43 protein-coding genes and 2 pseudogenes (1 of these 45 only partly in view) are annotated in these 57,671 nt (G+C 57.9%); 27 read left to right on the top strand and 18 right to left on the bottom strand.

Annotated elements, in window-relative coordinates; genetic code table 11:
• The 5 genes from P9250_RS00740 to P9250_RS00720 all read left to right on the top strand — a co-directional run.
• Positions 1 to 2,032 carry the 3' portion of a DUF2169 domain-containing protein gene (locus P9250_RS00740; RefSeq protein WP_310390707.1) on the top strand. It extends 659 nt beyond the left edge of the window, so 2,032 of the gene's 2,691 nt are visible here — the last part of the coding sequence; its start codon lies off the left edge, out of view; the stop codon is at positions 2,030 to 2,032.
• Positions 2,033 to 2,041: 9 nt separating this feature from the next.
• Positions 2,042 to 3,148, top strand: coding sequence for a pentapeptide repeat-containing protein (locus tag P9250_RS00735; RefSeq protein WP_310390706.1), 1,107 nt, complete (start codon positions 2,042 to 2,044; stop codon positions 3,146 to 3,148).
• Positions 3,149 to 3,180: 32 nt separating this feature from the next.
• Positions 3,181 to 3,879 (top strand): DUF3540 domain-containing protein, encoded by a 699-nt coding sequence (locus P9250_RS00730; protein ID WP_310390705.1) that lies wholly within the window; start codon positions 3,181 to 3,183, stop codon positions 3,877 to 3,879.
• A gap of 31 nt (positions 3,880 to 3,910) precedes the next feature.
• Positions 3,911 to 4,303, top strand: a complete 393-nt coding sequence (locus tag P9250_RS00725; protein WP_250469824.1) for a DUF4150 domain-containing protein — start codon at positions 3,911 to 3,913, stop codon at positions 4,301 to 4,303.
• A gap of 72 nt (positions 4,304 to 4,375) precedes the next feature.
• Positions 4,376 to 5,488, top strand: coding sequence for a serine hydrolase (locus P9250_RS00720; protein WP_310390704.1), 1,113 nt, complete (start codon positions 4,376 to 4,378; stop codon positions 5,486 to 5,488).
• Between the two features lie 210 nt (positions 5,489 to 5,698).
• On the opposite strand, the gene P9250_RS32560 is transcribed toward P9250_RS00720, so the two are convergent.
• From P9250_RS32560 to P9250_RS00700, 4 genes are all read right to left on the bottom strand, one after another.
• Positions 5,699 to 6,031, bottom strand: a complete 333-nt coding sequence (locus P9250_RS32560; protein ID WP_409014775.1) for a hypothetical protein — start codon at positions 6,029 to 6,031, stop codon at positions 5,699 to 5,701.
• A gap of 850 nt (positions 6,032 to 6,881) precedes the next feature.
• Positions 6,882 to 7,157, bottom strand: a complete 276-nt coding sequence (locus P9250_RS00710; RefSeq protein WP_310390703.1) for a hypothetical protein — start codon at positions 7,155 to 7,157, stop codon at positions 6,882 to 6,884.
• 287 nt (positions 7,158 to 7,444) lie between these two features.
• Positions 7,445 to 7,639: a CsbD family protein gene (locus P9250_RS00705; protein ID WP_250528322.1), complete on the bottom strand. Its 195-nt coding sequence runs from the start codon at positions 7,637 to 7,639 to the stop codon at positions 7,445 to 7,447.
• A gap of 1,207 nt (positions 7,640 to 8,846) precedes the next feature.
• Positions 8,847 to 10,409: a methyl-accepting chemotaxis protein gene (locus tag P9250_RS00700; protein ID WP_310390702.1), complete on the bottom strand. Its 1,563-nt coding sequence runs from the start codon at positions 10,407 to 10,409 to the stop codon at positions 8,847 to 8,849.
• 322 nt (positions 10,410 to 10,731) lie between these two features.
• Between P9250_RS00700 and P9250_RS00695 the strand changes: the two genes are divergently transcribed.
• The 3 genes and pseudogenes from P9250_RS00695 to P9250_RS00685 form a co-directional block, all read left to right on the top strand.
• Positions 10,732 to 12,291: a methyl-accepting chemotaxis protein gene (locus P9250_RS00695; protein WP_310390701.1), complete on the top strand. Its 1,560-nt coding sequence runs from the start codon at positions 10,732 to 10,734 to the stop codon at positions 12,289 to 12,291.
• A 273-nt stretch (positions 12,292 to 12,564) separates the two neighbouring features.
• On the top strand, positions 12,565 to 14,358 hold the full coding sequence (locus tag P9250_RS00690; protein ID WP_310390700.1) for a sensor domain-containing phosphodiesterase: 1,794 nt from the start codon (positions 12,565 to 12,567) through the stop codon (positions 14,356 to 14,358).
• A gap of 166 nt (positions 14,359 to 14,524) precedes the next feature.
• Positions 14,525 to 14,764, top strand: a pseudogene (locus P9250_RS00685) (DDE-type integrase/transposase/recombinase); the annotation flags it as partial.
• A 514-nt stretch (positions 14,765 to 15,278) separates the two neighbouring features.
• Here the strand turns inward: P9250_RS00685 and P9250_RS00680 are convergent.
• The 4 genes from P9250_RS00680 to P9250_RS00660 form a co-directional block, all read right to left on the bottom strand.
• Positions 15,279 to 16,238: a chemotaxis protein gene (locus P9250_RS00680; protein WP_310390699.1), complete on the bottom strand. Its 960-nt coding sequence runs from the start codon at positions 16,236 to 16,238 to the stop codon at positions 15,279 to 15,281.
• Between the two features lie 1,379 nt (positions 16,239 to 17,617).
• On the bottom strand, positions 17,618 to 20,092 hold the full coding sequence (locus P9250_RS00670) for an EAL domain-containing protein (RefSeq protein WP_310390698.1): 2,475 nt from the start codon (positions 20,090 to 20,092) through the stop codon (positions 17,618 to 17,620).
• Positions 20,065 to 21,969 (bottom strand): EAL domain-containing protein, encoded by a 1,905-nt coding sequence (locus P9250_RS00665; RefSeq protein ID WP_310390697.1) that lies wholly within the window; start codon positions 21,967 to 21,969, stop codon positions 20,065 to 20,067. Before P9250_RS00665 ends, P9250_RS00670 begins: the two co-directional genes overlap by 28 nt.
• 34 nt (positions 21,970 to 22,003) lie before the next feature.
• On the bottom strand, positions 22,004 to 23,713 hold the full coding sequence (locus P9250_RS00660) for a methyl-accepting chemotaxis protein (protein WP_310390696.1): 1,710 nt from the start codon (positions 23,711 to 23,713) through the stop codon (positions 22,004 to 22,006).
• A 212-nt stretch (positions 23,714 to 23,925) separates the two neighbouring features.
• On the opposite strand from P9250_RS00660, the gene P9250_RS00655 reads away from it, so the two are divergent.
• Positions 23,926 to 25,122 carry a GAF domain-containing protein gene (locus P9250_RS00655; protein WP_310390695.1) on the top strand — a complete coding sequence of 399 codons (1,197 nt, stop codon included), beginning with the start codon at positions 23,926 to 23,928 and terminating at the stop codon, positions 25,120 to 25,122.
• Between the two features lie 821 nt (positions 25,123 to 25,943).
• Here the strand turns inward: P9250_RS00655 and P9250_RS00650 are convergent.
• The 9 genes from P9250_RS00650 to P9250_RS00610 all read right to left on the bottom strand — a co-directional run bounded on the left by P9250_RS00650 (position 25,944) and on the right by P9250_RS00610 (position 40,055).
• Positions 25,944 to 27,812, bottom strand: a complete 1,869-nt coding sequence (locus P9250_RS00650) for an ATP-binding protein (RefSeq protein WP_310390694.1) — start codon at positions 27,810 to 27,812, stop codon at positions 25,944 to 25,946.
• Positions 27,813 to 28,076: 264 nt separating this feature from the next.
• Entirely contained in the window at positions 28,077 to 28,535 is a 459-nt protein-coding gene (locus P9250_RS00645) for a response regulator (protein WP_310390693.1), read from the bottom strand.
• Positions 28,536 to 29,466: 931 nt separating this feature from the next.
• The gene (locus P9250_RS00640; protein ID WP_310390692.1) at positions 29,467 to 31,470 is read right to left on the bottom strand and encodes a site-specific integrase; all 2,004 of its coding nucleotides are present in this window, start codon (positions 31,468 to 31,470) and stop codon (positions 29,467 to 29,469) included.
• A 2,001-nt stretch (positions 31,471 to 33,471) separates the two neighbouring features.
• Positions 33,472 to 34,704 carry a Replication protein O gene (locus P9250_RS00635; protein ID WP_310390691.1) on the bottom strand — a complete coding sequence of 411 codons (1,233 nt, stop codon included), beginning with the start codon at positions 34,702 to 34,704 and terminating at the stop codon, positions 33,472 to 33,474.
• 232 nt (positions 34,705 to 34,936) lie between these two features.
• Entirely contained in the window at positions 34,937 to 35,950 is a 1,014-nt protein-coding gene (locus P9250_RS00630) for a ParB/RepB/Spo0J family partition protein (protein ID WP_310390690.1), read from the bottom strand.
• Positions 35,940 to 37,184, bottom strand: coding sequence for an AAA family ATPase (locus P9250_RS00625; RefSeq protein WP_310390689.1), 1,245 nt, complete (start codon positions 37,182 to 37,184; stop codon positions 35,940 to 35,942). The genes P9250_RS00630 and P9250_RS00625 overlap by 11 nt, the downstream gene beginning before the upstream one ends.
• Positions 37,185 to 37,639: 455 nt before the next feature.
• On the bottom strand, positions 37,640 to 38,992 hold the full coding sequence (locus tag P9250_RS00620) for an autoinducer binding domain-containing protein (protein ID WP_310390688.1): 1,353 nt from the start codon (positions 38,990 to 38,992) through the stop codon (positions 37,640 to 37,642).
• A 175-nt stretch (positions 38,993 to 39,167) separates the two neighbouring features.
• Positions 39,168 to 39,482 (bottom strand): TrbM/KikA/MpfK family conjugal transfer protein, encoded by a 315-nt coding sequence (locus tag P9250_RS00615; RefSeq protein WP_310390687.1) that lies wholly within the window; start codon positions 39,480 to 39,482, stop codon positions 39,168 to 39,170.
• Between the two features lie 408 nt (positions 39,483 to 39,890).
• Entirely contained in the window at positions 39,891 to 40,055 is a 165-nt protein-coding gene (locus P9250_RS00610) for an H-NS family nucleoid-associated regulatory protein (protein ID WP_409014776.1), read from the bottom strand.
• Positions 40,056 to 40,193: 138 nt separating this feature from the next.
• On the opposite strand from P9250_RS00610, the gene P9250_RS00605 reads away from it, so the two are divergent.
• From P9250_RS00605 to P9250_RS00525, 18 genes and pseudogenes are all read left to right on the top strand, one after another.
• Entirely contained in the window at positions 40,194 to 40,940 is a 747-nt protein-coding gene (locus tag P9250_RS00605) for a lytic transglycosylase domain-containing protein (RefSeq protein WP_310390685.1), read from the top strand.
• Positions 40,941 to 40,943: 3 nt separating this feature from the next.
• Entirely contained in the window at positions 40,944 to 41,231 is a 288-nt protein-coding gene (gene korA / locus P9250_RS00600; RefSeq protein WP_310390684.1) for a KorA family transcriptional regulator, read from the top strand.
• Positions 41,231 to 41,584 carry a TrbC/VirB2 family protein gene (locus P9250_RS00595; protein WP_244832062.1) on the top strand — a complete coding sequence of 118 codons (354 nt, stop codon included), beginning with the start codon at positions 41,231 to 41,233 and terminating at the stop codon, positions 41,582 to 41,584. The genes korA and P9250_RS00595 overlap by 1 nt, the downstream gene beginning before the upstream one ends.
• An 88-nt stretch (positions 41,585 to 41,672) precedes the next feature.
• The gene (locus tag P9250_RS00590) at positions 41,673 to 41,984 is read left to right on the top strand and encodes a VirB3 family type IV secretion system protein (protein WP_310390683.1); all 312 of its coding nucleotides are present in this window, start codon (positions 41,673 to 41,675) and stop codon (positions 41,982 to 41,984) included.
• Positions 41,984 to 44,590 carry a conjugal transfer protein TraB gene (locus tag P9250_RS00585; protein ID WP_310390682.1) on the top strand — a complete coding sequence of 869 codons (2,607 nt, stop codon included), beginning with the start codon at positions 41,984 to 41,986 and terminating at the stop codon, positions 44,588 to 44,590. The genes P9250_RS00590 and P9250_RS00585 overlap by 1 nt, the downstream gene beginning before the upstream one ends.
• A gap of 12 nt (positions 44,591 to 44,602) precedes the next feature.
• Positions 44,603 to 45,298, top strand: a complete 696-nt coding sequence (locus P9250_RS00580) for a type IV secretion system protein (protein WP_310390681.1) — start codon at positions 44,603 to 44,605, stop codon at positions 45,296 to 45,298.
• Positions 45,299 to 45,320: 22 nt separating this feature from the next.
• Positions 45,321 to 45,539: an EexN family lipoprotein gene (locus P9250_RS00575; protein WP_310390680.1), complete on the top strand. Its 219-nt coding sequence runs from the start codon at positions 45,321 to 45,323 to the stop codon at positions 45,537 to 45,539.
• A 10-nt stretch (positions 45,540 to 45,549) separates the two neighbouring features.
• Positions 45,550 to 46,590 carry a type IV secretion system protein gene (locus tag P9250_RS00570; protein ID WP_310390679.1) on the top strand — a complete coding sequence of 347 codons (1,041 nt, stop codon included), beginning with the start codon at positions 45,550 to 45,552 and terminating at the stop codon, positions 46,588 to 46,590.
• A gap of 88 nt (positions 46,591 to 46,678) precedes the next feature.
• Positions 46,679 to 46,876 (top strand): TrwH protein, encoded by a 198-nt coding sequence (locus P9250_RS32555; protein ID WP_409014774.1) that lies wholly within the window; start codon positions 46,679 to 46,681, stop codon positions 46,874 to 46,876.
• Positions 46,876 to 47,619 carry a type IV secretion system protein gene (locus P9250_RS00565; protein ID WP_310390678.1) on the top strand — a complete coding sequence of 248 codons (744 nt, stop codon included), beginning with the start codon at positions 46,876 to 46,878 and terminating at the stop codon, positions 47,617 to 47,619. The genes P9250_RS32555 and P9250_RS00565 overlap by 1 nt, the downstream gene beginning before the upstream one ends.
• Positions 47,619 to 48,506, top strand: a complete 888-nt coding sequence (locus tag P9250_RS00560) for a TrbG/VirB9 family P-type conjugative transfer protein (RefSeq protein WP_310390677.1) — start codon at positions 47,619 to 47,621, stop codon at positions 48,504 to 48,506. Before P9250_RS00565 ends, P9250_RS00560 begins: the two co-directional genes overlap by 1 nt.
• Positions 48,503 to 49,663: a type IV secretion system protein VirB10 gene (gene virB10 / locus P9250_RS00555; protein ID WP_310390676.1), complete on the top strand. Its 1,161-nt coding sequence runs from the start codon at positions 48,503 to 48,505 to the stop codon at positions 49,661 to 49,663. Before P9250_RS00560 ends, virB10 begins: the two co-directional genes overlap by 4 nt.
• Positions 49,650 to 50,669 (top strand): ATPase, T2SS/T4P/T4SS family, encoded by a 1,020-nt coding sequence (locus tag P9250_RS00550; protein WP_310390675.1) that lies wholly within the window; start codon positions 49,650 to 49,652, stop codon positions 50,667 to 50,669. The genes virB10 and P9250_RS00550 overlap by 14 nt, the downstream gene beginning before the upstream one ends.
• Positions 50,670 to 50,884: 215 nt before the next feature.
• Positions 50,885 to 51,680, top strand: a pseudogene (locus tag P9250_RS00545) (hypothetical protein).
• A 141-nt stretch (positions 51,681 to 51,821) separates the two neighbouring features.
• On the top strand, positions 51,822 to 53,252 hold the full coding sequence (locus tag P9250_RS00540) for an IS1182 family transposase (RefSeq protein ID WP_310390674.1): 1,431 nt from the start codon (positions 51,822 to 51,824) through the stop codon (positions 53,250 to 53,252).
• 430 nt (positions 53,253 to 53,682) lie between these two features.
• Positions 53,683 to 54,132 carry a MarR family transcriptional regulator gene (locus P9250_RS00535; protein ID WP_310390673.1) on the top strand — a complete coding sequence of 150 codons (450 nt, stop codon included), beginning with the start codon at positions 53,683 to 53,685 and terminating at the stop codon, positions 54,130 to 54,132.
• A gap of 39 nt (positions 54,133 to 54,171) precedes the next feature.
• A complete protein-coding gene (locus P9250_RS00530; protein ID WP_310390672.1) occupies positions 54,172 to 54,480 on the top strand; it encodes a hypothetical protein in 309 nt (102 codons plus the stop codon).
• The gene (locus tag P9250_RS00525; protein WP_310390671.1) at positions 54,477 to 55,862 is read left to right on the top strand and encodes a DHA2 family efflux MFS transporter permease subunit; all 1,386 of its coding nucleotides are present in this window, start codon (positions 54,477 to 54,479) and stop codon (positions 55,860 to 55,862) included. The genes P9250_RS00530 and P9250_RS00525 overlap by 4 nt, the downstream gene beginning before the upstream one ends.
• A gap of 459 nt (positions 55,863 to 56,321) precedes the next feature.
• Here the strand turns inward: P9250_RS00525 and P9250_RS00520 are convergent, their stop codons facing one another.
• Positions 56,322 to 57,659 (bottom strand): MFS transporter, encoded by a 1,338-nt coding sequence (locus P9250_RS00520; RefSeq protein ID WP_310390670.1) that lies wholly within the window; start codon positions 57,657 to 57,659, stop codon positions 56,322 to 56,324.
• Between the last annotated feature and the right edge of the window lie 12 nt (positions 57,660 to 57,671).

Below are 57,671 nucleotides of genomic sequence, written 5' to 3'. Positions count from 1 at the left end.
CTTCTGCACCGCGCCCGCCGACCAGCGTATCGACGGCTTCTGGATCGGCGACGAGCGCATCGCCGTGCGCAACATGCATCCTTCCGAAGCGCTTCTGGAGGGTCAGCTGCCGGGGCTGCGCGCGCGCTGCTTCGTCAACCGGCTTTCGGCGGACGGCGCGCATTTCGAGGAATGCGCGGCGCGTGCGGAAACCGTGTGGCTCTTTCCGGAGAGTCAGCGGGGCGTGATTCTGTATCGCGCGGTGGCCGCCATCGCCGATGAAGACGCCGACGATGTCACGCACGTAGTGGCCGCATGGGAAGCGATGAGCGATGCGCCCGCGCCGCTCGCCACCTACCACGCGTGGATGCTGGCGGAAAGCGCGCCACAGGACGTTGCCGCGCCACAAGCCGATACCGCGCAGCAAGCGCCGTCGCCCGCGCCCGCAGAAACGCCTGCGAGCGGGCTGGTTGCCGCGCCGGCCGCCGTGCCTGCCGAGATCCCCGGCCTCGCCGAACTTGAAAAGCTCGGTGCGGAACTCGAAGCACAGTCTCAGGCGCTGATGAAACAGCATGGTTTGAGCGCGAAGGATATCGAACCGTACTTGCCGCCCGAACCGGTCGCGGCGCAAGCGAAGTCATCGACGGGAGGTTTTGACAGTCTCATGAAGGAAGTCGAAACCATGACGAGCGATGTCATGAAGCAGCACGGACTGACGGCGCAAGAAGTGGAGCAAGCCGTCGCCGCCGCGCGCAAGACTCCGGAGCCGAGCGTGACCACCGATATCCGCGCACTCGGCGACGAAGTACGTGCAGCGTATGCGCAAATGCAGGCGAAGCTGGCGCAAAGCGGCAAGAGCTTCGAGCAGCTTGCGGCGCAGTCGAACGACGCGCAAACCGCCGCCGCCATCCGCGATGCGGCGAGCCTCGACATCGATGCCTTCGTCACCAGCCTCGATGCGCTCACGGCCGTTTTGCCCTCAGCCGCCACGACGCCGCCGCAAGCGCCTCAAATGCCACAGACGCCGCCGGACGCGCCCGCCATCGCAGCGCGTCTCACGCGTGAGGACGTGCTCGCGCGTGTGGCCGCCGGTGAATCGCTGGCAGGGCTCGATCTGAGCGAGCTCGATCTCTCGAACGCGCCGCTCGAACGCGCCGATTTTCGCGGCGCGCTGCTCGACGGCGCGCGTCTCTACGGCAGCCGTCTGGCGGGCGCGGACTTCAGCAAAGCAACGCTCGCCGAAGCCGATTTCAGCGATGCCGATTTGCGTGGCGCATCGCTCGCCGGTGCGAGTGCGCGCGGCGCGCTCTTCAAGGCGGCGCGTCTCGATGACGCCTCACTCGAAGCCGGCGATTTCTCGGCAGCCGATTTCAGCGCGGCATCGCTTGCAGGTTCGAACTGCGGCCATGCCCAATTCAACGCGGCCAACATGACGGGCTTGCGCGCCGTGGCCTGCGGCGCGCCCAAAGCGACGTTCGAAGGCTGCACGCTGTCCGGTGCCGATTTCACCGATGCCAGCCTCGCCCACGCAAGCCTCGATGGCGCGGCGCTCGACGGCGCATCGTTCGTCAATATCGACGGCGAAGGATTGCGTCTCTATGCGGTCCGCGCGGCGGGCGCGCGCTTCGACCAGGCGAATCTCGCTGGCTCGCGCTCCGGCCTCGCCGCCGATCTGAGCGGCGCAAGTCTGGCGCGAGCGAATCTGGCGGCGGCATCGTGGATCGGCATCGACATGAGCCGCGCGATCTTCGACGGCAGTTTCATGGAGCGCGCCAACTTCAGCGGCGCGAAGGCAGCGGGCGCGCGCTTTGTCGGCGTGCAGGCGAAGTCGGCGCAATTCGCCAAGGCCGATCTCACGCATGCCGATTTGAGCCGCGCGAACCTCATGAACGCGACGCTGCGGCGCGCGCAACTCGAAGGCGCTCAGTGCGTGCGCAGCAATCTCTACGGCGCGCAGTGCTATGGCTCGAACATCGGCCGGGCGAATCTGGAAGGCGCGAACATCGACCGCACGCTGCTCGCGATTCCGGGCCGCGCGGAAGCGGAGCATTGAGAGACGATCATGTCGGATTCCTTTAACTTTGATCCGTACGGCCGCTCGGTTAACCCGGATGGCTCCGATCAATCCGCTCTCGACGCCGCCAGCCTCACGCCTGGCGCGCGCCTCGCCGATCTGGACCTCGCGGGTAGTGATCTGCGCGGCCGCGATCTGCAAGACGTCATCTTCGAGCGTATCGATCTGCGCGGCGTCGATCTGTCGGGTGCGAATCTCGCGCGCGCCACAGTACGCGGCTGCGATCTGTCGATGGCGAAACTCGACGGCGTCATCCTCGATGGCTCGCAGTGGTCCGGCAGCACGCTTGCCGGCGGGAGCATCGCAGAGGCGCGCGGCCATACCGCGACCTTCATGCAGACGGTGCTGACTGGCGCCAACCTGCAAGGCGCGCAGTTCGAACAAAGCGTGTTCGACCGCTGCGATCTCTCTGCGGCAAGCTTCGCGAGCGCGCGCCTTTTTCGTTGCGATGCCACCGGCTGCGTCTTCGATGCATGCGACTTCAGCCGCGCCGATCTCACGCGCTTCACCGCGCTTGCGGGCAAGCTCGCGCAGGCCGTCTTCGCCGACACCAGCTTGCGGCAGGCGTTTTTCACCAACGCCGATCTCACCGGGCAACGCTTTCCTGGCTGCGATCTCACGCTTTGCCAGTTTGCCGGCGCGCAACTCGTCAAGGCCGACTTCGGGCGTAGCCGTCTCACGCAGACGCGATTCGACAAAGCCGTGCTCGGCGGCGCGAGCTTCGCGGGCGCGCACGGCGAACAAGTGCGCTTTTCCGGCGCACAGATGGATGGCGCGGACCTCACGGGCGCGCAATTCGTGATCGCCGATTTCAGTGCGGCGCGCATGACCGGCGCACGTTGCGACGGCACGCGCTTCGTGCAGGCCAACCTGAGCGGCGCGAGCCTGCAACGCGCGACGTTGACGGGCGCGCTATTCATCGATTGCGATTGCTCGCACGTCGATCTCAGCGAAGCCGATTGCGCACGCGCCGACTTCGGCAATGCCGATTTCCACGCACTGATCGACGAGCGCACTCACTGGGGCAACGCGGCGCGCGAACGCACGCGGCCGACCGACTTGCTACGCCTGCGCGCCGAAACATGGCAAGGCTGAATACTCATTCGATCGATACACGGACGAACATCATGGACCACGCATCCCTTTCATCGAACACTGTGCAAGCGAACGCGGGCCTCTGCACCGCCATCGTCACTGGCCGCGCTGACAAGTGGCTGTTTCTCGATGGCTTTATCGAACGCGCGTTACGTGCCGAGAGCTGCCTGCTCGAACCCGAAACCGGCGATCTCGTGCTCGTCTGCCCCGCGCTTCCCGCACTCGCTGCGCTGCCGGATGCGGCGGGCAAGGCCGCATCCATGTGCGTGCCGTATGTGCTTGCCGTGCTGACGCGCGCGCCATCGGCCACGGCCACGGCCACGCTGACCTTGCCCGGCGGCGCACGCTTGAATACCGCCGATGGCGAACTGCGCGTGCATGCGGCGCGAATCGCGCTGGATGGTAGCGAATGCGTGAGCGCACGGACGCGCGCACTCAGCTTCGAAAGCGTCACAACCGAACTCGTCACGCAGCAGGCCACGACACGCATCGGCGTGCTGGATGCGGGCATCGGCCGCATGACGATGGCGGCGAAGTCGCTGGTATCGACGATTGGAAGGCTCTTGCAGCGCACCCAGGAAAGCACGCGCTGGGTCGAAGGCACCGATGAACTGCGCACGGGCAGTGCGCGCTGGCGCGTAGAAGGCCACGCCCACTTCCACACGCGCCATACGACGATGCAGTCCGACGAGATGACGCGCATCGACGGCTCGAAGATCGAGCTGGGCTGAACCGAACACTGGATCACGCGGAGAAAACATCATGTTTGCAGTGACCATAGGCGGCGGGCAGTTGATGGCCGAACCCGATGTCTGTCAGACGCCGACACCGGCTGGCCCGGTGCCCACGCCATACCCAAATATAGCGATGCCCACGATGGGCACCCCGCCTGCCGAGACCGTATTGATAGGCGGCTCGCCCGCGCTCAACTTGAGCGCCGAGATCCCGATGACCAATGGCGATCAGGGCGGCGTGGCGGGCGGCGTCAGTTCCGGAATGATTATGGGACCGGCGAAGTTCACCCAGGGAAGCGAGAAAGTGATGATCGCCGGCAGTCCTGCCGTGCGCCTCACCACGCCCACCTCGCAGAACCAGAACAACGCGATGGGGGCCGTGCTTGCGCCGAGTCAGACCGTCGTGATGATTATGAGTTGAGAGGGCGTCGGCTTCTTATCGTTCTCTTTTATCGACCGCATCGGCATTGTTTTAGCCAACCATAACAAGATCATGTTCAAACGCACTTTCGCCTTGCTTCTCACCGCCTGCGCCACGCTTCCCGCAACCGCGCAACAACCCGCCGACGATAGCGCCGCGATCCGTCAAGTCGTCGATACCTACCTGCAGCCGCTGCTTACTTCGCATCAGGCGGCGGGCGCGATAGTCGGCGTGTCGCTGCGCGGCAAGCGCTACTACTACGCATACGGCACGGCCAATGACGACGGCTCGCCGTTTACTGCCGATACCATCGTCGAGATAGGCTCGTGCACGAAGGTCTTCACGACGACCTTGTTCGCGCTCGCCGCCGCTCGGCATCAGATCGAGCCGGATGCGCCGATGCAGCGCTACATGCCCGACGGCGTCACCCTGCAACCCGCCGCGCAGAACGTCACGCCGCTGCAACTCGCCGACTTCAGCTCGGGCATGCCCGACAATCCGCCCGACGCGCCGCGTGATCTGCGTTATCGCGGCATCGACCATTACACGTCGGCGGATTTCTTTCGCTGGGTGTCGTCGTGGTCACCGGACGGACCGCTGCCACGCCCTTATGAATACTCGAATGCGGGCATCGGCGTGCTCGGTGCGATGCTTGCGAATGCGACGGGGCGTGCGTGGAACGAACAGCTATCGGCGGACATTCTGCAGCCGCTCGGGATGACGAGTTCGTTCGTGGGCCCGGTCGATGTACCGGGACGCACGGCCGAGGGCCATTTGCGCAACGGCCAGCGCGCGCTGCAATGGCCGCTCTACGCGTGGTACGCGGCGGGCGCGATGCGCTCCACCGCCGCCGACATGCTGCGCTTCGGTGAAGCGAATCTCGGGCATAGCGAGATCGACGGGCATCCCGTCTCCGCCGAGTTGATCGCCGCCATGCGCGATGCACAGAAGCCGCGATATACCTTGCCCAATGGCGTGGCGCAGCAAGGCATGGCGTGGGTGACGAACAATGGCAACGGATCGCCGGGATTGCATCCGGAGATTTGGAAAAACGGCGGGACGGCCGGGTTCAGTTCAGTGATCGTCGTGAACCCGTTCAAGGACGCGGCGATTTTTATCGCGGTCAATCAGAACGATACGCCGCCCGCGCCGGTGGCTGTGGCGATTGGGCGGCATTTGCGGTGAGGGGTCGAGGGGACCTACCCCCTCACTCCGCCACCCCCACCCGCTCACACGTCGGCAACCCGCCCTTCGGCACCTGTGTACACCTCAACCGATACCCGCCATTCGCCAGGGCATGGTCCGACCCCAGCACGATCTGCCCCATCACCTTCGACGTAGCCTTAGTGGCCTCCGGCGGACGCTGCCTGATGACGAGATCAGCCAGTTCCGGATTCACCCGCGCCGCTTCCGCACCGATGATCCGCCGCACATTCGACACGCTCGACCGATACCAGCCGAAGAACGGGCGATAAGCCGGTCCCGCATGTGGCTGTCGATATTCATGTAAGGATCGAGGCTGGTCAGCGCGGCCTGCACATCGTCGTTCTTCGGGATATACGCGAGGTCGCCGCCAAGGCGCGAACCCGGCTCGCCGATATGCGCCGGATCGTAACGCCAGCCTTCCGGACCATTGCGCAGTTCGGACCACTTCTTGCCTGTCCACGTCACGACATGCGACAAGCCAATGGTCGTGTTCGCCGTCAGGGTCGTACCTTCGTTTGCCATTGGAGCATTCTCGGATGACTCGGAGTGGCGGAAAGTCAAATTCATCGTCGCTCATGGTCTGCGTCCGCAATGTGGGTTGCGGACGCAATCGTCGCTCTTAACGCCCCTCGAAGAAAGGTGTGCTCGTATTAGCGGTTACAACAATTGGATCGAGGACTACTACAATCGAGAACGCCTGCACACCTCTATCGATTTGGCACTCCAGTCGAGTACGAGGCTAGGTTGATCGCTGCATGATTTGCTTTACGTGGAAACGAGGCAGGATCATTGCCGACGGTGTTCTTTAAGTTATACATTTTGAAAGCGTAAGAGGCATTCGTTCTTAGACGGCATTCATTTTTGCCGAACATGGACGGTTCGAGGTAGCAATCCCTCGTGCAGTCAAAACGCCGAAAGCGGTGCCAAAAAGAGCCCGCCACCGAGGGCGGGCGAAACCACTGAGAGACGGCAGCCGAGGCGCTGCATCCTCCTATCAACGGCACCAACATTACAAACTTGAGCAGCTCGTTTTACAGTTTCAACGGATCGGCTTCAACCTGAACGAGACGCCACGTTCAGACAGCGAAAGCGCCGACGATTGGCCAACCCGTCGCTGACAATGTCCATTGACCAGCTCTGGTTCGGTCCCGTTGGCACCGGCAGCGGTTTGCGCTACCGCCGAAGTCAATGCGCTCGCATACTCGCGGACTGATGTGTCAAAATCGAGCAGAGCTTCATGCGCTCGACAATGCACAGCGCCAACTATAGGGCGGTGGACCACGCTAATAAGCCGAAATGTTATGGTAGAACATCCAGGCGAGGGTAGTTTAGCCGACTGACAAGACATGCTGTCGGAGCAGAAGAGAACCCGCTATTTTGCTAATATTTTTGCCGCCTCCTCCAGTACCTTTGCGGCTCTAGGCGACGAGTGAGCAACGTAATTAGCCCTCATCTTAAGCTGCGCGACTAGCTTTGGACGGTTGTAGGTTTGGCCTCCACTTTTCCACGGGTCTAAGTGCTTTATAGCGTTTTCAGCAAGAATGGCGATTAGCTCGGAGACATCTTCGCCATTCTCGCCTTTTGCGGCGAGCCGTTGAAACTCAGCGATGTAAAACTTCAATGCGCTGTCTTCGCGTTCGCTCGTCATTACTTCTCCAATAATGCAACAGCACAGGCTGACTTTCCAGACGAGAGCGCAATCGCGATGCCTACGCAACTGTTCGGCCGGCAGCTCTACATGTGATGCGACGGCTATGCTATGAACTGAAAAAAGCTTCGCGAAGGAACTTAAGCTATCGTAAAGATTTTTTCTAGACAAGGACGAACAATCCACGTGGAGATTGCTACTCACGCACTCAGTGATTGTTGAGCGCCGCGATGAATGACGCCCGCGAGATGGAGGCGGGCGTACATCCGTCCTACGTCAGACATCCATTACGGCGTCGACCTATCGTTGGCCGCGTCCTTAAGATCTTCTTTGGCGTCGCCTACATCTTTGCGCACTTCGCCTGCTGCTTGCTGTGCGTCGCCTTTCGCTTCCTGGGCTGGATCATTCGTCATTTTTCCAATGCCCTCATTGATTTTGCCCTTCACCTTCTCCCCCACTCCCTTGACTTGGTCTTCATTCATGGCATCGCTCCTTTTCGCCGGCAACATGCGGGCATCCACTCTTAGCAAGGAAAGTGCCTCCCACTTTTCACTTTCGAGTTTCAACGAGGATTTCCGCGATGTCGTTACCGTCTAAAGTAAGCACATGATACTTCTCCCAGAAGCGGTCCGCCATTCTCCATGACGCGTCCGGCTAACATCATGCAGTCGACTTTAAAGGCGCTAGCTGCAAAAATTCTTGCTAGAAGTTAATTAAATTTATATCTGAATCGATAAGTTGAATTGGATGGCGGGCCCGGTCAATGCCGAATATATCAAAAGGCGCCTACGACATGAACGTTACAATTACAGCACATGAATCGGTCAGTGCGGGTGATCCGGAATGCCACGGATTCCGGTTGTCCGCGGACGCGCGTGTTTTGGGCTCAAGTTTGGGAGTTCCACAGAATTGGCGCCATAATGCACGCGATTGTTGCAAACCTTGCCGCCGTGTACGACGACTGTTGAACTTCATTAATTTTTCTAACAAGGTGCGCTATTCTGCTAACGGGTGGATTTGACAAAACCGCTGATTGGACTGCCAAACTCGGACTCATCGGGTGAACCAACCTCAATACACCCGCGTAACATTTCACTGGGTAATGCTCGCTAATTCAGCTAATACCCTTTAGTGGTCCATTAATCTTACTAACGTAAGCTAAAGAGCAATTCGGTTTATCTTGCCCAAGAGCGGTGAGAACCAGCCGCAAAGAGATCCTGTCGCCAGCGCGGTCCAGCCGCGCGAGCGGAGTTCCAAGGCAAAAAATGACCGCTTGGGTATCCGTGCTGAGATCATCGACGAGGTGTTCACAACCTACCTTCCTAACCAAAGCGGATGGGCTAGTTGCTGCGGGACGGAACACGCTCGCCCGGCAGCGTACTGGTACACCTTGAGGCCGACATGTCGCCCCTTGCGAGGTACACCGAACAACACTCGAGCAGTTTTCAGCAGCAATCGCGCGACTATCACGAGACATGGACGGTTGCTTATCCTGGTGAGCGAATCGGGAAGAACCTCCAAATCGCGCGACCTCCGTGTACTAGCAGAATTAGTGCACCCAGTAGCAGAATAAAGCACTTCAATACGTGTATTCGCGATGTAGGCGCAACTTCGCAGTCAGCGACGCCCTTCGTAACAGCATAGATATCGCCCTTGGCCGGCAGCGCATGTTTTCTGGTATGACGTTCCTTAGTGAAAGAACGATACGGCATCCGTAAGTTTTCGACCCTGCCCATCCAACGACTGCGCAGCAGCGGCTGCTTCTTCGACGAGGGCTGCATTCTGTTGCGTCACGACATCCATCTGCGTAATGGCAAGATTGACTTGCTCGATACCTTTACTCTGTTCGGACGAAGCACTGGCGATCTCCCCCATGATGTCGGTGACGCGTCTCACGGCGTGCGTGAGTTCGGTCATGGTCACGCCGGCGTCGTTCGCATGGTCTGCGCCATCAGCGATTTGTGCGACAGACGTCGTAATGAGATCCTTGATCTCTTTCGCGGCGGTCGAAGAACGCTGTGCGAGCGTTCTTACCTCACCTGCTACGACTGCAAAGCCGCGGCCTTGCTCACCTGCGCGAGCCGCTTCGACGGCCGCGTTGAGGGCCAAAATGTTGGTTTGAAACGCAATGCCCTCGATGATGCTAGTGATAGCAGAGATTTGCGACGAGCTCGAGCTGATGGCACTCATCGTTTGAACCACTTGGTCAACGGCTTGATTGCCCTTATGCGCTATGTCTGATGCGTGTGCGGCAAGCGAACTGGCCTGCTGCGCATTTTCAGCGTTTTGCTTCACCGTCGTGGTCAGTTCATCCATGCTGGACGCGGTTTGCTGAAGCGCCGATGCTTGCTGTTCAGTGCGGGAGGACAAGTCGATGTTACCCGTGGCGATTTCACTCGAACCGGAGGCGATGTTGTCCGCCGCTGACCTGACCTCACCAATCATTTTGACGAGGCTACCCTGCATGGTATGCATGGAAGACAGCACGCTGCCATCGACTGTTTTATGAGCGCCGTCGATCGCGTGTAAGTTGCCCTTCGCAACCCGTTGCGCGATAGTAGCAAGCACGCCAGGCTCGGCGCCCAGCGCGCGCAGAATACTGAGGGTGATGATCGCACCCGCAAAAATTGCGATCGACAAAGTCGCAATGGAGAGTACTACCAGCAGATTACGCTGATGCTCGAATCGAATCTGCGCCTCGTTGACCATCTCTACCGCGCGCGCATGGGTTGCGTCGGTGTAGGCGTTGGTAGCGCGTTTCAAATCTGCCAAGAGCGGACGACATTTGTTGTTGATGGCAGCAATGGCGGCCTCACGTTGACCGTCCATGGCAAGTCGGACAATCTCAAGAGCGACGGGCCGGTAGAGCGCCTCGATGCGAGGAATTTCAGTGGCGAGCTCATGAGCTTGCGCAGGCATGTCTGTAGCGCCAGCAACCATCCGATTGAATTCGGCGAGACGAACCTCGATTGTCTGCTCTGCCTTCAGGACAGCCTGGTGCTCAAGCTCAATGTCCGCAGGTGTCGTGACAAGCGCTAGATTGCGTACTGCCTCTGCGCGGTCATCGACTGCGGCGCGGATGGCCGTGGCCATTTCCGCACGAGCATTGATGCCGTTGATAAATCCCTCGAATCGCGCGTTCGCATCGTTAAGCGAGCTTAGGGCCATACCAGCGATCACAAGAACGATCAGACTCAGAGTTCCGAATGACGCGGCCAGCTTTGCCTTGACCGTCCAAGTTTCTTTTTTCATTTTTTTCCAAAATGCATGAGTGGAGAACAAGGGTCATTCGGCACGAAAGCACCCTACACTATCTGCTGGCTTAACGGCGATAAACGAAGTTTCTTGAGAGAGGCGTCGCCATCCTGTGACGGTGTCTTTTTATTATTGGAAATGGGACATGCTGTCGGAAAGAAATACTGCCAAGAAAACACTCAACTAACGCAAACTTCGCGTTTTCAGTATCAGCTTCAGAAAGTATCGGTCGTTAAGCATATTCGGGTACAGCCGCAGGCCGTATTGCGAGAAAGTGGCAAATAACCACCTAGATTAAGTATTTTCCCTGAGAGAAAAGATGCTCCACAATCTAAGCGTCAAAAGTAAGCTGGCATACGCGTTCTCGGTTCTGACTGTCATGGTGGTCTGTATTTCGATCAACTCCATTTACGCGCTCAATCAGTCACGACAAGCATTCGAGTCTTATTTGGAAGGTGTTAATGCGCGCGCAAACGTTGCCGCACAACTACGCGCGGCGGTCGACCGACGCGCCATCGCCGCGCGCAATATTGTGTTAGTCACCACCGCGTCTGATCTTGCACTGGAGAAGACGGATGTCGTCGCGGCCCATTCCGACGTTCAGGCACATCTGACGGAACTCAAGCGGCTGGTTGCGAGACCCGATGCATCGGATCAGGCCCGCGCACTCGTTGGCCGTATTGATGAGATTGAGCAGGCTTATGCCCTTGTCGCTACTGCGATCTTGGAGCTTGAGAATGCAGGTCGTCGGGACGCGGCGATTGCGAAAATGAACGCAGAGTGCCGCCCCTTGCTTGCCAAGCTGACCCATGCCACAGACGAGTATGCGGCGCTCACGCGACAAAAAGAAGCTGATATCGCAGCCGATTATGATCAGCAGTACGTCCTGACCCGCAATATCCAGCTCGGCGTTTGTCTCGCCGCCATTCTGCTGGCGATCGGTGCAGCAGCGGCCATCACCCGCTCGATTGTCGAGCCTCTTAAGCGCGCGGTTCAGACGGCCAACGCGGTCGCGCAAGGCGACCTACGAACGACCTTGCATGTTTCAGGTCGCGACGAGACGGCGTCGCTGTTGCGGGCGCTCCAACAGATGATTGATCGATTGACCGCAACAATCGGCCAAGTACGAGAAAGCAGCACCGCTGTCGAATGCGCTGCAAGGGAGATTGCCACCGGCAACACTGACCTCAGCCAACGCACCGAGGAGCAGGCTGCATCGCTGGAAGAAACCGCTGCCAGCATGGAACAACTTAATTCGGCCGTTAAAAGCAACTCCGAAAGCGCCTCACATGCGGCATCGCTCGCGGGCAACGCTTTCGACATCGCTCGACGAGGAAACGCAGTGGTTGGCCGCGTGGTTGAAACGATGAACGGCATCAGCGACAGCTCGACCGAGATCGCCAACATCACCGCAATCATTGAGGGCATCGCATTCCAGACGAATATCCTGGCGTTGAATGCGGCAGTAGAAGCGGCGCGTGCCGGCGAACAAGGGCGCGGCTTTGCGGTCGTCGCCAGCGAGGTTCGAACACTCGCTCAACGCTCGTCAAGCGCCGCCAAGGACATCAAGACCTTGATCGAGAACTCGGTCCAAAAAGTTCAGGACGGAGCGCTCCTTGCAAGCGATGCGGGGCGGACGATGGCTGAGGTGACCGCTGCTGTGACCAAAGTGACTGACATCATGCAGGAAATTGCTGCGGCGTCAGGCGAACAAAGTCGCGGCATCGAACAAGTGAATCAGGCCATCGCGCAAATGGATCAGGTCACCCAGCAAAACGCCGCTCTGGTTGAGGAGGCGGCGGCCGCCGCTCAGGCGCTTCATGATCAAGGGATACACCTTACCGGCGCGGTTGCTTTCTTTTCCATCAGCGAGGCCTAAACGGTTTCGGCGCGCCGACTTGCACGTAGACCTCTTCGGTTGGCTTTTGCCACTCGTCCGAAGAAGACAGGCTGACGCACGGTTTAACCCTCAAGTTCCATCCCGGCCTGCCGTCATCTTTTAAGGATGTTCAATTTTCGGCCATGACAACACGTCCGGGCCATCTAACCAAACTAAGGAGCATCCGAGGGAGCACCGGCGCTATCACCGATCGAAAGTAAGGCAATTCCGATGTCGGGCGAGAGGGCGATACTCCGTTGGCGTGAATAAGCAATGATCGCACCGCCCTACCCTCTCGATGAAGATGCTCGACTAAGAACACTACATTCCGCGTGTGTGCTAGATACACCGCCCGATTCGTTTTTTGACGACATAACTCGCCTTGCCTCCGACATTTTCGACGTGCCGATCTCGCTGGTGACTTTGGTGGACGCGGACCGCCAGTGGTTCAAATCGCGTGTCGGCATGCCAGTGGCCGAGACATCAAGGGAGACATCATTTTGTGCCCATGCGATCTTGTCCCGGGAACCGATGGTGGTGCTCGACACCCATCATGACGATCGCTTTCATGACAATCCGCTAGTAGCCGGCGCGCCGTTCATTCGGTTCTACGCGGGTGCGCCGCTCACAACAAACAACGGCCACGCTGTTGGAACGTTGTGCATCATTGGTACACGGCCCCGGGCGTCTTTCAGTGTTCGGGAGAGGTCCCACCTTTCAGCGTTGGCCAACTTAATCGCGCAGCGCATAGACGCATTGCGCTCGACGGCTTGCCGAGACAAGGTGACCGGACTTCCAAATCTGACACGATTCTTAGATGATCTAGCACTTTTCGATGAGCAGTGCGAAGCCGATGTAGAGACAACTACGCGGGCAGTGCTCATTGATGTATGCACGCTGGACTATATCAACCGCATGGTCATTGCTATCGGGCTGGAGTCCATTAATGCCGTGGCGGTCGATACCACAAAAAGGCTCACGGCCGCGCTCGGCCCAGGCATGACGCTCTATCGAATCGGCTATGCGCGATATGGTCTCGTTACGAAGGCGTCCTGCAAAGAGATTGAAAAACTTCTTGACCGCGTCACCCGCGCGTTCGAACGACCTTTGACCGTTGCTGCGGATCTGCCCATCGATGTCACGCCTTCGATTGGGGTCGTTCGACTTGTTGAAGCCGCTAACCCCTCCGACTTGATCGCTGCGTTGATTTTCGCTGTAGAGCGTGCGCGTGATGAGCAAAAGCAAGCGGTGTACTACGACTCGGAAATGGGCCGTCATCGCAACCGTGCGTTTCTCCTGATTAACTCGTTTAAGGATGCGCTTTCGAAAAATCAGCTGCGCCTCGTCTATCAGCCCCGCATGCGGTTGAGCGATGGAGTCTGCCTGGGCGCAGAAGCATTGGTTCGTTGGCGGCATCCCCAACTTGGCGACATTTCTCCGGGCGAATTTATTCCACTCGTCGAGAACACAGCGCTCGTCAACACACTGACTGATTGGGTGCTCGCAACTGCCGTAAGACAGCTTGCGATGTGGCAATCGAGCCATCCAACAATTCGATTATCGCTTAATGCTGTGGGATCGGACCTGACGCGTCACGGATTCGTTCCGTTGGTCGAATCCACGCTTAAAAGCTTTCGGGTGAACCCTCATCTATTGGAGATCGAAGTAACGGAAGGCTCGCTCATGCGACATTCCGATCGCAGCGCCTTGGCGGTAAGTCAGCTTCGAGAGCTCGGCGTGACGCTTGCGATCGACGATTTCGGGTCCGGATTCAGCAACCTTGCGCAACTCAGCCATCTCGACGTGGCTACCGTGAAGATAGACCAGGCGCTTGTCAGAGCGGTCTCCGATAGCCCACGTGACGCGACCATTGTTCGCACGGTGATCCGTCTCGTTCATGAGTTAGGCTTCACGGCTGTCGCCGAAGGGGTAGAAACCGCCGAAATACTTGGAAAGGTCCGAGAGTGGGGATGCGACGAAGTTCAAGGGTACTTTACTGGTCGGCCAATGGAGGCGGACATGTTTTCGGTGTGGCTTGAGATCGAACAAACTGCCTTTCACCTGTAACATCTTTTAACGTCTGACTCAAACTAAACTTATCCAGCGTGTCGGCGCGACCTTCAGGTTGTCGCGTACGTGGTGGCCGAGAAACGGCTTGTCGCAATAAGCGTCACGTCGGCTATCATGTGACCCCAGCACTACGAACGATTGGACGCTTGATGACGGCTCGGAATCCGGCCTTGGTACGAGACCGATCAAGATTCGCCAGAAGAAGTATCTGAACAATGTTATCGAGCAAGATCATCGGGCAGTCAAGCGACGCACGCGGCCTATGCCTGGCTTCAAGAAGTTCCGTTGTGCCTGGATACTGCTGAGCGGCATTGAGCTCATGCACATGATCGCCAAAGGTCAAATGCAAGCACGGGGCGTCGGATGCTCTCATGCCCAGCAGTTTTACTCACTGGCAACATAAGCAATCCTACTGATACTGTAGTCAATTCGCGATCTCGCTCTGTCCGCGACAAAGCCGTCCACGGTCGTGCACAGGGCGTTGCAAAGGTAACGAGGATGCTTAAGCGAGTGCTCAGATGCATTGCATAGTTTAACGCTGCATACTTCGCCGGAGAGCGCTGATTCGCCACCTCCGAACAGGTCTATCAGTTTGGATCATCGAGGTGAATAGTTGAATTGCGACGGTTCGCTGCAACCAGTCAGCCGAGCAACGAATGCAGTTCGTACCGCATTAGATCGTGAGCCGACGGCGCAAGCGTTTTGTACGCTGCTTTGAGGTCAACGAATTCTTTGCCCTCTTCAGCATTCGCGAACGCATGCAGCTGCCCGATCGAAACGACGGACAAGAGAATCACTTAATCAACTTGATCAACGACCGACAACATGAATTTTCGGCCGTCGGCCACCTTGCCATTTGCCGCCTGCATCTTTAGCGATCGAGAGTGTTGGCGTCGAAGCGATGTCGAGCGAGTGGTTCACGCGGCTGTCCGTAACATTGCCTGACGCATTACGTCAGCAAGTTCGGCCGCAACAAACTTTGATACATAAGCGTTTGCACCTACCTTTCGCACGTGCTGTTCATTCGCGGATCCCGACAATGAAGAGTGAATGACCACGGGGATCATCTGCAACGCAGCGGCGGCTTTAATTTTGCGGGTAAGCGTGAAGCCGTCCATTTCCGGCATTTCAAGGTCGGTAAGCACTAATGCAATGTCATCCGTGACCTTCCTACCCTCCTTCGCCGCTTTTGCGCCTGCCTTCTCCAGCAGTTCCCACGCTTCTTGGCCCGTCTTGGCCATAATGAACGGTACCCCCATTGACTTCAGGCTCTCTTCGATAAGGGCGCGTGCAACGCCGGAGTCGTCTGCGGCAAGTACTCGTGCGCCCGGCGGCAGCGTCAAGCGTCCAGTGTTCTGCTCATTGATCTCCGGTTCGCTTGCAGGCAGCGCGTCGCGAAGAATTTGCTCGACATCGAGGACCTGCGCAAGCCGACCGCCCGCGTGGGCATCCAGGCGCGCGATGCTCGTCACTGCTTTACCGCTGGAGTGACCCTCTGCCGAAAGCACTCGATTCCACTCGAGGCGCACGATATCGTCAACCTCTTCGACGGCGAAGCCCTGCGTCGTGCGAGCGAACTCCGTCACCAAGAGAATACGGCTTCCCTCGCGTGGGGTACATCCCGTGACGCGTGCGAGGTCGATGACCGGGATGATTTCGCCGCGTACGTCCGCCACGCCGAGAATTTTGTTGGACGAGCCCGCCAGTTCCGTGAGCGTCGGCATTGTCACGATCTCCCGAACCTTAAAAACGTTAATGCCATAGAGCTCGCGAGCGCCGGTACCAGGCGTTGCGCCGAGTCGAAAAAGCAGCAACTCGAACATGTTGCTGCCCGCTAAACGGACTCTTTGTTCAATATCATGCTGATCATTGTTCATCTGTTTCCACCATCGACGGTTACCATACATGGCTAACGGCTTCGTCACGATGTTTCTGTAGAAAGCAGTAGTCGCGTTGTCGGTTTGGACAGGTTGAGAGGTAATGTTTACGGTCTGGTGCTCGTCTACAACCGCTACTGTGATCTCCTGGCCTTGCGCCGCGCGCGCGGACCTGGAATAGCTGCGCAAGTCGACGCATGATGCAGCGAGCATGGATTTACACCGAGCATCACGCAACGGGCCGATGACGTGCAATCTGTCCTGGCATCGGTCGCGGCAGGAGTCGGCGTTGCATTCGTTTCTTCGGAGCTCAACATCTGCTCCGTAATGCCGCCGTCCAGCCGCCTCAAAACCGGTTACGTCTCAGTTTGCCAGTTCGTGCGGACTGCGCTGTAAGTCATTTAATCTTTTCTCGATTGTCAACGCTTGTTCCTTGGCGGCAACCTTGATGCCCCGTGGCCGGCCGCTTCTCGCCGCTTGCCGACGTTCGTACCCAAACATCGATCGAGCGCTTCTCTGTGCACGCCCTTTCGTAACCTTTCTGAGCCGCCGCTTCGCGCCGAGGGGATTGTTCGCACAGCTCTCCTGCGCGAGCAGCTTGACTAGTCTGCAGTAGCTGTTGACGTCCAATTCTGCTACTCATGTTCGTTGATAACGCTAATGGGAAAAAAGAAGTCCGGAGGGTACGCACGGTCGTCTGGTGGCTTCGAACCTTATGTGCGGTTGCGCGGCTCGCCGGGAACCGTAGATTGAGCTCTTGCACTGACTGCTGCCTGTGCAACACCTGCCATGGCGGCTGTGAACGGGCGCCGATTGGCTAAAGATCAACTGATTGCTGAGCGGCGCAGTTAATAGCGCGGTTGAACTTCGTCCAGTGGATTCGTCAATCGACTGTCGCAAGCATCATCTACCATGCTCAACCCTCGCTCGAAAGCCGAGCGATATACCCGATCGATACCCGGTTCGGTAACGAGAGAGAGCGTGGGCAAGTGATACCCGTCAGCGCTGATTATCCGAAGAAGCACAGGGCAGCGGTTGCCGTCAGCAGCTGGTTGTTCAGTGATGAGTAGTCGATGAAGCCGGTAGCGGATTTCCATTATCGTTCTCGGTTGCAGAAGTAATGCGGCATGGCATCAAACTAGCACGCCGCACGACCGGCCGTCGCAAACAATCCGCTCTACGCATCAAGCTAGAGGCGGAGTGGACAGACCGTCGCGCCGGGTCGACCGGATGATACGTGCAGCGCAGACTTCCGGATGCCACTCCCCGCGAAGTAGTGGAATCTCACGACGCGTCGTCCGCGTGGTACCGTCCTCACAAAGTGTTTCTCCATGTTTCGCGACTATTTACATATAGCTTGCAGGGACTGCTGCATAGGTCTACCAATTCAAAACAGACCTTAGGTCGCTATGATGCAGCACTATGCTCTTTTCAGCGATCTTTCTGCCCGTCGATGGATTCGGCGGTGCCTGATTATTCCAGGCAATCAAAAACGCGGCGAACGCCTCCGCCCGCATTGGCCGACTGATGTAATAGCCTTGAATACTCGTACAACCTTCTGAGACCGCAAAGGCATACTGTTCAGCGGTTTCGACACCTTCCACAGTCACCAGCAAACCAAGACACGTGCTCATCGTAATGATGGCTCGAGCGATCGCGACGCTCTCCGCATCGGACGGAATGCCGCGTACGAACGACCGGTCGATCTTCAATCGATCGAAAGGAAATCTGCGCAAATAGCTGAGGGACGAGTAACCGGTTCCGAAGTCATCCATTGAAACGCGAACACCCATGCTGCGCAGGCGGTTGAGCGTTTCGAGCGTCGCGCCCGTATCGGCAAGCAGCACGCCTTCCGTCACCTCCACTTCGAGTCGCTGCGGAAGAAGATGTGCATCCTCGATAGCCGATGCCACGATCGACGCAATCGACTTGTCGTGAAATTGCGCAGGCGACAGATTGACCGCCAAGCCAATCTCAGGCGGCCAGGTTGCAGCCTCGGCACACGCAGTCTTTAACACAAAAGTCCCGAGCGGCACGATCAGCCCCGTCTCCTCCGCAAGACTAATAAAGGTGGCGGGGGCGATAAGTCCAAGCGATGGATGCCGCCAGCGCACCAAGGCTTCGGCTGACGTAATACGGCCTGATGCCGCATCGACGAGCGGTTGATAATGAACTTCGAGTTGACCACTCGACAATGCTATGCGAAGACCCGCTTCAAGGCTCTGCCGTTCTTGAAGCCGCTCATGCAGGATCTTCTCAAAACGCCGAACCGTCCCCTTGCCTTCGCTCTTCGCGAGATACATTGCGAGATCGGCATTGCGCAGCAGCGACGAGGGGTCGCCGCCGTCTTCGGGGAACAACGCAAGCCCGACGCTTGCACCGATATGAATTGTTCTACCATCGATATCAAACGGCCGCGCACCAAGTTGCTCGACGACCTTGCTCGCAATATCAAACGCGGATACATCGCTGACGTCGCCGGTAAGCATCACGACGAATTCATCGCCCCCGAGCCGCGCGACGATACCTCTGTCTTTGACGAGCGTCGAAAGTCGAATGGAGACGTCTTGCAGCACGGCGTCCCCTACCGCATGACCGAGGGTATCGTTCACTATCTTGAAGCTATCTAGGTCGATGAGCAGTATTGCGAGGCCCTGGTCGGTGCGTCGTTCGGTGCACGTATGCCGCTCCAGCAACTCGGTGAACTTTGTGCGGTTGGGCAAGCCCGTCAGCGGATCGGCAAACGCGAGTCGGCGCATCTTTTCTTCGGTGCGCAGCCTTTCGCGCTGATCGCGCACTGCGATGACCGTCTGTACACTGTGCCCAAGTGGAACCGTGGAGCGCAGCACGCGCACTGGAACGATGATCCCGTCTACGCCAATGAGATTCGCTTCGCGCTCTTCATTCTCTAAAAGCGTGGTGAGTTCGAGCGCCGGCAGAAGCCGGCTGACTTCGCTTCCCGTCAGATCGTCCTGCTTCAAACCTGACAGGCGCTCTATGCTCCGGTTTGCCGCGATGATTATGTTGTTCTGCGTAATTAACAGCCCTTCAAGCGCAACATCCGCGAGATCACGCAACCTCTTCCTGTCTTGACGGATTCTGGCTGTAGCTGCAAGATCGAAGCGCCAGCCCAGAAAGGCAAGCGCGATCAACGCCAAAGAAATCCCTGCAACGATTGGTGTGATCGTCTGCGGCGCAACGGCATCCGACGGAAACTCGATGCTGGGGTCTTGTTGCAAGGTCATCGCCGCCATGCCGCAAAAGTGCAATATGGCGATGCCCAAAAGCATCAACGGCGCGGCACATGTTTGCCATGTCCTATTGCGGCTTGCGATCGCCATCATCGAGAACCCGAAGATCGGCAGGCTCACAATGATCGATGGAATGACCAGAGTAAGATCCCATCTGATCGTTCCTTGCACCAGATACGCGCTTTGTCCTACATAATGCAACGCCGCGACGCCCACGCCAATAATGACTCCTGCTGCGAATTGCCTTGGACCGCGACGGCTGCTGAGAGACACGACTACGCCCCCGCCGATACCTACGACCGCGCATGTCAGCGAGATCGCCGTGAGAACAGGTTCGAACGCCACCCGCATATTAGGCTGATAGGCAAGCAAGACGATAAAGTGCGTCGCCCACGCTGTGCAGCCGCTCGACAGCACGCTCGTCGAACCCCACCGGATGCGCACCGCGCCGCTCGATCGCGCGGCGTGACGTGCAATCGCGATCGACGCATAAATGCCGACGGCGCACACGAGGGCGGCGAGAAGCATCGTGTGGCGATCGTGCGCATCGACGATGCAGTCGAGGATTTGTGCGACTAGGGAGTGTCGCAAATGGTTATGCATCCATTATCCTTATTACTGGTATCGTGAGGCAGAAGGCGCTGTCGCAACCGTGCGTCCATCGCATCGGCCGTCAGGGGTTTGTCAAACAGGAACCCCTGTCCGATCACACAACCACTCTCCGTTAGAAAGTCGCGCTGTTCGACGGTCTCGACCCCTTCTGCAACGATCTGAAACCCAAGTGCGTCCGCCAGTGTGATCACCGCCTTGATGATCGCCTCGCCGCGCGGCGCCACACCGATTGCCTGAACGAACTTCTGATCGATCTTGATTCGGTCGATGTCGAAGCGCTGCAACGAAGCGAGACTCGAATACCCCGTCCCGAAGTCGTCGATCGCGATCGATACCCCGACTTCGTTTAGCCTTTCGAGCGTCTGCTCGACTGTATCGATATCGCGTATCAACGCGCCTTCAGTCAGTTCGAGTTCCAGCCATTGTGGCGGGAACCTGTGCAAGGTCAGTGAGCGCTGAACTCGTTCTAGAAAGCGCGGCTCTTCGAGCTGAACAGGAGAGACATTCACGCCGATGCGCATGGGCGGCAATCCCGCATCGAGCCATCTTCGTCCCTGTTCAAGCGCTTCGGCCAGCACCCATTCGCCGATCGCATGAATCTGCCCGTCGGACTCAGCGATAGGGATGAAAGTCGTCGGGGAAATGCTGCCGAGCAACGGATCGTTCCACCGTATCAAAGCCTCTGCGCCGATGATATGCCCCGAACCCATATCGACTTGCGGTTGATACAGCAACTCGAACGCGTTGATCGATCGGGCCGCCTGCAGGCGTGCGGTGAGATTGAGGCGTCGGGCAGCGGCAAGATGCAACTGCTCGTTAAATTGTACGATGCGATTGCGCCCGCCCGCCTTTGCGGCGTACATGGCGACATCAGCGCGACTCAGCAGCGCCTGAGGATCATTGCCGTGATCCGGGAACGTGCTGATGCCGATGCTCGCACGCACTTGTATCACCTGCCCCGCGAGGGTGACCGGCTGATTGATCACCTCGATGACCTTGCCCGCCAGACCCCTGACGGCTTCCACAGGCGAGCGGATGGACACGATAACGAACTCGTCGCCGCCATACCGGGCGATGTCTTCGGTGGCATCGTCCGTTGCGTCCCGCAGTCTCGACGCAACAATCGTCAAAAGCTGATCGCCGACGCGATGCCCGAGCGAGTCGTTGACGATTTTGAAATCGTCGAGATCGATAAAGAGCACGTTGAGCAATTGACGCTTGCCGCGTTGGGAATCGAGCAGAAGACCCAGTTGGGAACTTAACGTGCCCCGGTTCAGCAAACCGGTCAGGGGATCATGCTCGCTCAGGCTTCTCAATGCTTTCGATCGCTCCGCGAGCTTCAATGCGGTGCGATAACTCGCCAACCCGAGCGCCAAGGGATACACCACGAGCATGGGCAAACAGGCCAACAACGTCGGTGCATCGGGAATCCACTCTGGCTCCATCCGCCCGCCAAAAGCGGCTGCTCCGATCAACGTCCCCAAGGCGCACGACAGGAACCCCTTGGCCAACTGGCGCCAACCCCCTGCTGCTACATTGTTCATCATGAACATGAGCAGGACAAGGGTGCTGGGAAGCCACGTGAAACTCATTGCTGCAACGGACGTTCCGCTCACGAAATCGTCCACATACATGTTGATTCTTTCCGCATTTGCCGGCGTGCGCGACCGGCGCGCCAACAGGTATGCGATGTGTGGCCAGACGACGCAATACACCGCAATATAGGCCTTCACCGCATACGACGAATGCTCGCGCCAAAGGATCATCTGGACGAAAACCAGCCCAAGGGTGAGTCCTACAGTCCGCAACACATAAGCGCGTCTTGCAAAGCCGCGCCCACGTGCATAATCCGATCTACGAGCATTCATGTGCGACGTCCGTCAGGAGACGAATTTCTGTCGATTAAAAGGTCTGCCATTCGCCCGACGCAGGTCCCGTCACACGAGCCGGTGTTGCGGTAGCGCGAGGCGCGGCGTTCGCGCGTTCCGCACGTTGCGTTCGTTTTGGCTCCAGCTTTCGATTTGTCTCGACTCGAATGCCCACGTCCCTTTGCGGACTGCCACTCAGACGGAACACGGAAACCAGATCGCGAAGCGCACCGGATTGTTGCGCCATCGACTGCGCCGCGGCGCTCGCCTGTTCGACCAGCGCGGCATTCTGTTGCGTCACTTCATCCATCTGCGATACAGCGACATTGACCTGCTCGATGCCCGTATGCTGTTCGGATGACGCGGCCGAAATCTCGCCCATCAGATCGGCGACGCGCTTCACCGACTGCACGACTTCGCTCATCGTCCGTCCCGCTTCTTCGACAAGTTCCGCTCCCACGCTGACCTTGGCGACCGATTCGCCAATCAGGTCCTTAATCTCCTTCGCGGCCGCAGCGCTTCGCTGCGCAAGCGTGCGCACTTCGCCGGCGACGACGGCAAAGCCGCGCCCTTCCTCACCCGCTCTCGCCGCTTCCACGGCAGCATTCAGCGCAAGAATATTGGTCTGAAACGCGATTCCCTCAATCACCGCGATGATCTCCGCCACCTTCGCGGAGCTCGTGCTGATGTCCTTCATCGTATCGACGACACGGCTCACGACCGCACCGCCGCGCGCCGCTACCTCGGACGCGTTCGCTGCAAGTGTGTTGCCTTGCTGCGCGTTTTCCGTGTTCTGCTTCACGGTCGATGTCAGTTGCTCCATACTCGCAGCCGTTTCCTGAAGCGATGCCGCTTGCTCTTCCGTGCGCTGACTCAAATCGGTGTTGCCCGACGCGATCTCGGCGGAAGCCGTCGCAATGTTCTCGCTACCATTCCGGACACGGCCGACGATATCGACGAGCCGTTCGTTCATGTTGCGCAGTGCTTGAAGCAGTTGACCCGTTTCGTCCTTGCTGTCATCGACGATATGCGACGTCAAATCACCTTGAGCGACCGTCTCGGCGACTTCGAGCGAACGGCGGATTGGCACCAAGATCGAACGCGTGATCGAGAATCCGATCGCGATGCTGAGCGCAATGGCAAACGAGGCAAGGACTGAAGTGACGATCAGCGTGCGGTGATAGTCTGCTGCAGCCGTTTCGGCCGATTCGCGCGCCCCCTTGGTATTGAGCGCGATATCACGATCGATCAATGTCGATACCGCCACAAACAAAGGTGCCGATTCATTCGCGGCAGCTTCACGCGCGGCAGTGAAGTGGTCATCGCCGGCATCGTTCAACGCATTGATCTTGTTGTCCGCGACGAGGTATGCAGCCCAAGCCGTGTTGAAGTCGTCGAAGAGTTGCTTCTCTTCTGCGTTGGAGATCAAGGGCTGATAGGCCGTCATCGCGCGATCGAGCGTCGCCAGACCTTCACGACGCTTCTGCACTTGCGCTGCCTTTTCCTGTGCATTGGTCGCCAGCAGCGCGCCCATCGAGCCGCGTCTTACCGCATTCGTTCCGGAGCGGATATCCCCAAGCGTGAGCACGCTCGGCAGCCAGTCGTTTGCGAGTTCCGCCGTTCCCTTGTAGACCTGCGAGACCTGAAAAAGGGCCAGTCCACTAATCAAGCAAAGCGCCAACAGCGTCAATCCGAAGCCGATGCCCAGCTTCGCCCCAATTCTTATATTTCGTAAAGCTCTCATGTCGTGGTCCGTTTCGTCGTTGTCGTTGTCGCGTTGAAGACTCGGCCCATGCCGGACGATCCTAATACGCGCCATGACTCCCCTTACGGCAGCACTCCGGCGAACTTAAGTTTTTTCCAAATTTTTAACGTTTGCCGGTAAAGTCACCGCGGGAAGCGTACGGTCGATCACTCACGTCGGCTTAACTTACCGCTTAAACTACGCATGCGAACATGCAGACGGTCGACGCGCATGGCACCGAGCGACGTTTCATTTTTGCCAGATTTTCCCTTCCAGCATACGGTTGCATGTTTGCAGAGCTTTCGTTATCTTCGGCGGCAAGAGCTTTGAGTAACGTCATAGACATGGAAAGCGATCCGATCCTAACTACGCGCGAGGCAGCCGAAATACTCGGCGTATCGATTCGCACGGTTCAAACCTGGGTGGAAGAAGGTGCGATCGACTCGTGGAAAACGCCGGGCGGGCACCGCCGCGTCCGGCGAAGCGCCGTATTCGCGCTTCGCGAGCGGCGGCTGGTCGCGCCGGTTCAAACCGCCTATACCGTCCTGATCATCGCCAGCGAAGGCGCAGGCAGGCGATGCAGCGAAAGCTTGGCCAGCGTGCCCGCCGTTCAGGTCAGCGTAGCGAATGACGCGCTGCTGGGTTTGATCGAGGCGGGGCATCAAATGCCGGCATCGGTCGTGATGGAGATCGATCGGCTCGATTGGGAGCGGATCGCCTTGCTCAAGCGGCTCCTTGCATCGCCGAGACTTGCGCATTCGAACATCGTCGTACTGTCCGATTTAAATGCGGAAGAGTTGCGCTTCGATCTCGGCGATACGCGCATGCGTCTCGTGAGCAAGCGCGCTGCACCGGAACAATTGCGCGCTGCAATCGCGCCGTATCTGGAAGCCGTCGCCGATATTGCGGCCGCACGGGAGTTGGCGCGCTTGCAGGCGGTTGCCCGCACAAATCTGGTCAACAGTCCGCAGCAGGAAGAATTCGACGAGATCGTTGCGTTGGCGGCAAACGTCGCGAAGGTGCCGATTGCATTGATTACGTTGCTCACCGCCAAGGAACAATGGTTCAAGGCCCGCTACGGCTTGGCGACTCAGGAGACACCCAGAGACTACGCGTTTTGTAATTACACCATCGCGCAACCGGACGGATTGATTGTCGAGGATGCGGCCGAAGATGTACGGTTCCGCGCCAATCCACTTGTCACCGGCGATATGGGCATAAGGTTTTACGCCGGAGCGTCGATCATCGACTATGAGGGGTACGCGCTTGGCGCGCTGTGCGTAATTGATCGCGCGCCACGGGCATTTAAAGCACCGCAAATGGCGATGCTGCGCACACTTGCTGCGCTTGTATCGGACAAGATCAATCTGCAGACACGCAATCGGCAGCTTAGAAAAGCGAAGGGCTGAGCTTTGCGGCGTAGGGCTACGCATCGAGTTCTCGGTCGTCGCGCTTGAAAGTTGCCCCTGCCGCTGCGGGTAAGTAAATCGATTCGTCAGCTTCGACAAAATGGTAATCAGCGATTTTCCGTTAGTTATCCGCACGAAGCGCGTCGTTCAGCGTCTCACCGCGTGAGCCAGCCGGGTTGTCTGAGCATGGGTGAAACGGTCGTCACTACATTCGTGCTGCCACTCGACAGCGGCGAGACTTCGCCGATCATCGCCGAAGCGGTTCAGGCGTTCGTAGGCATCTGTTCACATAGCGGCGGACACTCGCTGTCAAGATAGCTTTGGACGCGGTAAATCAATTGCCCTCTGCTCGCCGCGATTAACTGCAGTCGTCGTCGAGGGTATCAGTGAAAACCTTTATTTGAGTCTATCCGACGAATGTCCAGCTTGGAAACCTGGCGTGCCAACTTGCCTTGGGCCTAATGCCGGCTGCCCAGTCCATCATGAGGGACAATCACCGCCCTCCACCACCGCACTCCTTTCTCGCGACGTCACCCGGCAACAGTTCCCTCGTTTCCCAATCGGTGAAAGCGACCCACTTCAGCCATACAAAACTCTCCAAATCGGTCACTCGTGTTGACCGGGGACGCTGCAGACTTGAGTGCCGCTTAGCGGCCGTTGCAGATCTCGTAGAGTCACCCCAAACAGCCACTCGATGACGTGCCGCTTTGCAGCATTCATTGGCCTATCAAGATGGCTGCTACCCTACCCGTCGGATGGAGAACATTGAGCGAATGCAGCGTGAATCGAAATTCGAAGCAAACCGATGCTCATTCCTGCTGTCAGTCTGTTGGAGCTGTCAGCGCCTCCAGAAGCAGGACAATATCAACCGGTTTGACAAGGTGGCGATCAATCCCAGCCTCGTGTGACTTTCGCTTGTCTTCCTCCTGGCCCCAGCCAGTGATGGCTATTAATGTTGAGCCAGCTAAAGCGTCGATCGCACGGATGCGTCGTGCAAGTTCGTAACCATCTATATCGGGCATGCCGACGTCCAAAAGAACGGTATCAGCTTGTATCCTCTTCAGCATGTCTAGCGCAGCGAGTCCACCGTGCGCAGTGCGTGTCTCGGCACCCAATATCTCTAAAAGCATGGCAAGGCTGTCTGCCGCGTCAACATTGTCGTCAACGATGAGAATCCTCCTACCCGCAAGGGACTTCTGCCGAAATGGCTCATCTTCGGGTTTTGGATTCAGCATGACGGTGGCGGTGGTTAGGAGCGGTAGACGGATTGTGAATTCACTGCCTTGATTCAGACCATCGCTGCGTGCACAGACAGAACCACCATGCAACCGGACAAGGCTTTGAACAAGTGTCAATCCGATGCCCAAACCCCCTTGCGCATGTTGACGGGAGTTTTCCGCCTGACTAAACATGTCGAAGACTATTGGCAGCATCGCTTCGGATATCCCGATACCATCATCACGCACGGACACAACAGCATCCGTGTCATCGCGCATGGCCGTAACCTGGATATGGCCGCCCACATTAGAGTATTTTGACGCGTTGTTCAGCAGATTCGCGAAGATCTGCGTGAGCCGTACCGGATCGCCGATCACAGTCAGCGGCTCCGCTGAAAAGCTTAATGTAAGCTGGTGCTGACCTTTATCAATGACAGGCCGACTCGTCTCCACAGCGTTTGTCAGAATCTTAGACAGATTTAGCGCCTCCTTTCGCAGCTCGATCTTGCCACTTTTAATACGCGAGACTTCTAGCAAATCGTCTACAAGACGGACGATGTGAGACATCTGGCGCTTGAACATGCGATGAACACGGATGCGCGTATCGCCGTTGGTCGCATGATCTAAAACATGGAGGCCGTTTCGAATCGGCGCCAATGGGTTTCGAAGTTCGTGAGCGAGCACTGCAAGAAACTCATCCTTTCGGTGATCCGCGTCTTTCAGCGCTTCCTCGGCAACCTTCAAATCACTAATGTCCTGGACTATCGAACATGTGCCGATCAGGTCATTGGCCTCATCGCGTAGAGGCGCTGCGCTCACTCGCATCCAAATACGCCGTCCCGGGACACCGGTGTAAAGCATTTCTTGGCCGGGGAGCACCGTTTCCCCACGTAGCGCTCGTGCGCCGGGCCAGTCGTGCGGAGGGATAGGTACTCCATGAGCGTCCCATGCTTGCCAAAATGCAGCTCGTTCTGGAAGCGTCGATGGAACAGCCGTCGGTATGTATCGCCTCATCAATTCGTTGCTGAGCGTCCACTGGCCGCTCTGGTCGGTGAGACCGACACCCGCCGGCAATTGATCGATAATGGTCTGTAGCCGATGCTCATCCATGCGTCGCGCCGTTCGCACGGCGCTTTGCTCACATGCGACGCGCTTCTTGGCGATAGCTATCTCCGTGGTTTCGTTGAAGATGCAGAAGACACCGGGAGTGCGTCCCTTGCTGTCGTAAATAGGGCTGCACGAGACCGCGAAATGGGGTTCGCCCTCTGAACGAACGCTCACGGCCGGAAGCTGAATATCGTCGGAGCGGACGGGGGCACGCTGTTTCAGCGCTTGCGCCACGGTTCGTCGCAACGCATCCCACCTGCCGGGCCAAACATCTGCGGGCGGTCGACCGATGGTCCCTGCCGCTTTCATATCAAACAGATCGCATAGCTCCTGATTTGGGATAACAGCCAGTTCCGAGCCCCACAAGACGCACGCGGGAACCGAACACCACACACAGCTAGTGAACGACGCTTGCAAGCAGACGTCCCATCGTTCGACGGGACCCACGGGACTTCGGTTCCATTCGATGCTATGCAAATACCGCGCGACGCGGCTGTCGTTTCCAAATAGTACGGACAGGTCCATGGATGTAAAGGTAGGCAGAAACAATCGCGCAGGCTAGCACGGACAGACAGGGCCTGGTATTGAAGCCCTTTTGCGGCACGACAGCTATATAAGGTGGACAGGCCATTACCCCAAACCTAGGCAGTTTGCGCTTTCGATGAAGCTGTGTAAAAGCGCCATAAGCGATTGCAGCATCAGGCCTTTCTGGCAATAGCCATCGAAGTCACCTTCGGACGCCCGTTGCTTTACGAAGGCGTCATCGTGCGCTGTCAGAGCAACAATCACCATCGACGAAGTCTTAGCGTTCTGCCGGAGCGCTCGAGCGACCGAGAAGCCGTCTATTACTGGCATTGAGATGTCCAGCAGCAGGGCGTCCGGTTTCCAGATGCATGCTGCGGCGATCGCAGCCGCACCGCCGTAGACGGCCAGCACTTTGAATGGGCCACCGTCGAGATATGCGGCAAGCGCTTCAGCCGCATTGGTGTTGTCATCGACTATCAAGATCCGTGGATGCCTGCGTTTGACGCAAATCGCCCGATCGGTCCAACGATAGGGGTAAGACGCCTGAGGTTTTATCGCTGACATGTATATGGTCGTAGTGCTATGTAACATCCATTATGGCGGAAGTCGTCCATCCCCCTTGCTCCAGTACCGGGCGCCCAAAAAGAAAACTGCAGCGCTCGGAAATTTGCCTGCCTCAAAACGGCCAGTGAGCGGTAGAAACGAGAGCGTGGCTGATCAAGCTAGATGTCGACCTAGACCGGCGACTCCTGGTCGGGGTCGAGATAGTGTTACGCCGAAAAGCGTTCGTTGAGCAAGGCGCCTATCGGATCCCGACCATGACAACTGGAAGACCCTCCGGAATGGCCGTTCATGGGCCGCTTGCGTCCTAGCACGGGCGAGCGGCCGAACGCCCCCCTGTGCTGCCTGATGCAGTTGGCATACGTTGGCCGAGCATTCCTTGTGAAACACCGACGGCGGCCTTGCGTCGATGGCCGCATCTCACGGGCGAAGTGACGACTTCATTTCGCGTCGGCAAGCTTATGATGAGCAAGCTCGTCCGGCAACCGGGGCCTGATGCGTCCCGAATTGACGACTTTATAGGCGCGACCTTGACATATTTAATGGGTTCTACGGCTTCCGGCCGAGTCGCCGCCAGAACGGACCGTGCCCTTTCACCGATCTAGGCTTTCCCTGATGTCAGTGCATGGAGTGCTCTTAGCTCCTTTTCGAGAACGTGGGCCGCGTCGGCGTGCAGCTGGGCAAGACCGGCATCCGTCTCGAAGCCAGACAGCGTGCAGCGAGTAGCGGCAACGTCGCGTAACACTTCTGCCGCCATGCGAAGCGCGTCGGAAAGCGAAAGTGTATTCATAGTGTGTAAAGCGAATCCGCCGGCCGGCTTGGCCGGACCAGCATTCCAATTGAAGCTGCTGCGCTAGGGTGGCGCCGGTTACACCGATACGTATTTCGCAAGTCAATGGATGCAGGATGGGAGATGAACGGTGCTGCTCTTCGATTATTCCGCATCGTCATCCGCGTAGTAGCGTGCCGCCGCCTCAAGCATGCGGCGCTTCTCCGCCTTCACGTAGATGGAGGTGGTCTGTAGTGATGCGTGGCCGAGGATCGACTGGACGACATCCGTCGGCATATCCCGCGCGACGGCGCGCGTGCCGAAGGTATGGCGAAACGCATGCGCCGAGGTATTGACGAGCTGCACCAGGTCTTCGGTGCTCATCTCGCTTAGCGACGCGGGATCCGCACGCAACTCAACCACCAGTCGCCGGACGGCCATGCGTACCAGCCGCCCGAGCGCATCCGGCGTGTAGGACACGTCATGGTCGTCAGTGGCATGCCGATTCTGTGCCGTGTTAGTTTCCGGAATCCAGAGTGGCGCGATCAGCGGCCCGCGCGCCTGACTATTGAAGTCGCGACCCCGGTCCGCCCAATGGGCGCGCAGCGCATCCATCGTCGCGCCGCTCACCGGCACCGTGCGCTGCTTGCGCCGCTTGCCAACAATCGTCAAGGTCCAGACGGTTCGAGAACGCAACGCAGACACTTCACCTGTGGCAGGTGCCTTCCCTGATGGGCGCCGAGCAGATATCAGTGCTTCGCTTCTGAGGTCAGAAGCGCGCAGATCTTCGCGCCTAGCCTGGGCGGCTTCGACTCGCCGCAGCCCCGAGTCACCCATCAAAAGAATCGCCGCCCGCGCGGCACGCCATTGAGGCGCTGCTTCTTGCTGCTCACGCGCCCGCGCCTGCTTGGCTAAACGTTCCGACGACTGTCCCGTCGCCGCCGGTGTCGAAGATGCCAAGGCCACGCAACGGGCGTCGAGGAGCCTTCGTACGCGCGTCCAAAGATCGGCCGGTAAGGCGCGATGAACCTGCACCGCTGTCTCGCGAATGACCGTCGCCGGTTCATGCACCGCGCTCCAAGGATTGCCGGCGAGATAGCGCACCTCGACGAGCCAGGCGAACACCGCGCGGATCACGCGCACCGCATAGGCCTGACTGTCGTCCGACAGTCCATCGGGCGCAAAGGGGCGCCAACGGCCGCTCGTGCGCGGACGCTTCGGCCCAGTAAAGCTCGCGATCGGCGCCTTCAGAAAGTCCTTGTATGCCTCGCAGTCTTCGACGAGCAGTGAGGACAGCGGCTTTTGTTGAACGACCACGCTCCACAAAATCAGCCGTTCGAGCTCCCGCGTATAGGCGCGCAGGGTCACCGGACGATCGCGATACCGGTGCAGGTAGGCGTGCACGGCGGCCAGATCGTGCTCGGCACGAATGAAGGCGAAGCTGCCCGCACGGTTGATGCCTCGATGGAGTCCATCACCGCCCGATAACTCAGCCGGCACGGCAAGCTGCTCGAACGGCGCCAGACGCGGCACGGCCGGATCGCCGCCCACCACGATGGCGACCGGCTCGCCCGCTGCGCGAAAGGTGACGTCAAGTGGCCTCGCATCGACGTCGTCGGCGACGCGTGCACCAAGGCTTCGCTCATGGCGATGCAGCCATGCCACCAGGGTCGCCGCGCGCAGCGGTCCGATGCGCGGCACGGATCGCCACCAGCTGCCGCCACGGGCATTGCAGTACTCAATCAGGGCGCCCAGCGTGGTGATCCCCTCGCCGATCAAGCGTCGTGCAATCAGCGGCCGGAACCACAACTCGACCGGATGGCCCAACGCCGGCGAGGCGGCCGCCATGGTCGACGCCTGCTCGACCATGCGCAGCGTCATGGCCGTAAGCCGCGCGCTGCCGTGCTGCTTGATCGAGGCTTTCAGGTGATCGGCGAGCACCGATGAGCCATGTTTGAGCGCCAGGCTTACCAGGTCATCGCGCATCTGGCGCAGGTAGCGTTCAGTGGTCTCCGGGCTCGCCGCATGGGGCGCGCGTTCGACATCGTAGTAAAGCCGCGCGATGGTGGCCGCCGGCACGCGCTGCACGAACGCGCGCAGCGCCGTGAAGTCGGTGCGGGTGTAGGTACGCGGCGTGGGCAGCGTTAATTGTTGGGGTTGATTGGCCATCGATCTGTCGCGCGCGTGCTCCCGCAGGTGCTCACCTCATCCATCAAGCGCTGGCTTTCATGTCCGTAGCGTTGCGGATCGGACTCCACCACTTCGCCGGAACGTCTCAACCTCCGATTCGTCGAAAACCCGCCTCTGCCCCGTGCCAATGGGCTTTCGGCGAGGCGTAAATGGCGTTACCCCCATTTTACCCATTAAAACCTTCACTGCTAATAATAATTAGCAGACAAGGCAATTCGATTGTTCGGGTTGTTTTGGGCTGGCAATGCCCGACTTCCCAATCGCTGCCCGGCCCTTCTGCGGTTGAAGGATGTGTGGATCATCGGAGTCGCGGCCATTACGCCACCTCGATGTTGAACGCCTTCTTGGTCGTGAACTCAATCCTCTTTGTCGGGCAGCGTCTGCCCTTTTGCGAGGATTTTGATTCCGTTGCACTGGAATGATCGGGGCTGGCACGAAACGATCGTGCGAACAGAATAGCTACGGGTATACCCGTTTTTAGCTCATCCCGATGCTATACGATTATCAGGCTTGAACGAAATCGGCTGACGGCGTCCTACCCTCTCCCATTCGGGCGACATGCGACGGGAGAGGCGAGCGCACAGCGCGTCATTCGTCGTGTCGGCTGAGTTGGTTTGGACGGTCGTGACGCACGCTCGTCCGGGCAGACGCCGGCGACGAAGCTCACGCCCTGCCCTCTTCTTCTGTGAGCGCCGTTGACGATCAGATAGCGCTTTAAGAATGGATCGTGGACCGTTGTCACGTGCTCACTGACCAGCTGACACGACACTGCGGTAGTGCCAAGCAAGCTCGGCGACGTAGCTGGGCTGGACTGGGCTTCGGCGCCAGCGCAATACGCGAAGCGGTCGCGTTGCTCGACATTGCTTCTAAGCCGGCACTCTTCGCGATCCCGGTTGCCTCCCCAAAAGACTTCACCGCCCGCGTCGCAAACGCCCGGCTCGGGCGGCCTGACCGCAGGCTGTGCAGCCCTGACGCGGCGTCCGCGGCCTCCTCGGCCGCGCCGTCCGATCCGCTGACCTCAGGCGCTCGGCATTTGATTTCTCGTCGCCTAAGTCCGGGTCGAACCGATAGGTGGCACGCGCGCAGCTCTCGCCGGCGCGGATCGTCCGAACGCCAGTTGGGTCCGCGGTTTCTCCGCGTTGCGTGCGTCGGCGAGGATGCGAATCAGCCGCACGAAATGGCGTGGTAGATCCGGGAAATTTCGCCATGCGCCCGAGGCTAAGCGCATGCCGATGTCGCGGTGACGACGACAATGGGTCGGGCTTAGTCGCATCCCGCAGGATGAGTCGTCCCCGTCGATGACGACGGCTACAACCGTCATCGCTCAGTCGTCCATGATCCGCGTCAGGGACACCAGAAGCGCCTCCCGCGGCTCTTGGCCGACCTTAGACAATGCGCCGACGAGCGCTAGAAATTGCTGGGGTGGACCACCCTGCCGTCATCGCCGAAATCCTGGAACGACAGCCGCTTGATAAGTAGCGATCGAGTCGGTGAGCGTGGTTTGTTCGCCGACCCAGCAGCACGAGACAAACAGCGAAACCGCCTCCTTGAGGGACGCCAGTGACGGTCACGGTCACGGTCACGGCGCTCATGGCGAAGACGAACGCGGCGCGTGAGTAGACAGCGTATCCGTTCTGCGTCGTTCGATCTGAACCTTCAGTCGATCTGGACCTTTAATCGATCGACTGAGGCACCCGTCGAAGTCCTTCTCTCCTCGGAAAACGAGTTTTCACGGTAAAGGCTGGGCGCGTCTCCGGTCGACCGTTCCTTGTACGCTGATCGGCGGGATCCGAGTTTTTCGGGTCAGCGACTGGCAGCGTCCAGGGGAGTCTCGCGTCAGATCGGTAGTTGCATTTTCAAATCTCTATTTCGACCGTCTGCGACTCGTCGCTCCATGCCGCTTCGTTGCCGATGGAAACGAAGTCGAGCGGGCCCGGCGATCCGCTCGACCCGGCCACTGCAGACGCTCCAGACATTCGATCATGCAACCAGCCCACGTGGTTGCAGAAGTTGACGCAGGCCGGCAATGTGATCCCGCACGGCGGTCGTCACCTGAGGACGCGTCGGGGCGACTTGTGCCGTGCTCGCCCTGCTCACCTGGCTCCGCTGATTCGTCTTAATCCGATGCTGCTGTGCGCCGATCGATGCGCGTTGTGCGTCGGCGAAACGTTCGAGATCCATCGCGGTTGCAGGCCGGATTGTGCCGCGCTTCAGCGCGTCAGCGAAGGAGGGCATCCAGCCGACTGCTTGGCGGCCGATGGACTCAGTGAGCGTGAAAACCGTCATCGCATCGCCTTGGGTTCCGATGACGAACTGGCGTTTACCCTCGACGTCGATGAACGTGCGGCCGGCGTTCTGTCGAGCAAGGGAAACTGCTTGGGTGCGCTGCTGGAGGCGTTGAGCATCGGCGTCCTGCTCGCTGTTTCGGGCGCTCAAGATGGTCGCGAAATCGACCGGGTTGCGCAGCAGGGCGCGCAGGTAGTTGATCGGAGCCTTGGCGAGTCGTAGGTGGTTCCAGGTGGCCTCAACGACATCGGACAGGCGCTTGCCGTGCTCACGCGCTTCCCGCATGAGTTTGAAAATCAAAAAATCCAAAAAACCCAGGGCACGCAGGCGCTGAAGGTCCGCAGGCAGTTTCCCCGGTTGTCTCTTTTGAAATACAGAAGGGCTTAGATCCTTATATATTCCACCGTCTGCCACCTTGGCAGACGGTGTCGGAAATGAGGAATCGGATTCGGTCGGTACGGTGGATATGACCGACTGTGGCAGGGGATTTTCTGGCGCGCGCGCGGGTTCGGGGTCCACGATAAGGCCGAGAAGGGCAGCCGCGTGTTCGGTCAGGTGCAGGTACGCCCGGCCGAACAGACCCGCTTCGACGTACCTCGCTTGAGGACGCCGATCGATGAGGCCGGCCGTTTCGAGATCATCAAGGCTGCGATAAAACGTCCGCATGGATTGCAGCGCGCGGCCGGTTAGGAGCTCACGGCGCGCATAGATCGCTGCGAACGGCTTGGCGGCGTCAACGGTGCGAGCGAGGGCGGAGAGCACCGCGCGAGCACGCGGCGAGATCTGTTCGATGTGGGCAGCCCGGAACGCGGCCCGGAAGATGATCCAGGGCAGGTTGGTCGAGTCACAGCGAAAAGCGGTGAGGGCGGCCGAATCTTGAAGGTGTGTTTCACCCTCGCCAGCAACGATGCGTTGCGCGATAGACATGTCGAGCGGTCCATTTACGAAAATGGATTGAATTCGCTTGACTGCACATCGCGTTTCGCTACACTCGGGTTTGTGTGTACCGCTCCCGATTCCAGTCGGTGAGTGTAGGGTGCGAGATTCCAGTCAAGTGCCTTAGCAGAAGCCTTCGGTTCCAGCCGAAGGCTTTTGTCTTTGTAGGGCGCATTAGCTCATGCTTGGGCCTTAATAAAATTAAGTAGTTGAATTTAAACGATTATTCTGATTCTGGCTTCGCGGCGCTATGCTTTGACTCAGCCTCCAGCACCTTCGCAATGGCTGATTGCACTCTCGCTGCTTCTTCATCCGATTGAAATTGGAGGCGCACTACGTTTTTGGCGCGCCGTAATTCGCAATACAGAGACTTGCCGACCTTGATTTTCGTGGTCATGGGCGCAGCAGGGGTCGACTTCGTTTTTGACGGGTCGCTACTCGCGAGCTTCACCGCCTGAGACTGGTCGATTGTCCCGCTTGCCAAGCGCTTCACTGCTTCGACTACCTGATCGGCTTTGCCCTGCTTGGTCAACGTTGCCAGAGCGTATCCAGCGTTCGCGCCGAGCAGCGACGGCCGCTCTTCGAGGATTGAGAGCACGTCTGAAGGCAAGTAGTCGAAGGAAAAGATGTAAGAGACCATCGCCTCGGTGAGACCGGCCTGCTCGGCGATTGCTGCTCTTGTCAGGTTGGGGTGCCGCGATGCTCGAGCCTTAAACCCGACGTACTTTTCAAAGTCGGTTAGATCCGATTGCATAAGGTTGGCAAAGAAAGCTCCGGCATCGGCTTCATCTTCGCTACCACTGTCTACTACCGCACGAATCGTATCGCGCCCAATCTCGCGGTACGCGTCAGCACGATGATGCCCAGAGATGATCTCGAACTTGTCGTCGCTGGTCCGACGAACGACCACAGGATGAATCAGCCTATTTCGCCGAAGGTTCTCCCGAAGTTCGGCATATTTCTCGGCAGACATGTGTCTCCGGCGCCCAGGAACTTCGACGAGTTTAGAAATGGAGACCTCAACGCCACCATCAGACCCTTCCGCGATTTGCTGGCGAAGGCCTTGCATCTCTGCTGCGAGCGCATCAATCTCAGCTTGTTTCTCTTTTAGCAGTGGCATCGCGTGCATCAAAGCGCCAGGTGCCGTTTTTGGAGCACGCGGCAAATTGCTCGGCTCCTCGGCAATTACGGGCGCGATGAGAGCACTCTTCGCAGCCAGCCTGTCCTTAATTCCCATTCGTTGCCTCCTTCTCAGCGTCCCACAGTGCAACGATCTCTTGGTCAATCATCTCCGCAAACCGGTCATAAGCTTCGCGCGCGCGTTGATATGTTCGATTGCTACCCTCGTACTTCGAGATGTCGTACACGGTCCCGAATTCGGCCGCGGCACTCGCTGTTACGGTGGTCGTTGGAATTTCGATCGGAAGCACAAACGATTCGTAAGTGCGGTTGATCCAATCACGAACCGCATGAGTTGAAGCGAGATTAGAGTCGACCTTAGATAGCAGGACGTGGATGAAGTCGAAACGCTTCAATTCGACATCGGGTACCAGACCCTTCATGTTGTCCGCTAGATCCGCGAAGAGATTCCAGAACTGGGTTGAAGACGCATAATCAAGGGCACTGGGTGGCGTTGGAACAATCAAAGCGTCCGCTGCCATGAAAGCGTTAATTGTCATATACGACAGGGCCGGGGGCGTGTCGATAATGACCGCGTCGTAGTCATCGAGGATCGAATTAAGCCCTTTGTTCAGCACGTTCCAAAATTCGAAGTTATGATCCTTCGACTGTTTGAACGGCAGATAGAACTCTGCACCGAAGAGTGCTGCGCTCGCTGGAATCAAATCAATCCCATCCCAGTAGGTCGGACTGATTGCATATCGGACATCGGTTTGATCGCCGTAGACTAAAGGCAGGACCGTCTGATCATCCTCCACCTCGCTATCCGCTAAGATCCCTGTAAGTGCAGTTAGAGAAGCTTGCGGATCAAGATCGATCAGAAGGACTCGGCGGCCGTAGAGCGACAAACCCTGCGCGAGCGTCATGGCCGTTGTGGTTTTGGATACACCGCCTTTGAAGTTACCAATGGCGATTTTTTTACCCTTTACTCCCTCGGGGCGCCTTTTGAATGGCGCGAGCTTCGAGATCCATTCGCGCGCCTCGGCGAGAGTGAATTCGCGGGTTCGATTCGTCGCAGTTCCGGGCGGTAGTCCAAGCTCTGGCTTGTCCCACGAATAAATAACCTTCTTTCGATCGATGCGACAAAGCGCTGCGATTTGTGAAGTTGTGAAAATTGGAGACTTCTTGCGCGGGTGGGGCGCGAGCATGCTCTCGCGAACGTTCACCAGCATCTTGCTTGCGTGGTCGGCCACCTTTCGCAGATCGCTCAGGGGGACCCCAGGCAATCGATGCTTTACATCCGGCGCAATCGACAAAATTGGCTTGTCGACACGGGGGCGAACATCTGACATGGTCGAACCTTTGTCCTTTTGACGGAAGTGTGCGAGTTTTACATTTCGCTCTAGTTTCGCCAAACATCAGGATACCGGTCATGCCTTTGGCGAATTTTCGTACACTGTACGATGTCGTATCGTTTGTCGCAAGGTAAACTTAGCGACAGCGCGCAGTGTGTAGGCCGAAAACTCGAAATACCTTGAAGTTAACGCGCGATTCTTCAGATGTTGGCGTGGTTTCTTACATCGTCGCCGGCGTCGGGGAGCGAACAACCGCGCCTCATCTAGTCCATGCCAGCGAGATCGACGTAACTGCCCCTTGCCATAAAAAAGTGGTCGAACCGAACGTTGCAATTTGTTGCCGGTCGATACTGCGGATGGACTGAGCATTAAGCGGCCGCGACCTCGGCATCGGGTCTCGATCTATCGAGATTGCTTGCAGAGACCGCGACTTACAGAATGTTTAGATGGCTCTAATGATAAGAAGTCGATGGTCCGTTTCTCTCAGCCCAAGTACCCTCGTCCTCTTGGTCCGCATCAGGCTCCCACCAGGGCAGTCCTGCAGCAGCGCATTCCTCCCGAGACGCGCTCGTCGCAAAGCAGTGAACATCGACTCGCCTGAATTCGAGCTCGCCTCTCTGATTCGGCATTACTTCATCAATCAACTCGTTCGCAGCAGCGACGTCGTCAAAAATCTGCGCTTCTTCGATGGGTCCTGGGAACAGCTTTGAAAAGGCCGGACAAGCTCCGTCCGCGCGCAGGAAAACCCCGTGTTTAGGGCTGTACAGCACGTACGCGACTTTCCGATCTGAGACCAGCGGCAATAGGCCCAGGTCACTAGCGACCTGTACCGAGCTCCGAATGGTCTTCGTGGCTAGCTTTTCATTGATCGACGGCAAATGGAGGCGCTTCAACGACGTCGGCGAAATGTTGAGCACTTCGGCGATCGCGTCGAGTTGAAAACCACGTTTCCACGCGTTGAGAATCTGAAGTTCGAGGGGCGTCAAACCGGTGTTTCTGAAAGCGACCGAGGCTTCCTTTCGCATGTACCATTCAAAGACCTGCGCGGACAGTGCTCGGAACAGTGCCTGATTCGCGCGCAGACGCGCTTCACCGTTCTCCTCGGGCAGCGTATCCGTCGCTGCGTAGAGAACGCCAAAGTGGTTGCTTCCGCGATGATGCGCGGGAACAACAGCCAGGCTTTTCATCCCGAAACCACGCGCTCGCTCGGCGATCTTGCGACCGCCGCCACTCATCTTTTGGATCTTTCCGAAGTCTGACGAGAAAAATGGCTCGGGATGTCCGCGTGCTCGCTCAAGAGCGGGATCGCCGGCGTACATGCGTAAGGACACGTAGATCTGCAGTGCCTCAGCATGCGAGGTGAGAATTCTATAAGAGGCCGGCTGACCACTCGAGTCATCTTGCGCTAAGAAATACATGAAGCTCGTCGCACCGAGGCCACGGATGACGGCGTTGATGCAGTACAACAACTCAATCTCATCGGTGGCACGGCTTAAACGATTGAGCATCGCCAATTGCTCCTCAATCGACGCCGGCTCGCTCGATTCCGGAGCCACGTACATCGCTTCGCGGAGCAGATGCTCAAGAACCGGTCCAACCCGATCAGAGTGCGGCTCACTCTTCATAAACTCGGAGATGCTCGCATCGTTGGCGAGCAAAACCTGTGTGATCTTTGGGCCGACCTTACCCACAGGCGCGGTCGAAAACGATTCACGCTCGATGAGAAAGCCAGCTGCAGCCGGTGTCACATTCAGCCGCACAGTCTCATGCCCAAGGTTTAGCGAGATTGGTTGCAGAGCTGCCATGGTTTTCTCCGACCAAAAAATTGGATTGAACTGTACGAACGCGATTCAATCACGCTTCGTTACAAATAATCACATTATCTTTGGCCTTATCATTAAACCGGCAGCATAGTCAATATGGTGAACATGCTGCTAAGTTTTTATAAGATGGACAGCAAGACGTAAATCGCCGAAGGATTCAGAGATGAGTGACCGATCCGAATGCCGAGATAATGGAGTCAATGCTCGACGTGTCCTGATTGGATCCCGGACACGAGTTCAGATAATTCCTTCGGGCATTCGGCGTGGCGTTGAAATCGACGTGTCCGTGCCGGTACTCAACAATCGACAGGAAATCTTCGATCGGCTTGTCGCAGCTCAATCCGCCGCCCGCACCAGCCGCCTCGCCCGCCATGCACAGCAGCGAGGCGCACGCGTCTTTCGCGAAAACGGGCGGCGTTGCACATGCAGTGGCAATCGAAACGAACAGGGCAATAGTGCGATGGAGTTTCATTTTTTCAGTCCTCTCGAGTGGGATTACGCACAATTTGAATTCGCGAGCGCGCGCTTAAAGCATGCATTTAAAGCCGAGAGAAATGCAAGAACACCGATGGATGCAAACAGAAACTGTAAGTGCTTCCAATGATCGAGAAATGCGAACAGGGCCGCGAAAAGCACTGCGATAGCAATTAGCTTCGTCAGTATTCGAAGCGGTTTCACAAATAACGCAAGCAAGGTGATCAGTATGTCAATCGACGTGAGCAAAGCGATACGACCGATCAACGCAACACCGCGCTGGGCGACTCGGCACGTTGCTCTCAGCGCAGCTGGGGTGAATCCGGTGAAAGTTCGCCGAGCTCGCGAACGCGTGGAAGCAGATCGTTTCGCTCTGGGTGCATCGAGTCGTATCACCTTGCCCATCTCAGTCCTCCGGATCACGTACCTCAAAGTCGGTCAAGAAACGTCCCTGATCCAGGTAGTCCCTCAGCCAATGGGGCCGCTTGCCGCGACCACTCCACGTGTTGAAGGGATTGGCCGGGTCGCGATACCGCGCTGGCCCCTTCGGGGCTCTCTCTCCTCCGACCATGACGAACTGAATCTGTTCAGCCGGTGCGGTCGGATTCTTTGCGGCGCGTTTTTTTGGTTTGCTCTTGTCGCTTGACACAGCCTCGTTACTCACTAAGATAGACGTTAATCATTGAAAATGCAATTTCAAGGACTAACAATGAGCCGCATCATTCTGCTCGCCGCGTTGTCTGCTGCCATGGTTGCCCTGGCAGGGCAGGCTAGTGCGTACGCCGGAACGTCGGCCGACGTGATGGAGATAGCGAAGCAGTGCGCGCCCAATGTCAGTCCTATCACCATGGGCTCCCTGGTCGCCCACGAATCGAAGAACAATCCGATCGCGATCAACGTGAACGGAAATTATCGCCTGTCTTCGCAACCCGACACGAAAGAGGAGGCGGCCAAGACCATCGCGACGTTGGAGGCAAATGGCGCGAACTTTGACGTCGGGTACGGGCAAATCAATTCGGCGAATTTTTTGAATTTGGGTGTCAGTGGCAGCGACTTGCTTGACCCGTGCGTGAACCTGCGTGCCTCAGCTGCGGTCTTGACGAGTTGTTATTCACGCGCAATTCAAACCTATGGCGAAGGTCAGACGGCACTGTTGCACGCGCTTTCCTGCTACAACACGGGTTCGCAGTCGCGCGGCATCGCCAACGGATACGTCTCCAAGGTGGTTGCGCATGTGCGAGCCCTACAAATCCCTGCCCTGACGGATGACGCTGGCGGTGTGACGCGTGGAGCGCAATCCATATCCAGTTCCACGCAGCAGGGCAGGGAAGCCGTCGAAAAGCTACCTATCAAGGCCACCGCGGCGGCGATGCGGGACCTTCAGGACCTGGACAACCAAGGCGCGTTCTCGCGAGACGACCCCGGTGCATTCGGCTCGGTGAAGCCGGAGCCCTAACCCATGCAAGTGTTCTTGATCCCGCAAAAGCAGATCGAGGAAGAAATTAGGCGCGGCCGACTTCAGGCCGTGAAGATTCAGAGAGTGGCAACCAAACAGTGGTTTCCACTGTTTGAAGTGGGCGATGACGCCTCGAACGTCGTCGTCTGTTCGATTCGTGTTCAAGCGAAAGAAGAGGTGCGCTATTGGGCCGACCTCAGATTACTAGTGGAATGGCTTCGCGAGCGATGCGGAGTCGAGAGTTGTGTGTTGCTGCTGTCCAAATTCAACCCGAAACCCGGAGAACCTTGATGACACTCGTCGCTTCCCGAAAAATCGGTCGTCCCGCCGCTACCTTTCGTTCTATCACCGACCACCTTTATCGGTCCCGGCGCGTCCTGCTTTTTGCATGGACGCTTGCCATCACTTCCTTCTTCTCGTCAGGTGCCTATGCTGCAGGCACCGACACTGGATCATCCGCCATGAGTTCGTTGCAGGCGTGGATGATGACGTGGATTCCCATCGGCGCGGCACTGCTGATCATCGCATGCGCTCTTGGCTGGATCGCGCACCTTGTTCGAGCTGACTTCGCCGTGCGCTGCGTGGTCGGACTGATTGTCGTGGGCTCTGCGTCTTATCTGGTCGCACTTTTTGGAATCAGCTAAGGCTTATCGGTCGAGACCGAGAGCAAAGTTCTTGAACCTGTGTCGACGACGCCACGGTAATTGATCCCCCATCTGAGAGGTATCACCAATGAAGACAGGTGAATTCCCCCTATTCAAGGGCGCAACGCGCCTGCCCACCTATATGGGCATTCCGCGCACACCGTTTCTGCTTGTTTTCATGGTGTGTGGCGCGCTGTTCATGGTGATTCACTTCTGGACGTTCCTCCTCTTCGCCTTCCTTTGGTTCGTTTGCTTCTGCATTACCAAGCACGATGACCGCATGTTCCGCGTGATCGGCCTGGCGTTCAAAACAAAGATCGTGAATCTCATCGACTCGCCGTTTTCAAGCCGATGGGGCGGATCAAGCTATGCCCCGGTAAGCTACAAGGAGAAGTTGTGATGGCCGTCTCCATGCGTCGATTGCAAGCCGATGCCGGGTACAGGAAGGAACCGTCGGCGGTGAAATTCTTGCCGTACTCCTATCATGTCACCGACTCGATCGTGAGCACCGTCTCGAACGAGTACCTAATGACCTTCCGCATTCGGGGCCGCTCGCACGAGTGCGCGTCTGACGCGGAGCACATCAACTGGCGTCGCGACTTGAATCAGCTGTTCAAGACGGTGGGCAATGAACACGTCCGGTTCTGGACGCATTTGCATCATCACCAGACCGATCGTTATCCAAAGGCCGATTTCGACGCGACATTCCCACGCGGGTTGGACTGCAAATACCGACAACGCTTCGAAGATGTGCCGTTGATGACCAACGATTGGTACCTAACGGTCGTATACAACCCCGTTGGGGATCTCACACAAAAGTTTCTAGCTCGATTCGAACGCCCCACGCGCGAAGACCTGCTGGAGATCCAGGCAGAAGCGATCGCGAGCCTCGAAGACATAGCGTCGCAGATTACGGGAGCGATGCGCGCTTACGGCATTGAAGCGCTCGGCATCTACTATCGCGATGCCAGGGGGAATCGCATCGAGGACCGAGAAGCGACGGAGACTGATGACGCGCCAGATCCGGACGACATTCTCAGTGCCAGCGTAGATCCTTCAAGCGCGCCCGCTTCCACATTGCAGCTTTTCGCTTCGGCAGAACGCCAGCTTGCATTCTCGAGCGCGCTTGAATTTTTCTCTTTTTTGGCTAACGACGAATGGCAGCCGGTTCCGATCACGCGGGACCGAGCACGAGAGTCGATGCTCTACAACCGCATCGTAAGTTCGGTGTTCGGTGACGTGATGCAAAGCCGCCGGATCGATTCCGACAAATATGTCGCGGGCGTAGAGATTGTGGACTTTCCAGAGGCGACCGAGCCGGGCCAGCTTAACATTCTGATGGAGGCGGACTTCGAGTTCGTGCTGTCGCAGCAGTATTGCTGCATGTCGAGCATTGCAGCCAGCGTGTTCCTGTCGAACCAGGAAAAAGCGATGCTCGAAACGAAGGACAAGAGCCGGTCTCAAATCGCTCAGATGGCCGATGCCGCGGACGATGTTGTCTCGCGTCGCGTGACGATGGGGTGGTACTACGGTTGTCTGCATGTCACTGCCGATACACCGAAGGAGGCGCAACGGCGGGCGCGCTCCGCGCGGGTGATGCTGAACTCGTGCTCGGTCGTCGCAGGATCAATTGGCCTCGCTTCGGACGCAGCCTGGTGGTCCCGGCTGCCGGCCAATCACGCGTTGGCACCGCGCCCCGTGCCGATCAACAGCATGAATTTCTTGTCATTCTCGCCGTTCCACAATTTCATGGTCGGCAAGCCAGACGGCAATCCATGGGGTCCCGCCGTCGCATTGCTCAAGACCGTGACGGGCACTCCACTGTTCTTCAATTGGCACTCGTCGCCACTCAACGAAAGCTCTCTCGGCAAGCGTCCACCCGGCCACGCGATCATGCTGGGCAAGACCGGCTCCGGAAAGACCACCTTGCTGAGCACCCTCTTGTCTTTCTCGACGAAGTTTCGGCCTCGCCAATTTATCTATGACGTGGGGCAGGGCATGTATCCCTTGGTTGCGGCCCTCGGCGGACTGTACACCGTGCTGCGTGACGGTCACCCGACCGGATGGCAACCCGCGCAGCTTGCACCGACAGAAGCAAACATCCGACTGGTCAAGCGGCTTATCAGGTTGTGCGCCGAAACCTCGTTGGAAAGCACAATCAGCCACGATGCGGTGAAGCAAGTCAACGAGGCAGTCGATGCGGTTATGGGGTCGAGTTCACTCATGCCACCGGAGACGCGCACCTTCACTGCTATCGTGCAGCATCTTCCCCGACCCTATCAAGTAGGTGCAGGCGAGCGGCCGTCCCTCGCGTCGCTGCTCGAGCCGTGGTGCCGTGGGGGAGAGCACGGGTGGTTGTTTGATAACGATGCCGACGAGTTGGATCTGAGCCAGCGCGACGTGTTCGGATTCGACCTTGCTGATTTCATCGTCGGACCAGGGCAAAAGGCGCCCGTCGCCCGCACGCCTCTGTTGATGTACCTGCTGTATCGGGTGCGTTCTTCGATCGACGGAACGCGGCGCGTCGTGCAAACGTTTGACGAGTTCGCGCAGTATCTCGACGATCCGACCATCACGCTCGAAGTGAAGCGTGGACTCAAGACAGATCGAAAAAAGGACTGCATTTACGTTTTCGCCACCCAAGAGGCGAATGATGCGCTAGATAGCGCAATCGGCAAGACGATTACTCAGGCGTGCGTGACCAAAGTGATGCTGTACAACCCCGAGGCGACTCCCTCGGACTACCTTGAGTATCTCAAGCTCACGCCGGCAGAACTGGACGCGATGCTGTCGATCCCCGAGGACAGTCGGCAATTTCTCGTCAAGCAAGGCAACCAGTCGGCGGTTGCTGTGATGGACCTCTCCGGCATGGACGATGAAATCGCGGTCCTTTCCGGGACACCAGACAACGCCGAGCGACTTGATCACGTGATCGATCGAGTCGGTGCGCACGACCCCGATGCGTGGTTGCCGGGGTATTTCGACGCGGTTCGCCGCAAAGCGTAAAGGAGATGGTTGATGAAACGCTCCCTATCTTGTGTCGCGTTCACTTTGACTGCGATCTTCGTGCCGATGACAGCTCAAGCCCAAGTAATCGTGGAAGATCCAATGGCTATCGTGCAGCTCGTCAATCAAGTGACAACACTGAAAAGTCAGCTCGACCAACAGGTCGCCCAATATCGGGCGCTTACCGGTAGTACCGGTCTAGGGAATCTTGTGCCGGGCGACGCTTCGCTTTTGCGCACGAACCTTCCCTCTCACTGGTCCCAGGTATATGGCGATGCGCTCAGTGGAGGTAGCTCGGGCTACAACGCTCGCACAACACAGATTCTAAACGCCGCTAGATCCAAGATAGATGGTATGGGGCGCGGTGACGCGCTTGACTATGCGAACAGCCAAGTCGAATCAAAAGGTGCAACCGATAGAGCAATGGGAGAACAGGCCTACAACAATGAGATGGCGGAGCTCAGCAATATCCAATCGCTGACGAATCAGATCGACGCGACCAGCACGCCGAAGCAGATCGCAGATCTCCAGGCGCGCATTTCGACGGCACGGGGCGCGATCGAAGCCGAGCAGACCAAGCTGAACCTTATGTCGTCGTTGCAAAGATCGCAGGACAAGATTCTGCAGCAGCAACAAATTCAGGCGGCCCGGCGGTACGGGATTGGGACCGCCTCGGATGGAAACACCACGCCGAACCTCACACCTTGACCGACAACCGGACCTGACTTCCATGAACAAAGCAGTCGTTGTACTTGCCTCGCTTTTGATTCTTTCGGCCTGCGACAAAGACGCCGATCATCCATCACAGACAAAAGATTGGTACATGCAACACGACGCCGAGCGTCATGCAAGAGTGGCTGAATGCAAGAACGACGCAGCACAGAAAGTAATGCCCGATTGTCAGAATGCTCTTGACGCGCAGGCTCAGATCACCGCATTTGGAAAATAGGAGACGTCGGATGGCCGCCTACAATGCAACGTCGCAAATCTTCACTTACATGGATACGGTGGTATCCCAGTTCGTGGCAACTAATCTCTCTAATGTGATCAGCTTTGCGGCTCCGATCGTAGCGCTGGGCCTAACGATGGCATTGATGATCGAAGGATTGTTTCTCATCGGACGGCCGAACGCTGAGCCTTTAAGTTCGCTCGTCAATAGGTTCATCAGATATGCGATCGTCATCGGGATAGCAAGTGCCGGCGGGTGGTATCAGACTAAGCTCGCCAACGTGGCGATGCATATTCCTGATGAGTTAGCCTCAGTGTTTGTCTTGGACGGTCAAACCAGCGCGCATGCGCAAACTACGATCTCCAACTCGATCGATCAAGCGATGGACAACGGATTAAATGTGGCCCGGAAGGCGTTCGAGGGAGCAGGGGTTATGAGCGGTCCCAGCCTCGCCAACTTGATACTCGGTGTGACGGTTCTATTTGTCACAGCGATCATGTGTGGGATTGGAGCCGGCCTTATCCTGATGTCCAAAGTGATGCTTGGTATTACGATTTGCTTCGGGCCGATCTTTATCTTCTTGCTTCTCTTCGAAAGCACTAAATCGCTGTTCACGCGATGGATGGGATCAGCCGTCAACTATGGTTTGGTAACCGTGCTTTTCTCCGCAGTATTCGGGTTGTTGCTTTACTTTTTCAAAGCCGCAATAAGTGCTGCGTCTGCAGATAACCCCGATGCACCTATCATGGTTTCCATCGTCACATGCGTCCTTCTGTTGGTCATTACGTGGTTTGTGCTAAAAGAGATCCCGCATATGGCCTCGTCCTGGGGGCAGGGTGTATCGGCAGACATCTTTCGGCATACACGCCAAACTAAAGATGGACTTGGCGCCGGCGGGGGCGCTAGTCACGGAGGCAGTGCTGTTGCGTCAGGTCAATCCGGCAACGGCGGCGCTGGCTCCTCTAACTCGACCACAACTCCGTCGACAGCATCCTCAGCAACCCCATCTGCTACTAACGGTCTAGCGCACGGTTCTCGGCGATCCGCCTAGCCAACTACGTTCATATAAAGTAAATCATTGAAATTGTAATTTCAATGATTTACTATGATCTTGCAAGATAAACACCGAGAGCGCGACTATGAAGCCACTCGCATCTTCTATATTTTTTGCAGTCCTAACGCTATGCGGTTGCGCGAGTAAGCCGAAGCCGCCGCCCGAGCCAGATATGACCCATCTCGTTCCGGTCAATAAGGCGACGCCTGCTGAACTCGAAGGCAAGGCGATTCTTCCGCCTAAATCGGCGGTTCAGCAATGGAAGGCCGGGGACTCGAACTGATGAAAGCCACAGATCAAAAAATTGCGCGGGCCGAACGTAAGGCGATCACCCGCGCTGACATGGACATTTATCGAAACGAGCGCGGAAGCGTAGAGATCGATCTGCTCGACGAAGTTTTGATGTCGCGTAAGCGTGCCTGGCAAGTCGCGTCCGGCTTCGCCGCATTTGCAATGATGGCGTGGATTGTGGCCGGCGGGACCATCCTTCGCTACGCGCAACCGTTGCCGCAATACCTGCTGACGCTGAATAAATCGACCGGTGAGCTGTCCCAAGTATCGATCGTCACGCAGAACATGGGAATGGATGAAGCAACGGACCAATATTGGGTGTCGCAGTTTGTGATTCATCGCGAAGCCTACGACTTCTATGCGGGGCAAACCGATTTCGACTTCATGCGACTTACAGCCGCGGGTCAGGTTGCCGACGACTATATGCAGCAATATCGCGGTTCCAAACCTAAGGACAAGGTGCTCGGTGACTCAGAGAGCACGTCGGTGCATATCAACTCCGTGATCGTCGATACCAAGCATCGGGTCGCTACTGTTCGGTATACGACGACGAAGCGTGTGCGCGATCGGCCCCTCGCGGAGCCGCCGCAGTATTGGATCGCGACGCTGGCCTACGACTACGTGCATCGTCCGATGACCGCTGCAGAACGATTTATCAACCCGGCCGGTTTTCAGGTCACCAGTTTCAGACCAAATCTGGAGAATCCCGCCAACGTAGGAAGAGTAGGGGGCTGATGATGTTTCGATACGCGTTGACTGCCCTTACGGCCGCTGCTGTGCTCGCATCTTCGTCGGCCTTTGCAGTCGCACTGAAGAAAAACTCGCCCGACGACTATCGCATCAAGTCCGTGGTCTACAACGCTCAGGATACGGTTCAATTAAACGCCGTGCTTGGCCTGCAAATTCACATCACGGTTGGCCGCGATGAGAAGTACGTGACGCATGCTTTTGGCGACACCAAGGCATGGCAGTTCACTCACAGCGGCAATAACTTCTTTGTGCGTCCAACGGCGGACCTCAGCGATACCAACCTGACCATCATCACTGACAAGCGCACCTACAACATCCTGCTCCATTTCATCGGCCATGCGACGAGGAAGGGCGCAGACGGGCAACCAGTTCAGGCGTTCATTAACAACCCGTGGTCCATGAAGCAGGCGACCATCGAGTTGAATTACCTGTATCCCGATCAGGAGCTTGCGAAAGCGAAAGCAGCAGTCGCGCGAGCCGAACGATCACAGGCGATGAACCGGGATGACCCACATGCAATCTACAACGTCGACTATCAGATGTCTGCCGATCCTGCGTCGTCGTCGATCGCGCCAGTGAACACATGGGACAACTTTCGGTTCACCTACTTCAAATTCCCTGCTAACGCTGAGCTTCCCGAGATCTTTGTCATGAGTTCGGATGGCAAAGAAAGCACCGTCAACACGCACGTTGAGGGTGTCGACCACAACATCATCGTCGCTGAAACCACCGCCAAGCAATGGCGCGTGCGCTACGGGCAGCAGAAGGTAGTTGGCATCGTCAACAGCGGATTTGACCCGGCGCGTGGAGCGACCTCCAGCGGGACGACCGTGCCGGGCTACACGCGGACCATGAAAGGGGAAAGCGAATGAGCCGACGAGAGCAAAACATTGATGAGCTCGTCGATCCGAGCGGACAGATCGATGGCGGCCGGGAGTCCTTCAGCCGGGTTGTCTCGACGCGAAATCGAGTTCAGGGCATGCGTGCGTTCGTGGCGCTGATGGTCATCATCGGGATCGTCCTTGTCGGCTGGATCATTTTCCGAAAACTGCATCCTTCTCCAACACCGGATGCTCAAGCGAAGCAGCAGAATTCCGGCATGCTGCCGCAGTACAGCTTCTCGACCGATCCGAGCGGTGCTGCCTCGACACCCGTAGCCGCAAGTCCGGTCGCCGCATCCGACCCACTGCCGCAGCATTCACTGCCGACGCATCAAGCAGGCGCCAAGCGCGAGTTGACGCCAGAAGAAAAGGCGTATCAGCGTCGTCTTGATGCGAACGCTGCCGGAGTTCAGGACGCGCCACAAAGCACAGGAAGCCCTCTGCAAAAGACGTCGGCAGGAACAGGTTCAACTCCTGTAAGCGCCGACAGCTCAGCCCTCGCATCAAAAATGAACGGGGTCACCATCGGACGAGTCATGGCGAGCACCTTCGAGCACCCGAGTATGACCGTGCCGGCAGGCACGATGATCCAGTGTGGGACTGCGACCGAGTTGGATACAACTGTTCCCGGACAGATCAAGTGCCATGTCAGTCAAGATGTGTATTCCTTCAACCACAAAGTGCGTTTGATCGACAAAGGTGCGACTGTCGTGGGAGAGGCGAGCGGGGGGATCAAGAGCGGGCAAGCGCGTGTGTTTGCATTGTGGACTCGACTTGTGAACCCGGACGGAGCGGTGATCAATCTGAATAGTCCCGGCACCAACGCCCTCGGTAGCGCTGGCATTCCTGGGCAGGTCGACTCGCATTTTTGGGAGCGATTCGGTCCAGCAATTCTGATATCGGTGATCTCGGATTTTGGCAACGCAGGCGTTCAGTACGCAGCGAACAAAGCCAGCAACGGCGGCACGAACCTCAACTTCGACAACACCTCGCAGACATCAGACTCTCTCGCGCGAGAAGCGCTTGCGGCGACGATCAACATCCCGCCAACGCTGTACGACCAGCAGGGCGATCACGTTGCCATCTTCGTGCGTCAAGACCTCGATTTCAGCAACGTGTACGAGTTGAACAGTGATGCCACTCCATAAAGCACAGTCCTTTATTGCCTCGGACCATGCGGTAAACATGACGCTGGCCCCGCTGCTCCCTTATCTTGAGGACCCAGCGGTTTTCGAAGTTCGGATCAACAGATTCGGGCAGGTCGTCGCTGCTCGGACGGACGGCCGTGAAATCCTCCAGGAGCCGGCAATCACCCCTGCGTACGTCAACAATCTGACGAACACGCTTCTTTCTTACAACGGCTTGGGTCCCTCACCGATCATGGACGTGATGTTGCCCAACGGCACCCGCGGTGTGATCGTGCGGCCGCCGGCTGTCCTTGAGGGTACCGTGCTGATTTGTTTCCGAAAGCACCTTCGGCTTCGAAAGGGGCTTGAAGAGCTGCAAGACGAAGGTCGCTTTTCGAATGCAAGACGACGCACCATCGAGGACATGCTGAAGCTTGATGCCGTTGAAGAAAAGCTGCTTGCGCTTCTTGATCGTCGAGATGTTGTCGGCTTTATGCGTGAGGCGGTTCGAAACCGGAAAAACATCTGCGTCTCAGGCAAGACCGGATCCGGGAAATCGACGCTCACTCGCACGCTGCTGGCCGAAGTTGCGTCGACCGAGCGCGTGCTGTTGTTAGAAGACGTCCACGAGGTCGAGGCCGACAATCAATATGAAGTCGGTTACATGATGTATGGCAAGCAAGAGGGGAGGGTGTCCGCCAAAGAATGCCTGACGGCCGCAATGAGACTTTCGCCTGATCGCATTTTTTTAACGGAGTTGCGCGACGATGCTGCATGGGATTACCTGACGGGCGCGAACACCGGGCATCCGGGGGGCATTTTCTCAACGCATGCTGACAACGCCGCTACCACGTTTGCGCGAATCGCAACGTTGGTAAAAGCTTCGGAAGTTGGGTGCACCGTTGATTACGATGTCATTCTCAAAACCGTGATCACTACAGTCGACATCGTCATCTACATGGCAGATCGTGAAGTGAAAGAGATCTACTATGATCCACTGTATCGAAGACGCCAGCTGATAGGGTAGAAAAGAGGCTCGGGAGCGGCGCTATTTTGTGCGCTCGATTCACGTCCATGATGGTGTCGACGCATCAGCGCAATTTGAATGACGCGATTCTTCGACTGCGATCTGCCATGAGCGGTCCTTCATTGCGGTGTCCGCATAGTAGCCATCCGGTAGGTACAGTGCCACCCCGATAGGGGCGAGGGTATGATCGCACTTTAAATCCACTCGAATTCGGCATGCTCGCGCTCAAACTAACGCTAGTCCCGCTGTTCCTGCTTATCGTTTCGGATGTCGGGTAAATGGTGGGGGCCATCTATTGCTGGCTGGTTAGCTGGTCTACCCGTGGTTGCAGGTCCGATTCTGTTCATTCTTGTTCTCGCGCATGGCGCGATCTTCGGCGCGCGCGCTGCCACGCTGTCCCTTTCCGCAATTCTCGCGTCAGAGGCATTCAATCTCGCATATGCATGGACCTGCCGCTCGCGTTCGTGGCCCGTGGCACTAGTTGTCGGGCTTATTACGTGGTTTATCTCCGCGTGTGGCTTATCAATGTTGCCAACGTCACCTATCTGGGCCGCGACCGCCGCCTTCGCTGCCGTGTGCTTCGGCCAGACGTTCTTGCCGCGCAGCCCTGCGTTCGCAGCAGGCGCACCGCTTACGCGGTCCGACCTGATAAGCAGGATGGTTGCTGGCGCAGTCCTGACGCTCCTGGTTACCTCGTTATCCGATTGGGCCGGCCCGGCGTGGAGCGGTCTGCTCGCGGTCTTCCCACTGCTGGGAATCGTTTTATCGGTGTCGTCACACCGCGCACAGGGGCCAGCCTTTGTGATTTCGCTGCTTCGGGGCATGGTGCTTGGCAGGTTCTCGTTTGCAGCATTTTGCCTGCTGCTTTCGTTTTCACTGCCTTACCAGCGTCCATTTGTGGCATTTGCCGAGGCCTCGATCCTTGCGATGATCGTACAGTGGGGCACCAAGCGACTAGTTACAATGCAGCGCGCAAACATTGTGGGGCCGAACGTCGTTGCTTCGGATTGACGTTTCAACGTATATCGGCTGAGTGTGGTTAAGCGACTGCGTTCGATTCAGTCGACTGCGTCAGGCGGCAGTCGGCCCAGAGCGTGTCAAAACACCATTTTGAATTGCTAAAATATCTCATCCGATGGCGGGGGGAGCGAGATGAAGCGGTTCGTTCAAGGAGACAATCGTACGCAAAGCTTTCTTCTTCCCGAAGCGCTCGACGACTACGTGACGGACACGAACCCCGTGCGCGTAGTCGATGTCTTTGTAGATGGGCTTGATCTTCAGAAGCTCGGGTTCGACGGCGTCGAGCCAGCACTTACCGGCCGGCCTTCATACCACCCTGAGGTGATGCTTAAGATCTACATTTACGGTTACCTGAACCGTATTCAATCCAGTCGTCGCCTTGAGCGCGAGGCCCAGCGCAACATCGAATTGATGTGGCTCACCGGTCGCCTGGCACCGGACTTCAAGACCATTGCGCGATTCCGCAAAGACAACGGCAAAGCGATCCGCAGCGTCTGCCGTCAGTTCGTCATGCTATGCCAACGCTTGGACCTTTTCGCCGAAGCGCTCGTTGCGATAGACGGGAGCAAGTTTAAAGCAGTGAACCATCGCGATCGCAATTTCACGAGCGCAAAACTAGAACGGCGAATGAAGGATATCGAGGCAAGCATCAGCCGTTATCTGGTGCAAATGGACACCGCCGATCGCCAGGAACCTACGATCGCGAAAGTGAAGACCGAACGGTTGCAAGACAAGATCGCGGCTCTCAAAGAGCAGATGCAAATCCTGAAGAAAGTCGAAGTTCAACTCGACGCGTCGCCGGACCAGCAAGTTTCGCTTACCGACCCGGACGCGCGCTCAATGAAGACGCGAGGAACTGGCGTTGTCGGCTACAACGTTCAAGTAGCGGTCGATGCGAAGCACCATCTGATTGTCGCGCACGAAGTCACCAACAACGGCATTGATCGTGACCAACTCACGTCGATGGCCAAGTTGGCACGCACGGAAATGGGTGTCGATAAACTCACCGCAGTTGCAGACAAAGGCTATTACAAGAGCGAGGAGATACTCGCCTGCCACGAGGCCGGCATCACGGCGTTTGTTCCGAAGACCAAGACCTCGGGCGCAACGTTCGACGGCCGCTTCGGCAAAGAAGACTTTATCTACGACGCTGAGAAGAACGAGTATCGATGTCCGGCGGGCGAGCGTCTCATATGGCGCTACAGGACAACTGAGCGTGGCCTGAACTTTGATCGCTACTGGAGCTCGCAGTGCCAACAGTGCTCATTGAAAGATAAATGCACCCCAAGCACGGAACGCCGGGTAACGCGCTCGGAGCACGAAGGATTGCTCGAAGAGATGCAGGTCCGGCTTGATCTCGCCCCGGACATGATGCGTATCCGACGACAGACCGTCGAGCATCCCTTCGGCACGATCAAGGCCTGGATGGGAGCGACTCATTTCCTGACGCGCACTATCGAGCGTGTGAGCACGGAGATGAGCTTGCACGTGCTTGCCTACAACATGAAGCGGGTTATCAAGCTGTTCGGTTCAGAAGCAGTCACGAAGGCGCTGCGGGCGTGAAGCGCGCGCGGCGCACGGGTCCTTGCAATACGTTCGGCTCTGATGTGACGTTTGTGGTGCCGCAATCGACAAGCGGAGATCTGCTACGGAGAAAGCGTGCGGTCAAATCCCAGCGGCTAGGCGTTTTGACACGGTCTGGGCCATGAGCGGCCGGTCGAGGTGGTCGTCCAGTTTGAGTAGCCTAGCTCACGTCCGCCCTTGCTCAATGGCCGGTCTCGGGCGAGCAAATTCTGGGTGGCATTGCCTTGACCTGGCCACGATCTGCCATTTGCCGCCTCCCCGGACGAGGCATTCGAGCGTCAACTTCGCACAGAAAATCAGCCGGACGACGATCCGGCATACATTCCGGATGAATGCGCGCGTTGCAGCTCGCGTCCACAGTTAGATAGGTTAACTTGCAAGTTAATCTGTCTTGATTTACGCTTCACGCATGGCTCGCTCCCGTAAATCCACTCCGCCGCTGGAATGCGTCGTCTCCGATCTAACGCTGGCTGTCGGCCAGCTTTTGCGTCGGCTGCGCAGCACCAATCCCGGCGACCTGAACCTGTCGCAGTCCAGCGTGCTCGCGCGGCTGGAACGTGAAGGCCCGATGACCACCGCGGATCTCGCGCGCGCCGAATCGATGAAGCCACAGTCTATGAAAACCATCCTCGGGGGCCTCGAAGAAGAGGCGTGCGTCGGGCGCGAAGCGCATCCCACGGACGGCCGCCAGATCCTGTTCGCGATCACGCGCAAAGGGCTGGACGAACGCAAACGGCGCACGGCGGCCAAACGCGAATGGCTGCTGGCGAAGCTCGAACAGTTCGATCCGCAGGACGTCGCGACGCTTGCTGCGGCCATTCCACTCATCATGCGGCTCGGCGATTCCACGCTTCCCTAGGCTTTCCGGCTTCTCAAGCTTTCCTTGAAAGGACGAACCATGAGCTTCATTGCGATCTTTTTTGCGGGGGCCTTCCTGTGCAACGCGATGCCGCATCTCACCGCAGGTCTGCGCGGCGAGGTATTCCCTTCTCCGTTCTCGACGCCGCATGGCAAGGGGCCGTCGTCGCCGCTGGTCAATTTCCTGTGGGGCATGTTGAACGCTTTGATCGGTCTGGCGCTGCTGGTCCACCATCCGTTCGCGCCCGGCGCCAACGTCGATAGCGCGGCGCTGCTCGTTGGCGTGCTAGTCATCGGTGCTTTCACATCGGTTCATTTCGGCCGTGTACGTCGCGAAGGTCTGTTTTGAGCGCGACGCAACGCGATCAGCTTGATCCGCTGGTCTGGAAAATTACCACCGTCGCCGTACTCGGCTCGCTGCTCGCGCAACTCGATGCGACTATCGTCAACGTGTCGTTGTCGGGTCTCGCGCAGGATCTTCATGCCACATTGCCCGACATTCAGTGGGTGACGAGCGGGTATCTGCTGGCGCTCACGCTGGTGCTTCCGCTCAACGGTTGGCTGATCGACCGGATCGGCGGCAAGGCGCTCTACCTATGGTGCTTCTCGTCGTTCACCCTCAGTTCGCTGCTGTGCGGCCTGGCGTGGTCGGCTGATGCATTGATCGGCTTCCGTCTGTTGCAGGGCGCGAGCGGCGGCCTGCTCGCACCGATGGCTCAGCTGATGATGAAGCGCGCGGCGGGTAACCAGTTCACACGCGTGGCTGGCTACGCAACCGTGCCGATCCTGCTCGGGCCGTTGGCCGGTCCGGTGATCGCGGGCGTCATTCTTCACTATGCATCGTGGCGTTGGCTGTTTCTCGTCAACCTGCCGGTCGGCGTGCTGGCGCTGGTCTTGTCGGTGCTGTTCCTGCCCGACGATCGCGAAGCTCTTCGGCCGCGCGAGCTGGATTGGCTCGGTCTGGTTCTGCTGTCGCCTGGACTCGCGTTGCTATTGTTCGGCGCAGAGCGCATCCGGCAGCATGCGGGCATCGTCGCGATGGTTGCGGGCGTCATGTTGCTCGTCGTTTTTTTGCGGGTGGAAGCGCGCAAGGCAGGGCACGCGCTGATCGATCTGAGGCAATTTCACAACCGCACGTTTGCAGTCGCAGCGGTTGTGCAGTTCCTGTCGAACGGTGTGATGTTCGCGGGGCTGATGTTGATTCCGCTCTTTCTCATCCAGGCGTGCGGCCGTTCTGCCGCGGCGATGGGCTGGCTGCTCGCGCCGCTCGGTCTGGGAATGATGGTCGCGTTTCCGCTGCTCGGTTTTCTGACGGGGCGCTTCGGCGGTCGTGCGGTCGCGACCGGTGGCGCGTTGCTGTCGGTTGCCGCTACGTTGATGCTGGTGTGGCTGGCCTCACGCCCGCTGCAGTCCGCAACGTTCGTGCCGGCGTTGTTCGTGCGCGGCGCCGGGCTCGGCGCGACGGCGCTGCCGGCGATGTCGGCGGCCTACGCGTCGGTCGAGCAGCGCAATCTGCCAATGGCGAACACGACACTCAACATCCTGCAGCGGCTCGGTGGACCGACCTTGACGACGCTCTGCGCGCTGGTGTTGGCGGAGTTGCTCGGCGCGCACCCGACGCTTGTCGGGTTGAACGCGTGGGAGGCAACGTTTCTGCTGCTTGCCATGTTGCATGCGGTGATGGCGGTGACGGCGATGCTGTTGCCGGGGCGCAAGAGCGGCAAAGGATGACGCGAGGGGACGTATTTCGACAGTGGATCTGCCGCGATGATCGGCGGCGCGTTGGCGCTGGCCTCTTCATCCCGTTGTTTCGAAGACTTCGACGGCCGCTTTGCCTCTCACAACGGCCATACGCTTCCCGCCAAAGTCGATGTCCCCTTATGGGTCGAGAGTACGCACTGACGACTAGCCGCTTTAGGGCAGCGAAATTTCACCGGCCGCTTTCGAGCGATGAGTTTGAAGAGCGGACTGACACGGCCCGACCCGTAAGAGACGATCGCACCAGTCCGGCTCGATGTCCTTTTGCTAAGCTACTGCGGCCATCTGTGCGTCGACAACCATCTGTCCGACGTACCACCGAAATCGTCTATGTCTCCCGATCCAGCGGTCCATCATGAGTGAGGTGCGTGCGGGGGCAATCTACCCGCGCGGGCAGCGAGTATCGGGACCACGGGGTTAGCGCCAACGCGCTCAACCCGCCATCGCTGGTTTCAACTTCGCGCGAAGACGTTGCTCTGCTTCCTTGACGAACCTCAACCGTACAACGAGTATGCCGGCGGCGACGAGCGTCAGGCTCACGAACGCCAACCCCGCGTAGATGGAACCTGTCGAGTCTTTTAGCGCACCGAACGCAACCGGGCCAACGAAGCCACCCAAATTGGCAATTGAATTGATCGCTGCAAGGCCAACGGCCGCCGAGGAACCCGTCAAGAAAAGTGACGGCATCGCCCAGAAGGGGCCATACGGTGCATAGATGGCAGCGGTGATGACGACGAGCAGCGCAACGGAAACCCAGATATTGCCCGCCGAAAGCGCCATCAAAACGAGGGCAGCACCCGCAACCAAGAGCGGCAACGCAACGTGCCACCGTCGCTCGCCAGTCCTGTCCGAGCGACGGGCCCACCACACCATCACAACGGTCGCCACTGCGTAAGGCAGGCCATTCACGAAACCCACTGCGGTGCTGCTGAGCTCTTGTCCCAAGCCCTTGACGATTTGAGGGGAATAGAACGCTAGGACGTACACCGCAACAGACTTGGCGTAATAGATAAATGCAAGCATCCAAATGCGCGCGCCACTCAGACTCCTCCAGAACGATACGTCTCCATGTTCCTTGACCTTCGCGGCAGCCTCAGCTTCGAGGACGCCTACCAGCCAGGTCTTCTCTTCTTCGCTCAACCATTTCGCATCGCGCGGATGGTCGACCAAGATGCGCAGCGCGAGGAAGCCGAAAAGCACTGCAGGCAGTCCTTCAAGGATGAACACCCATCGCCAGGAAGCGATGCCATTCCAATGGACGTGGTCGAGGATGATGCCGGACAGCGGGCCCGCGATAAGCGTCGCAATCGGTAATGCGATCATGAAGAGCGCCACTACGCGAGCACGCTGCCGCTCCGGAAACCAATACGTCAAATACAGCAGCACACATGGGAAAAATCCCGCCTCCGCGATGCCCAGAATCGTCCGAATGACGGCAAGCTGCACATAGCTCTGCACGAGACCCGTGCAAGCGGCAACCGCGCCCCAAGTGAACAAGATGCGCGCAATCCACTTACGCGCACCGTATCGATACATCAATATGTTGCTCGGCACCTCAAATAAGAAGTAACCGACGGTGAAAAGGCCCGCTGCAACGCCGAACTGCGTGGATGTAATCCCCAGGTCCGAGTTCATCTTGAGCGCAGCAAACCCGATGTTGGAGCGATCGATGAAGGCAATGATATAAAGCAAGACGAGAAAGGGAAGAATTTGCCATTGAATTTTCCGAATTGTCGCCTGATGGTGGTCGGTCTGTGCTGCGTTGGACATGCTGTGTCTCCC

It is taken from the genome of Caballeronia sp. LP006 (assembly GCF_031450995.1).
Lineage (GTDB): Bacteria > Pseudomonadota > Gammaproteobacteria > Burkholderiales > Burkholderiaceae > Caballeronia.
This window is presented reverse-complemented; position numbering and strand designations above follow the sequence as displayed.

Coding starts and splice junctions, on each gene's coding strand:
- P9250_RS00645 (WP_310390693.1), bottom strand. CDS start 28,535: ATGTCAGCGATAAAACCTCAGGCGTCTTACCCCTATCGTTGGACCGAT.
- P9250_RS00570 (WP_310390679.1), top strand. CDS start 45,550: ATGGCCGCCTACAATGCAACGTCGCAAATCTTCACTTACATGGATACG.
- korA (WP_310390684.1), top strand. CDS start 40,944: ATGCAAGTGTTCTTGATCCCGCAAAAGCAGATCGAGGAAGAAATTAGG.
- P9250_RS00580 (WP_310390681.1), top strand. CDS start 44,603: ATGAAACGCTCCCTATCTTGTGTCGCGTTCACTTTGACTGCGATCTTC.
- P9250_RS00520 (WP_310390670.1), bottom strand. CDS start 57,659: ATGTCCAACGCAGCACAGACCGACCACCATCAGGCGACAATTCGGAAA.
- P9250_RS00665 (WP_310390697.1), bottom strand. CDS start 21,969: ATGAATGCTCGTAGATCGGATTATGCACGTGGGCGCGGCTTTGCAAGA.
- P9250_RS00705 (WP_250528322.1), bottom strand. CDS start 7,639: ATGAATGAAGACCAAGTCAAGGGAGTGGGGGAGAAGGTGAAGGGCAAA.
- P9250_RS00670 (WP_310390698.1), bottom strand. CDS start 20,092: ATGCATAACCATTTGCGACACTCCCTAGTCGCACAAATCCTCGACTGC.
- P9250_RS00575 (WP_310390680.1), top strand. CDS start 45,321: ATGAACAAAGCAGTCGTTGTACTTGCCTCGCTTTTGATTCTTTCGGCC.
- P9250_RS00655 (WP_310390695.1), top strand. CDS start 23,926: ATGCAGACGGTCGACGCGCATGGCACCGAGCGACGTTTCATTTTTGCC.
- P9250_RS00615 (WP_310390687.1), bottom strand. CDS start 39,482: ATGAAACTCCATCGCACTATTGCCCTGTTCGTTTCGATTGCCACTGCA.
- P9250_RS00550 (WP_310390675.1), top strand. CDS start 49,650: ATGCCACTCCATAAAGCACAGTCCTTTATTGCCTCGGACCATGCGGTA.
- P9250_RS00565 (WP_310390678.1), top strand. CDS start 46,876: ATGAAAGCCACAGATCAAAAAATTGCGCGGGCCGAACGTAAGGCGATC.
- P9250_RS00720 (WP_310390704.1), top strand. CDS start 4,376: ATGTTCAAACGCACTTTCGCCTTGCTTCTCACCGCCTGCGCCACGCTT.
- P9250_RS00625 (WP_310390689.1), bottom strand. CDS start 37,184: ATGTCAGATGTTCGCCCCCGTGTCGACAAGCCAATTTTGTCGATTGCG.
- P9250_RS00725 (WP_250469824.1), top strand. CDS start 3,911: ATGTTTGCAGTGACCATAGGCGGCGGGCAGTTGATGGCCGAACCCGAT.
- P9250_RS32555 (WP_409014774.1), top strand. CDS start 46,679: ATGAAGCCACTCGCATCTTCTATATTTTTTGCAGTCCTAACGCTATGC.
- P9250_RS00660 (WP_310390696.1), bottom strand. CDS start 23,713: ATGAGAGCTTTACGAAATATAAGAATTGGGGCGAAGCTGGGCATCGGC.
- P9250_RS00710 (WP_310390703.1), bottom strand. CDS start 7,157: ATGACGAGCGAACGCGAAGACAGCGCATTGAAGTTTTACATCGCTGAG.
- P9250_RS00595 (WP_244832062.1), top strand. CDS start 41,231: ATGACACTCGTCGCTTCCCGAAAAATCGGTCGTCCCGCCGCTACCTTT.
- P9250_RS00680 (WP_310390699.1), bottom strand. CDS start 16,238: ATGAACAATGATCAGCATGATATTGAACAAAGAGTCCGTTTAGCGGGC.
- P9250_RS00530 (WP_310390672.1), top strand. CDS start 54,172: ATGAGCTTCATTGCGATCTTTTTTGCGGGGGCCTTCCTGTGCAACGCG.
- P9250_RS00630 (WP_310390690.1), bottom strand. CDS start 35,950: ATGGGAATTAAGGACAGGCTGGCTGCGAAGAGTGCTCTCATCGCGCCC.
- virB10 (WP_310390676.1), top strand. CDS start 48,503: ATGAGCCGACGAGAGCAAAACATTGATGAGCTCGTCGATCCGAGCGGA.
- P9250_RS00695 (WP_310390701.1), top strand. CDS start 10,732: ATGCTCCACAATCTAAGCGTCAAAAGTAAGCTGGCATACGCGTTCTCG.
- P9250_RS00585 (WP_310390682.1), top strand. CDS start 41,984: ATGGCCGTCTCCATGCGTCGATTGCAAGCCGATGCCGGGTACAGGAAG.
- P9250_RS00635 (WP_310390691.1), bottom strand. CDS start 34,704: ATGTCTATCGCGCAACGCATCGTTGCTGGCGAGGGTGAAACACACCTT.
- P9250_RS00535 (WP_310390673.1), top strand. CDS start 53,683: ATGGCTCGCTCCCGTAAATCCACTCCGCCGCTGGAATGCGTCGTCTCC.
- P9250_RS00700 (WP_310390702.1), bottom strand. CDS start 10,409: ATGAAAAAAGAAACTTGGACGGTCAAGGCAAAGCTGGCCGCGTCATTC.
- P9250_RS00560 (WP_310390677.1), top strand. CDS start 47,619: ATGATGTTTCGATACGCGTTGACTGCCCTTACGGCCGCTGCTGTGCTC.
- P9250_RS00690 (WP_310390700.1), top strand. CDS start 12,565: ATGATCGCACCGCCCTACCCTCTCGATGAAGATGCTCGACTAAGAACA.
- P9250_RS00590 (WP_310390683.1), top strand. CDS start 41,673: ATGAAGACAGGTGAATTCCCCCTATTCAAGGGCGCAACGCGCCTGCCC.
- P9250_RS00610 (WP_409014776.1), bottom strand. CDS start 40,055: ATGGTCGGAGGAGAGAGAGCCCCGAAGGGGCCAGCGCGGTATCGCGAC.
- P9250_RS00730 (WP_310390705.1), top strand. CDS start 3,181: ATGGACCACGCATCCCTTTCATCGAACACTGTGCAAGCGAACGCGGGC.
- P9250_RS32560 (WP_409014775.1), bottom strand. CDS start 6,031: ATGGCAAACGAAGGTACGACCCTGACGGCGAACACGACCATTGGCTTG.
- P9250_RS00735 (WP_310390706.1), top strand. CDS start 2,042: ATGTCGGATTCCTTTAACTTTGATCCGTACGGCCGCTCGGTTAACCCG.
- P9250_RS00620 (WP_310390688.1), bottom strand. CDS start 38,992: ATGGCAGCTCTGCAACCAATCTCGCTAAACCTTGGGCATGAGACTGTG.
- P9250_RS00640 (WP_310390692.1), bottom strand. CDS start 31,470: ATGGCCAATCAACCCCAACAATTAACGCTGCCCACGCCGCGTACCTAC.
- P9250_RS00540 (WP_310390674.1), top strand. CDS start 51,822: ATGAAGCGGTTCGTTCAAGGAGACAATCGTACGCAAAGCTTTCTTCTT.
- P9250_RS00605 (WP_310390685.1), top strand. CDS start 40,194: ATGAGCCGCATCATTCTGCTCGCCGCGTTGTCTGCTGCCATGGTTGCC.